The following is a 57,671-nucleotide window of genomic DNA, read 5'->3' as shown; positions in this document are numbered from 1 at the left end:
GCAGGTTTTATCGGTTCACATATATGTGAAAGATATGTGAAAGAGGGGCATGAAGTAATTATTGTAGATAATCTGTCTTCCGGGAAGCATAAGAACATTGAAAACCTTCTAAAACAAGAAGGTGTTTATTTTTATACAGTAGATATTACAAATAAAAAAGAACTGAGGAATATTTTCAAGCAGCATCGTCCGACAGTGGTGAATCATCACGCAGCTCAAAAATCCGTCCCATACTCAGTTGAAAATCCGATGTATGATCTTGAGATAAATATCATTGGATTATTACATTTGATTACGTTAGTTCAAAAGTTTCCGATTCGAAATTTTATTTATGCATCATCTGGCGGGGCACTTTCAAAAGAAATAGTAGGAAACGAAAAGTCAAAGGAATCAGACTCACCGCAATTAGTTTCTCCATATGCAATTACAAAATTCGCTGGGGAGCAGTATATTAAAATGTACAGTGAATTATATGGATTTAACTTTTCCATACTTCGTTATGCAAACGTATATGGGCCAAGGCAAATTGCAGATGGAGAAAGTGGAGTTGTTCCGATTTTTGTAAATAACATTTTGGCGCAAAAGGAATCCATTTTAATGACATATCCTGATATGCCAACAGGCTGTACGAGAGATTATGTATATGTGTCTGATATTGTAGAAGCAAATTTTTTATGCTTACAAAAAAAGGTAAATGATGTAATCAATTTAGGATCGGGTAAAGAAGAGGCAATACTGGACATTTATCATATTATTAAAGAGGTATTTCATTCTAATTTAGCTATTCGTATAAAGGGACCGAGACCAGGCGATATAAAACGTTCTGTGTTATCTAATAAAAAGGCTAAAAGGGTACTTGGGTGGGAACCACATGTTGGTTTGAGAATGGGAATAGAATCAGTAAAAAATGATTTATCCCGCATTAACGGGCTGTAAGACTCCCACCTCAAAACTTAGAGGATTCAGAGAAGTTTAGGTGGGAGATAAACAGCCCGTAAAAGCCCGATTGGTTCAACTAACACTCAGTGGGGAAATTCCCCCACTGAGTGAAGTTTCATTTTATGTCCATAAATATAGAAGGAAGTATTTTAAAGTAATATTAGATGGGAAAAATTCTTGTAAATATTAATAGAAATAAAGAAAAAAGATAAGAACTGCACACAAAATAATATTATATCATAAAAACTATTGACAGTATCTCCTGATTTGAGTATTGTATTCAAGTATGTGTTTTAAAATCAGGAGGTTTTTTATGAGCAATCAAACTACGCATCATGTGAAAATGACAACAGCTGATCCATCTGGAATTGGTTTATTTGGATTAGCAATGGTAACACTTGTTGCATCATCTCAAAAGTTAGGTTTAACTGATGGTGTTTCATTCCTATTACCATGGGCAATCTTTTTAGGAGGATTTGCACAATTATTTGCTTGCATTCACGATGCAAAGCATAACAATACATTTGGAACAACAGCATTTGGTGCATACGCACTATTTTGGTTTGGTGTTGGTACGTCATGGTTAATTCAACTAGGTGTATTTGGTGAAGAATTAGCGAAAAATGTAGATCCACATCAATTAGGTGTTGCATACATTGGGTATTTAATCTTTACGATTTTTATGACAATTGGTGCAATGGAGACACACAAAGTATTATTTATGATTTTTGTACTTATTGACTTCTTATTTATTGGTCTCTCATTAAGCACGTTAGGTATTATGCCGCATGCAATGCACAATTTAGCAGCGTACTCTGAATTATTGATTGCACTGTTATCTTTCTATGGTTCAGCTGCTGCTGTATTAAATACACACTTTGGTCAAGTGGTATTACCGGTTGGTAAGCCATTTGGTATCTTTAAGAAATAGTAATGATAAAAAAGCGCGAATGACAGCATTGTTTATTCGTGCTTTTTTATGTATTATGGCTGACATAACATTTTGTCAGAAATAAAGATTAATAAAGTGTTCTTCTGTTTTTAATTTTCTTGACAAACGTAATAATAAATCTATAATTATCTTGATTAAATAATTTTATGTTTAAAAATAAAAAAATTCAGAACATAAAAACAAAGGGGTTATCGAAAGATGACAAGAGAAGATAAAACAGAAAAAGAACAAACAATTTTTAACCATACAGGGAATAAAATAAAAACAGAAGATAGAGAAATTGATATTATTGCTAGATTTGAGGAACCGCTTATCATTGTGTTAAATAATGTCTTAAGTGATGAAGAATGTGACGAGTTAATCAATTTATCTAAGGATAAAATGAAGCGATCAAAAATCGGTGGCTCAAGGGAAGTAAGTGAAATACGTACAAGTAGTAGTGTGTTTTTAGAGGGAAATGAGAATGATTTAGTTACTAAGATTGAAAAAAGAATTTCTTCTATTATGAATATTCCGATTGAATATGGAGAAGGAATTCAAATTTTAAATTATGAAATTGGGCAAGAATATAAGGCTCACTTTGATTTCTTCTCATCATCCAGTAGAGCTGCAAGTAACAATAGAATTAGTACCCTTGTCATGTATTTAAATGATGTAGAAGAAGGAGGAGAAACATTTTTCCCGAAACTAAATGTATCAGTATTACCGAAAAAAGGAACAGCAGTTTATTTTGAATACTTCTACAGCAATCAAGAATTAAACGAACTTACTTTGCACGGAGGGGCACCTGTTACAAAAGGGGAAAAGTGGATTGCGACCCAATGGATGAGAAGGCAAAAGGTAAGATAATGAAGTAAAACTCAAATCAGTAGGGAGTCTCCATCCCCCGCTGATTATTAGTTGAACTAATCGAGTTTTTACAAGCTGTACCTCAAAGCTTTTTCGCATTCTCTCAAGTTTTGAGGTGCAGCCCGCAAATAGCGGTATAAAGGCTTGAATAGCTTTCATATGAGTGAAAAAGGCATTTGATTTCTATAGGGAAATCAAATGCCTTTTTATATGTATTTTGAGGTATAGGAAATGGAGCGTACTCTTATATACAATTATATGATTTATCCTGCCATTTGCGAGCTGAAAGGCATCAACTCCAAAACATGATAGAAGGAAGTTAGCTCTGACTCCTAAGCACTCATCTTTACTTTTCATACAAAAGTTTGATTTTCATAAAGAAACGAATAATTCAATTATATTTTGAAGAAAAAATAACGTACCTTCAAAAATATAATTGAAATTGATTATCAATATTATTATAATGAGAATGATAATCAATAATGATGAGGGGGATGGTTATGGCTAAAATTTTAATTGCGTATGCAAGTATGTCGGGAAATACAGAGAGTATTGTAGATTTAGTGAAAGCTAGTTTAGAAGTATTTGATCATGAAATTGAAGTGAAAGAAATAGAAAATATGGAAGTAGATGAGTTGCTGGATTACGATGGGATTTTACTAGGCTCTTATACGTGGGGAGAGGGAGAGCTTCCTTTTGAAGCAGAAGATTTTCATGATGAATTAGAAAATGTAGATTTATCTGGGAAAAAAGCAGCTGTTTTTGGTTCAGGGGATACAGCATATGAACTATTTTGTGAAGCGGTACCTATTTTAGAGAAACGCCTAACAGAATGCGGAGCGGAACTTGTTGTAGAAGGGTTAAAAATAGAGTTAGCACCAGAAGAAGATGAAGATATTGAAAGGTGTAGTAATTTTGCTATCGCCTTTGCAGAAAAGCTCTCAGAATAGAGGTATTTTAGTGGAAAAATTGCTCAGTGCAACTGCCGTAACAAGACTAGAGGATGGGAAAATCATTTTAGCAACTACACAAAATGGTTTGTTTATGCAAGAAGATAATAAGTGGCGGCCAATTTTTATAGGATTTCAAAAAAGAATTCGTGATTTACATAGTAATGGAAACATGATATATGGTGTAGGGGATGAGGGCATTTTTATTTGTAGTATGGATGGGGGAAGAGATTGGGAAGTGAAGCGATTTCCGACGAAGGCATCGAGCTGGAGTGTATGCAGTAATGAAGATGGTGTAGTAATTGCACACGGTGATAAAACATTGTACATATCAAAAAATTTTGGTTCTACATGGGAAACAATTTATCCATTTCACATGTACGGTGAAAAGGCACCGTCTATTCGCTCACTGTTTTTACACGAACATATATTATTTATTGGAACGAAAATTCATCCAATCTATGGAGGGATATGGGCCTTTAATCTTGTAAGTGGAGAAATAAAGAGAATTAGAATAGAACAAAATCATATGATTTCTTCTATGATAATATGCCATTCCTATTTAGTAGCAGCGAGTGGTTCTTGCCGAGGAAACAAAGGCAGGATTGTGTTTTCTGAAATAGATGCGATTTTACAAAATAGAATGTTACATTGGCAAATTTGTCATAATGATTGTAATGAAAACAGCTATTTAGATTTAAGTGTCGACCACGATGTGTTATATACAACTTCTACTCAAAATGAAGTAGGGAGGAGTACGGTTTGTCGTATTTTTCTTGAAAACAGCAATGTAAAAGTATGTGGCTCTATACAAGGTCATGGGTGGAGAATTGTGAATCAAAATGAAGATTACATTGTCGCTGGTTCTGGCGAATCGAAGGTGATGCGTTTTAAACAGAAAATTGGATAAGTTAGTAGAACCACTTCCTTATGAGGGAAGTGGCTTTTTTGTTTTATCATGCTATTTGCGGGCTGTAAGACTCCCACCTCAAAACTTAGAGGATTCAGAGAAGTTTAGGTGGGAAATAAACAGCCCGTAAAAGCCCGATTGGTCGGGCTGACGATCAGGGGGGATGGAGAAAACCCCGCTGATTGAAGTTTCACTTTATCATGCATAAAAATAGATATTCGTTCCAGTTGCATATGTAAGGGGCAAATCATAGACTGTGAGGGACTAGTCTTTACAAATTCTTTACAAAGGAGAAATAAAATGAAAAAATTCTTTACAAAACAAAAAATAAGTCGAAGTGATTTACGAGAGTATAAGCTGATCGGGGATGGAAAAGATGGGGAGATATACCAATTAACAGATGAAGTGTGTGTGAAATTCTTCTTTCTCGAAGAAACGCAAGAACGGGAATTAGAAGCTTTGCTAGCTGGACAATCATCATCAGTTATTCCGCATGTTTATGAGTATGGCCATAATTATATCGTAATGGAGTTTATACAAGGCATTTCACTAGCCCGCCATTTAAAGCGAGAGGGGGATATTGATGAAGAGTTAACTGTAAAAATCGTAATGATGCTAGAGGAGCTAAGAAGAATTGGATTTAAGAGGCTTGATACGGAAGTGAGGCACATTTTAATAAATGAAGAAGGTCAATTAAAAGTAATTGATCATAAAAGAGCGTTTACTTCATATAATGAGGCTCCTACTAAGCTGTTAACAGGGTTTAAAAAATTTGGATTGGCTCATGTGTTTTTGAAACATGTCCGAAAAACAAAGCCAGATATTTATAGAAGATGGGCAGGGAAGCGTGCGAGATAATTGTCTCTATAAATATAGGAAGGTATCCGCAAATGACAGTTTCTTTTTATAGGAAAAAGCATACATTAATGAGTACAAGGGGTGAAAGTCATAATGGAAGAGAGTATTTTAGTTATCGGTGCTCATCCTGATGATGAGCTATTAGGGGCTGGAGGGACTTTGAGGAGATTAGTAGAAGATGGATATCGCGTCATTTCCGTCATTACTGCGCTAGGACGTAAAGAAGAAGCTCATCATATACAACAACTGAGTGAACGTGCAAACAAGGTTATTGGTATTGATGAAGTGATTTTCTTAAAGCATACGAACTTAGAGTTAGAGTTACTTCCACTTCACAAGTTAACGAAAGAAATTGAACAATTAATACAAACATATAATCCGAGTAAAATTTTTACTCACCATTACGGAGATGTCAATAAAGATCATCTTGTTACATTTGAAGCGGTATTAACTGCAACCCGTCCACTTCCAAATCGTAAACCAATTGAACTAATTACGTTTGAAACTGTTTCTTCAAGTGAGTGGAATGTTCAAACGAATGAAAAAACATTTAAGCCTAATTATTTTGTAAATGTTACAAATCAAATGGATGTAAAAATTGAAGCGTTAAAACATTATGATGTTGAAATGAGGGACTTTCCTCATCCTCGTTCTTATGAAGGAGTTCGTTATTTAGGAAGTGTGAGAGGGATGACAATTGGTGTGCAATATGCTGAAGCATTCGAATTGATAAGGAGGATATGGCAATGAAGGAAGCAAGTGGATTTCCGTATCCATATATCGTAAAAGCAATGGATGAGCACTATAGTGTCCAAGTGCCAGTGAAAAAGAAGAAAAAAGTAAAACGTGAAATTTACACAAAAAAAAAGATGAAGGCAGTGCCAAAGAAAAAACTATCTATATTAATTGCAACATTTTGGGATTATCCTCATACAGGTGGGTTATCGAATTATATTAAAACACTTAGAGAAGGGTTAGAAAAGTTAGGACACCATGTTGATGTTGTTTCGCCTAATCAGTTCCCGATAGATGAAGTGAATACAGTACGTGACGAAATTATTCCAACATTAAGATCATTTTTTTATGAGCGCTATGGAAGTTGTAATAGTAAAATTTTAAAGAATCATAGACATGTATATGTTTATGAAAGAATGCTTATTAAATATATGGACTTAAAAAAATACGATATATTCCATGCACAAGATTTATTTACAGCAAATATACTAGGGAGAATTAATGAATATTATGAAAAACCTTTATTTTTCACAAACCACGGAATGTTTACGCTCAACCGAGTGAAGTTTGGTATGATTCAACAAGGATCTGTTGAAGAGGTTTATTATAAAGCGCTAGAAAGAAAAGCAATTGAATTTTCCGACCATCTCATTATTTTAAATAATTTATTCCGTCAGCCACTCATGCAGTTAGGAGCGGAGCAGAAGGATATGACGACCGTATTAACGGGTATCGATTACTCACATACGGATCAAGTGAAAAGTAAAACGGCAAAAGAGCTTGTCATTACATGTGTGGCAAGATTAGGGCCGAGAAAAGGACATAACGTATTATTTAACGCTCTTGCACAATTACCAAAATCGTGCACCGATAATATAAAAGTACTTATTGTTGGCGATGGTGAAATGAGAGCTACGCTCGAACAGCAAGTGAAGTCGTTAAAACTTTCTATGGTTGAATTTTTAGGAACGCGGGATGATATACCAAATATTTTAAATCAAACAGATGTTTTTGTATTACCGACTTTAAATGATACTTTACCAATCTCTATTATTGAGGCAATGCATAGTGGAAGTTGTGTCATTTCAACAACAGCAGGTGGTATACCAGAACTTGTCACTCATGCCAAAACAGGGTTTCTCGTTGAACCGGGAGATGTTAATCAGCTGTCTCAAGCGTTAAAGGCGGTGATTATAAATAAAGAGGCGAGAGAAAAGCTCGCGCAAAATGCAAAAAAGTTTGCAAAGGAACATTTAACGAGAGATGCAATGATTGGGCAAATTGAAAGTATTTACTGGAAGTATGTAAGAGGGGGGGGATCGTATGGATCATAAACATGCAGCGGTTGTCCTCGATTTAAGTGCTAACGGAATTGGAATTATTAGAAGTCTAGCGAGAAAAGGAATTAATGTGTATGCATTTGATACGGAGAAACCTTATAAAATCGGAAAATCACGCCTTGCTACATGTGGAATATGCCCAAGCCCTTTAACAGAAGAGAATAAGCTGCTAACATTTTTAACTGAACTGGGGAAAGAGTTTGATAAAAAACCAGTCCTTTGTACAGGGGCTGATGATTATGTTGTCTTTATTTCAAAATACAGAGAACAATTATCCAAATACTATTTATTTCTGTTTCCCGATCATGATCTTATTGATGAAATATTAGATAAGCATAAAGTATATGAACTAGCAATGAGGCATAACATTCCGTGTCCAGAAACATATATACTTGAGGATGAAGAGCAAATAGAAAGAGCTGTGCAAAAACTAACATTTCCTTGTATATTAAAGCCTACTTTAGGTCATGAGTTCCGAAAAAAAATAAATAAAAAAGCAATTGTAATAAAAGATGAGGCACAGCTAAGAGAGGAATATCACTTATATAGACAGCATGGGAAGCTAATTTTACAAGAAATTATTCCGGGTGATAACACTTGTTTTTATAAAGTTGCAACGCTTTATGGTGACAATATGGAACTTTTAGCATTATTTTCTTTACAAAAGAATCACCAGTTTCCAGCTGAATATGGAACAGGTGCTCACATTGTAAGTAAGCAAGTGCCAGAATTAGTAGAGATGTGTTTACCATTTTTTGAGAACTTGAATTTAAAAGGTATAGGGATGATAGAATTCAAAAAAGACCCGCGAGATGGAGTTTATAAGTTTATTGAAATTAATCCTCGTTTTTGGTTAACACATAGCTTGACGGAACAAGCGGGTATTGATTTTGCATATATGTACTATTTATATTTGACAAATCAAAGTCCAGTACCACGTTTAAAACAAATAGATGGAGTGAAATGGATTTATCTCGTGCGTTATTATTTAACATTCCGTGATAAGAATAAGAAAGGCGAAATGACATGGCGTGACTTTCGTAAAGGGCTTCGTGGTAAAAAAGAGTTTGCGCTGTTAGCGTGGGATGATCCAATGCCATTTATTAGAAGTACATGGTCTCATCTGAAAAATGCGTGGAAACAAAAACGAAAGGAGTGAATAGAGTGTATGAAATAGGTGAGTTGGCTCATTATTTTGAAAAATGGGGGTTGACTAAGAAGTTATCTCGTGCGATTGGTGAGAAGATAGTTGTTGATATTTCAAAAACAGTATGTTTAAAAACGACGAGAAGAATGAGTGTATACAAAGTGTTTTTTACAAAACAAGGAATGGAGCATCAAATTATTTTAAAAATATACGATGCTGCTAACATAAGAAGTGAAATTGAAATTAATATATATGATAGTGCATATCATGTAATGAAAGAATTCCTACCTCGTATATACCACATTGAGAGAAAAGGTGAAGAAACGTGGGTTTTTATGGAGTTTGTGAGACAAATCCGCGGTCAAACTACCTTTACCCCTGCTCACTTTGACTACATTATCCCTACTCTTGCAAAACTTCATGCACATACGTACGAATCAAATATTATGAAATACAAAGGTGCTTGGGGACCATGGCTTCCTGTTTATGAATCAAGTAAGATGAAAAAGGAACGAATTAAGTATATTGGAAGAACGGTAGAATTTTTAGATAATGCACTGGAAACAGAAGGATTAGAACATATTGTAAAACCATATTATAAGTCATTACTAAAGATATACGACAAAGGACCAGACTTTTTTCCAGAACTTTTAGCAAATGGTTCAGCTGTCACACACGGAGATCTTCATTTGCAAAATATATGTAGTAACAACATACAGAATGGCGAAGCGTGGAACATTCAGTTTATTGATTGGGAATCCGCGAAATATGCTCCTGTTTGGTTTGATATGATCGTATTAGTGGAAATACTACTGGCGTTCAGAAAAGATTGGCAAAGCCGAGGTGAAGAAATTCGGACGCATTGTGCAAATCTATATGCGAAGGAAATGGAGAAGTATGGTATACATTTTAAAACGGATCCAGTAGTTCTTTATAAAATGGCTTATCTACAAAGAACACTTGAGAAAGGACTCCATACGCAGCTTAGAAGAATTTTTGATTATCGCGGTGGGGAATTATTACCATATCATCTTGAGAAAGTAACAACTTGGGGAGAAGAATTTGGTTTGTTGAAATAGGATGGAGCACGATAAATATTTTTAAAGGGAGGGGCATCTAGATTTGTAACAAATGGATGCTCTTCTCTTTTTTTGTTTACTTATAGAAACTATTTGTACAGCAAGGAGGTACTTATATAGATGGGGAAAACACAAAAGGATGATAGTCCCATTCATCCCAACCTACTAAAGGTTATGGATGAATATTATAAAGTAGAAAATAAACAAAAAGTAGAGACATTTCAAAGTTTTTATGTGAACAAGAATGATAGAAATAAGAAGAAAAGACTAAGAATATTATATGTAACTTTTTTGAAATATCCGAATCATGGTGGATTGTCTAATTATATTACATCCTTAAAAACAGGATTAGAACATGTTGGTCATGATGTAGATGTCATTTCGCCATTACAAATGACATCTGTTCATTTTGAAAAGTATATTCCCGAAGTTGCTGCAAAAGTAAAAGATTTTTTATTAAGGCGGTATGGAATAGCAAATGAAAAGATTATAAAGAATATTAGTTTTTTAAATGTGTTTTACTCTTTTTTAAAAGAAAAACAGCTGGCAGAGTATGATGTGTTTCATGGGCAAGACTTGTTCGCGATTTTTTTATTAGGACAATTAAATAGGGTATATAAAAAGTCATTATTCTTTACGCCACACGGGCATTTTACGGAGAGTCGTATGAAATTTGGAAAGATAGAGAGAGGATCAATTGAAGAAATTTATTTTCGGGAGATTGAGAAACAAGGGATAAAAGCGGCAAATAAAATTATTACAATTAGTCATTCTTTTCATCGTATATTAAGAAAATATGGTGCGAAGAAAGAGCAACTTGTTACTGTTCATACAGGTATACATTTCCCGAATCATACTATTCGTAAACAAATAGAAAACGATAAAATAATTATCTCCTGCATCGCTCGGCTTGCACCAAGAAAAGGACATATATTTCTTCTTCAAGCACTTGCGAAATTAAAACCGTTTTTTCAAAATATAGATGTATGGATTGTCGGTGACGGGTCGATGAGAGAAAAGCTCGAAAAAGAAGTGCGACAATTAAAGTTAGATAATGTTTCTTTTTTCGGCAGAAAAAAGAATGTTGCAGAGATTCTTGCGCAATCCTCTATTTATGTATTACCAACGATTAATGATAACTTTCCGCTCTCCATTATTGAAGCAATGCTTGCTGGGCAAGCTATTGTTACGACAAATTGCGGTGGAATTCCGGAGATGATATGTCACGGAAAAACAGGATTAATTTGTGAACCGGGAAATGTTGAGGAGCTTACTGATGCCCTTACGTTGCTGCTAACTAAAAATGAGCTTCGTAAACAATTGGGCCATAATGCACAGCAGTATGCGGAAGAATACTTAGTGCAAAAGGTCATGGTTTCGAGGATAGAAGATATATATCAAGAGTTTGTGTGAAAAAGATTCTAGTACATAGCTGGAGTCTTTTTTGTAATGAATTATCTTTCTGGCAACTATATGTTGTACAGTTTCTAGAAATCTAATTGATTACGAATTTATCCCGCATTAACGGGCTGTAAGGCTCCCACCTCAAAATTTGAGAGAAGCAAAGAAGTTTAGGTGGGAGATAAACAGCTCGTAAAAGCCCGATTGGTAGGGCTAACACCCAGTGGGGGATGAAGAAAACCCCCACTGAGTGAAGTTTCACTTTATTGTGATTTATTTGCAAAAATATATAAAATTAATTATACTAAAATGGATATATTTACCTAGCTTTGTTCGAGTTTTAAAGGGTATCATTTATATCTTAAAAATGAAAAATGTAATTTGACATTATTACTTTGTCATGGAATTTTATTGAAAATAGTCGGACTATATTTGAGAATAATTTGAAATTGCTCTGTAAAAAGATTAATAGGGGATTCTTAATGTTAACTTGAACTTTTAAAGAAAATAGAAGAATGAAAGTAATTGTCAAAGTTATTTAGTCGGATTAGTCGAATGAGTGATAAAGACCTACATTCGAACAAATTGTAAATATAAAGGGATTTATTGATAAAATGATATTTAGGAGGAGTTTATGATGATCGTAGGAAAAGGGGCAGTTCGTGAAATTTGTAATGATATTGATAAGGTAGTGCGTGAAATTGATCAGATTACACAATCTAAGATTGATAGAACGTCAGATAAAATTGATGCAGAATTAAATTCTTGTGGACGTGAGTTAAAAAGTGCTCAAAGTACACTTACTCAAATTCAACCACTAGTAGATCGATTAGTGCAACAAATTGGTGTGAATGCACCGGACCATGTGCAAGTTTTAATTGGTTCAATTACAACGGAGATTATGTCTAAAGTAAATAGTTCCATTGATAACTTACAAGAGGTACAAAAAAATATTAAAGACGTAGATGCTCTTACAAATGAGATTGATGAGCTAACGGATGAAATCGATGAATTAACAAATAAAATTGATGAAATTACTGATAAATATCAAAAATAGGGGGGATTACAATGTCCTACACGCCAAAACCAACACCAAATTATATGTCTTCAGATTGGGGAACATCTAATGCAAAAACAACAGCTCTTAAAATTGATCATGTAGCTGATAAGGCTAAGTTTGCAGTTCAAATGTTAGAATCTGCACTAAAAGGGTTCGATACAATTGAAAAAGAAATTATTGATGCATCTGAGTCTACAACTCCACCAACACGAGAGTCAATTCGTGCCTTTGCATATCGAATTGATACATGTCAAAATCAGTTACAAGATGGTTTAACTCAATTAAAGCAGATGATGGAAGATATTGATAAAACAACAGATACAATTCAACAATCTAAAACATCTTGGTAATAAAAATGATCCCAGTGTATACTGGGATTATTTTTATCTCATCAAATCTCAATAGGCGGAAGATGAATCTTCCTACTAAGTGAAGTTTCACTTTATCCCGCATTAACGGGCTGTAAGACTCCCACCTCAAAACTTGAGAAAAAGTAAAGAAGTTTAGGTGAGAGATTAACAGCCCGTAAAAGCCCGAATTCATTTACAAGTTAGTATTTACTTTGTAAGCAATTAAAATCAAATAACTGTTATGGGGGCTTTTATGACGGAAGACTTTTATTGCGATGAAGTATTAAGCGGGAAAACGAAAGTAAATAAAGTATTAGAGACCGATCATGTATTAGCTTATTATCATACAAAACCTTTTTATCCAGTCCATATTGTTGCGATACCTAAAAAACACATTCCTTCTTTAATTGCATTAGAAGAAAGTGATACTGAATTATTAATTGAGTTACTGGGAGTTATTAAAAAGGTTGCAGCTATCGTTACTGAAGAGCATGGAGCTTGTAGAGTTATTACGAATTTAGGAGACTACCAGGATTCAAAACATCTTCATTGGCATATTGTTTCTGGATCTCCGGTGAAATAAATTATAAAATACCCTTTAAAAGATTCCGGTATATACCAGAATCTTTTAAGGGTGCTATATGGAAATAGGCTGAATACGCTGCTCTGTATCTATATTAAAAAAGTGAGCTTTATTTAAATCAAACGATAAAGAAAGTGTATCATTTGCCTTTACTTCAGTACGGGCATGAATACGAGCAATAAATGATTGATTTGCTAGTTTACTATGGATGATAGATTCGGCTCCTAATAGCTCAGCCACATCAACAGTAGTGGTAATTGTAGATTCAGGGAATGCTTCGATAGCAATTAATTCATCATGAATATCTTCAGGACGAATACCTAAAATGAATGTTTTTCCATTATACCCTTGTGCGTGTAATTGTTTAACATGACCTTCGGGAACTTGTAAACGAATGTGATCGATATGAAAATATGTATCGTGCAAAGTACCAGTAAAGAAATTCATGGCTGGAGATCCAATAAATCCGCCAACAAAAACATTTGCAGGTGTATCGTATACTTCTTTTGGCGTACCAATTTGTTGAATGAATCCATCTTTCATCACGACAAGCCTTGTTGCCATTGTCATAGCTTCTGTTTGATCATGTGTTACGTAAATGGTTGTTGTACCTAGGCGGCGATGAAGCTTGGAGATTTCTGCTCGCATACTAACACGTAATTTAGCATCTAAGTTTGATAATGGCTCGTCCATTAAAAATACTTTTGCATCACGCACGATAGCTCTGCCTAAAGCGACTCGCTGGCGTTGTCCACCAGATAATGCTTTTGGTTTTCGTTTTAAGTAATCTTCAAGACCTAAAATTTTTGCGGCTTCTATAACACGCCTATTAATTTCCTCTTTTGCTAGCTTACGAAGTTTTAAGCCAAATGCCATATTATCATAAACAGACATATGAGGGTATAAAGCATAGTTTTGAAAAACCATAGCAATATCACGATCTTTCGGGGCAACATTGTTCATAAGCTTTCCATCAATGTAAAAGGAACCTTCAGAAATGTCTTCTAGACCAGCAATCATCCGTAACGTAGTAGATTTGCCACATCCAGAAGGACCTACAAATACAATAAATTCTTTATCTTGAATATGTAACTGGAAGTTAGAAACAGCGGTTGCTTTGTTATCATAAACTTTAGAAATAGAGTCCAATAATAGTTCAGCCAACGTAATCAACTCCTGTTTTATAGTGTTAAAAAGAAATTTTTATGAGTAATCTTAGAAGAAGAGGTGTTTCTGAGTTAATTAATTTAAAAATTCAGAAAAATATTGAAAAAGAGAGGCTAGAAATGATATACTTCAGCCAACTGGTAATGATGACATCATATCATTATCAATTTTACAACGAGATGGAGAAATATATCAAATATTATTTTTGATGGTTAGTTATAATTGTATAATTTAAAAATTCAATTGTACGGATTTTTTATGGTGCTGATACTGGTAATGACATCATTATATCTGTAATGAAAACTTTACGAGTAAATGAGCTTATGAAGAGGAATTCAACTTTATCCCGCATTAATGGGCTGTAAAACTCCCACCTCAAAAGTTGAGAAAAAGCGAAGAAGTTTAGGTGTGAGATTAACAGTCCGTAAAAGCCCGATGGGGCGGGCTGACACGCAGTGGGGAATGAAGAAAACCCCAACTGCGTGAAGTTTCACTTTATAATGAAAGCGGTTTATCACCCATTAACAGCTCATAACAGCCCGGTTGTAGGGCTAAGCTAACACGCAGTGGGGATGGAGAATACAAACTGATTGAAGTTTTACTTTCTGTTGGTTGTTTCATTCATGGTTAGTGATGAAAGTTTGGCTAATAATGAATGCTACTTCATAAAAAATCGTTTATAGAGGGGGAAATGCGATGAGGAAATGGTTTGGCTTACTATGCGTTATATTATTATTTGTGTTAGCGAGCTGCTCTAGTGATAAAGAGGCTACTACGAAGCCAAAAGATGAAAAAGTTGAGATTAGATATGCACTTTGGGATAAAAAGCAGCTACCTGCTGTAGAGCAAATTATTAAAGATTTTAATAAAAAGCACCCAAATATTAAAGTAAAAGTAGAATTAGCACCTTATGGTCAATATTTCCAAAAACTTGAAACAGCAGCAACAGGAAATGCATTACCAGATGTATTTTGGATGAATGGGCCAAATATTGTGAAGTACGCTTCTGGAAATGTGTTGATGCCTTTGGATGACAAAGTAAAACAAGATAAATACGATTTAAATAATTATCCGAAATCTTTAATCGATCTATATACAGTAAATGAAAAATTTTATGGAATTCCGAAAGATTTTGATACAACTGCACTTTGGTATAATAAAAAATTATTTGATGATGCTGGCATCGCTTATCCAGATGAAACGTGGGATTGGGAGAAATTAAAAGAAGTGGCGAAACAACTAACAAATAAAGAGCAAGGCGTTTGGGGATTTGCAGCGACGATGGGAAACCAAGGTGGATATTACGACCTTATTTATCAAAATAAAGGATACGTGCTTTCAAAAGATAAAAAAACAGTTGGTTTTAATAAGCCAGAAGCAATTGAAGCTTTAAATTATAATATTAGTTTTATTAAAGAAGGATTATCACCAACGTATGCGCAAATGACAGAGACGAAAGCTTCTGATTTATTTTTGTCAGGCAAAGTAGCGATGGTATTTGATGGTCCGTGGATGGTTCCTGAATATCGGAAAAACGCTGATTTAAATGTAGCTGTTATGCCACAAGGAAAAGAACGTGCTGTAACAATGCATGGATTAGCGAATGTTGTTGCTGCGAAAACAACGCATCCAGATGCAGCATGGACATTTGTAAAGTATCTTGGATCGAAAGAAGCAGCAAACGTATTTGCAGAAACTGGAACTGTTATTCCTGCTTTTAACGGTACACAAGGTGCATGGGTACAATCTGTTCCTGAATTAAACTTAAAAGCGTATATTGAAGGTGTTGATTATTCATATCCGTTACCAAGTGTAAAACATACGAGTGCACTATGGGAACAAGAAACAAAAGTTTTAAAGCGTGTATGGGGAGAAGAAATCACGGTTGAAGAAGCTACAAAAGAATTAACGGAAAAGGCAAACGAAGTATTATCTAAAAAATAAAGTGAAATGAAAATTAGTGAGAAGGCTCTATACGCCTCATTGATTAGTAAACTAAAAGAGTAAGGGGATAGTTGTTCCCCTTACCTTTCTTGAAACGAAAAGAGAGGGGGAAAGACATGAAAGATCCACAGCTTGAAGTAATAGGTAAAAAGCGTGTACCATTACAGTCAAAAATGAGAAATAAGAAGAAATCGGATTATATATGGGCATACATGATGATTGCTCCTACAATTATTGGTCTGTTTATTTTTTATATGTGGCCCATTGTACAAAATATGTATTTCAGTTTTACAGCTTGGGATGCATTTGGTACGTATGAATGGATTGGTCTAGACAATTATAAAAAAATGTTTACAGATAGCGACTTAGTAAAGGCATTTCAAAATACATTCATTTATATTGTGTTAACCGTTCCGATTACTGTGTTTTTATCCATTATACTAGCAGTATTATTAAATCAAAATATTAAAGGGAAATCGGTTTATCGAACACTATATTTTTTACCTGTCATTACAATGCCAGCTGCTATCGCGATGGTGTGGAAATGGATTTATAATACTGACTACGGATTATTGAATTACATATTGTCTTTCTTTAGTATAAAAGGTCCGAGTTGGCTTACGGATCCAAATTTAGCTTTATATTCTATCATTATTGTAGCGATTTGGAGTGGGATTGGTTATAACATGGTTATTTTTTTATCTGGCCTTCAAAATATCCCGAAAACGTACTATGAAGCGGCAATTATGGACGGAGCAAAACCACTTACAATTTTCTTTAAAATTACACTTCCACTTTTATCACCAGTAATCTTTTTTGTCACAATTATGTCGCTCATTGGGGCTTTCCAAGTATTCGATCTTATTTTTATGATGGTTGGAAGCACAAGTAATGTGATTGAAAATACACAATCTGTTGTGTACTTATTTTATCAAAATGCATTTGTTTTAAATGAAAAGGGTTATTCTGCGGCTATTGCAGTTGTACTGTTAGTCATTATATTGATTATTACCGCTATTCAAATGATTTTACAGAAGAAGTGGGTGCATTATGATGAATAAAAAAACGGTTATACGAAACAAAAATACAATTGTAATCCATGTAACTCTTATTATTGGTGCGTTATTAACGATTGGTCCATTTATTTGGATGGTATTAACGTCTTTAAAGACTTATGCTGAGTCTGTTCAAGTTCCGCCAGTTGTGATTCCATCAACATTTCTGTGGATGAATTATACAGAGGTGTTTGAGTTATTGCCGTTTTTTAAGTTTATGATGAATACAATTATTGTTACAATTATCAGAACAGTAGGTCAATTATTTCTTTGTTCATTAGCGGCATATGCTTTTGCGAGAATTCAATTCCCTGGAAGAAATATTTTATTTCTATTGATGCTTTCTGTTTTGATGGTGCCAGCGCAAGTGTTTTTGTTACCACAATATTTAATCATGGTAAAGCTAGAGTGGTTAAATACATTACAAGCAGTTATTGTGCCAGGTTTATTTAGTGCATTCGGGACATTTTTATTAAGACAGTTCTTTATGGGGATTCCAAAAGAGTTAGAAGAAGCTGCGAGATTAGATGGTTGTAACCATTTCCAAATTTATTGGCATGTAATGTTGCCGCTTGCGAAGCCAGGTTTAATTGCACTTGGTATATTTACAACACTTTGGTCTTGGAATGAATTAATGTGGCCAATGATTGTAAATAGTTCACCAGAAATGATGACATTATCAGTTGGATTATCTTCATTGCAAGGGCAATATGCAACAAATTATCCAGTACTGATGGCGGGGTCCTTTTTAGCGATTTTACCGATGCTAATATTATTTATCTTTTTACAGAAGCAGTTTATTGAAGGAATAACAATTACAGGTGGAAAATAAAGTGAAGAGGGAGAGATGATGTATGATTACAGCAGCACTGATTGGAGCAGGAAGCCGTGGAATGTACGCATATGCTCCATATGCGTTACAAAATCCAGAAGAAATGAAGTTTATCGCTGTAGCAGAAGTAGATGATGGAAAGAGAAAGAAATTTTCACAAATGCATAGTATTCCAGAACACATGCAATTTGAAACGTGGGAGTTGCTTTTAGAGAAAGAAAAATTTTGTGATGTATTGTTGATTTGTTCACCAGACCGTTTTCATTATAAGTCAGTGATGCAAGCCATTGAAAAAGGATATAAGATTTTGTTAGAAAAGCCAATGTCTCCAAGTCCAGTAGAGACACTAGAGATTGCAGAGGCTGCGGCAAAGCATAATACGTTATTAACAGTATGTCATGTACTAAGATATGCCCCATTTTATCGAAAGTTAAAAGAGATTGTTGATGAAAAGAAGATTGGTAATATTGTTTCGATTCAGTGGAATGAGAATGTGGGACATTGGCATCAAGCACATAGTTTTGTAAGAGGGAACTGGCGTAACTATGCGGAATCTAGCTCGATGATTTTACAAAAGTGTTGTCATGATATGGATGTGTTGCAGTGGATTGTGAATGCGGAGTGCACGAAAATTTCATCGTTTGGGAGTTTAACACATTTTAAAGCAGAATATGCTCCAAAAGGATCAACGCTGCGCTGCATAGACGGTTGTGAGGTGGAAAGTAGTTGTGAATATTCGGCGTTAAAATGGTATTTACATGAAAGAGATGAATGGCCAGCAAACGTTGTTTCAATTGATACAGATATAGAAAAAAGAAGGGAAGCTTTAAAAACAGGCCCTTATGGACGTTGTGTTTATCACTGTGACAATGATGTGGTTGATCATCAAGTTGTAAATCTATTATTTGATAATGACGTAACAGTTGCGTTCACGATGTCTGCTTTTACAAAAGAATGTTGTCGTACATTTAAAATTATGGGGACAAAAGGAGAAATTCGTGGTCATGACGTTTTAAATGAATTAGAGATTAAATATTTTTCAGGAGAGGTAGAAAAGATTTATCCAGAAACGATTGCAGGTGGTCATATGGGTGCAGACAATGCCATTATGATTGATTTTATTGAGAAAGTGAATAATAATACAACGGAGACTTTAACGTCTGCAATCGTTTCGGCAAATAGTCATCTCATTGCATTTGCAGCTGAAAAATCAAGAGTAACAGGTGAAACGATTGTGCTAAAGGATTATGTAACAGAGCTGCAAAGAGAAATGGAACAGGCACAGTAAGAGGTTTTGTGTGATAGAGTGGAAAAGTAATAGCAATTCCGATTTGTATTCGATATAATAGCCATAAAATAATTGTCATAACATTATGAATAAAAGGGAGTATACCATGATTGGAAAAGATAATCGTACACCACTTTATTATCAGCTAATGGATCTTATTGTAGAAAAAATTGAAAATGGTAGTTTACAAGAACATGATAAACTTCCTTCAGAGCGTGAGTTATGTGAAATATATGATGTCAGTAGAACGACAGTAAGACAAACGATGCAAGAGCTAGAGAAGGAAGGATATATTTATAAAAAACATGGGAAAGGAAGTTTTGTTTCCCCTCGTATATATAATCAAAGTCTTGTTAAATTTTATAGTTTTACAGAAGAGATGAAGAAATATGGGAAAGTTCCATCTTCAAAAGTTATATCTTTTTCCGTTATGAATTGCGGAAAGAAAATATCGAAAATTTTGAATGTCGATATTGAAGAAGTATACCAGATTACGAGATTACGCTTAGCAGATGGAGAGCCGATGTTATTTGAAACATCTTATATACCTGTTCGTCTTTTTCCACATTTAACGAAAGGGGAGTTAGAACAAACTCCGATGTATGAGATTTTTCGTACGAAATATAAAGTGCAAATTACAAAAGCAGTTGAGAACTTTCGTGCCGTAGTTACAAATGATGAAAATGCACGTTGGTTACAAATTCAAGCTGGTGAGCCATCTTTATTGCTAGAACGAATTACGTATGCAAAAGAAGGCGTGATTGAATATACAAAAACAATTGCAAGAGGAGATAAGTTTACGTATACAGTTGAGCTACAATAAGTGCAGTAGTACTTATTGTAGCTCAACTGGTAATGATGACATGATGAGAATGGAGGAGGGCTTACAATGTTATTACATGCAAATGAACAAATGAGAGATACATATGGTGCAAACTTTACAGCGAAAGAAATTGCTCAGCAGCCAGAACTTTGGAGAAATGTGTATGAGATTATTGAGCATCATTACAATGAAATTGATCAGTTTTTTACAAATATATTTCGTAAACATGAGCAAGTAAGAGTGATATTTACTGGGGCAGGCACATCTGCATTTGTTGGAGATACCATTGCACCTTATATAAAGAAAATGACAGGTGGAAAGAAGCTACATATTGAAAGTGTTCCGACGACCAATATTGTATCAAACCCTTATTATTATTTGCAAAAAGATGTTCCTACCATTATGGTGTCATTTGCTCGTTCAGGAAATAGTCCAGAAAGCACAGCAGCTACAGCGTTAGGAGAGCAAATTGTAACAGACATATACCATATGATTTTAACTTGTAATAAGGAAGGAGAGTTAGCGAAGAAATTTCAGCAAAAAAATAATGCATTGCTCCTTTATATGCCTCCTGAAGCAAATGATCAAGGATTTGCAATGACAGGAAGTTTTACGTCAATGATGTTAACTGCACTTTTGTTATGTACTTATAAAGATGTCCATGGGTTAAAAACAACTATTATGAATATGGTTCGTACCGGAAAAGAAATAATTGAAAAACAAGAATCTGCAATTCAAAAAATTGCAGAGAAACATTTTCATAAGATTGTATTTTTAGGGTCAGGTGTCTTTGAGGGACTTGCGAGGGAATCGGCACTTAAGTTTCTAGAATTAACAGCAGGACAGATTCCGGTTATGTTTGATACACCGCTTGGCTTTAGGCATGGACCAAAGTCAATTTTAAAGAAAGGTACGGTGGTTGTTTTATTTTTATCGACAAATGCGTACACGAGAAAATATGATATAGATTTGCTAAAAGAAGTCTTTGCTGAAAAGGAAAGAAACGATATTATCGTCGTTGCACATCAAGAGAATGAAGACGCGAGAAAATATTGTGATACGTTTTTATGTCATGATGGTGAAGATGTAACGGATGATGTATATGTTACATTTTTCTATATATTATATGGACAAATTTTAGCGCTTCATAAGTCTATTACACTAGGAATTACACCAGACAATCCTTGTCCAAGTGGGAGTGTCAATCGTGTTGTACAAGGTGTAACAATTCATTCTTATGTAGAAGGCGAATAGGTGCTGTATGAATTATTATGTAAAAGCAGCAACATATATATTAGAAGATGGAATACGACAGAGTGGGTATTTGCATATTGTTAATGGTTACTTTTTAAAGCATGTGGAGAAGATAGAGCACAGCAATCATGTTATTGATTTTGGAGATAGCGTTATCGTTCCGGGGCTTGTTGATACCCATATTCATGGTATGGCTGGATACGATGTAATGGATGGAACATATGAATCGTTAAATACTATATCGGTTGCATTATTACAATGCGGGGTGACAAGTTTTTTACCAACAACATTAACAGACTCTTTAGAGAGTACAACAAGGGCCTTACAAAACATAGCGAACGCGAAAAAAAGAGGTATAGATGGTGCTTTTATTATTGGTGCGTTTCTTGAGGGGCCTTGTTTTACAGAAGCGCATAAAGGGGCACAGAATCCGAAATATTTTATAAATCCAACTGCTGAATTACTAGAGGAATGGATGGTAGCTTCAGAAGGAACAATTAAGAAGATTGCATTAGCACCGGAGCGAGAAGGAACAGTAGATTTTATTAGAAGAGCTATGCAATATAACATTCGTATTGCGATTGGGCATACCGATGCAAACTATGATGTATGTGAAGAAGCAATAGGAGCAGGTGCAAGTATTTTTGTACACACTTTTAACGGAATGAGAGGGCTTCACCATAGAGAACCAGGTGTGGTTGGAGCAGCACTTTTTCATGATAGTGTGTACGGTGAGTTAATTGTAGATGGGCATCATGTACATCCAAGTATTATTTCTATTTTTTATAAATGTAAAGGAAAGGAGAAAACTTGTTTAGTAAGTGACTGTATGCGTGCAGGGTTATTAGGAGATGGTACATATCAATTAGGGGGATTTGCTGTTTCGGTGCAAGATGGAAGGGCAACAACAAGTGAAGGGTCTTTAGCAGGAAGTACACTTTCGTTACTTGATGGTGTGAAAAACATGATGAAATGGACAAATGCTTCTTTACTAGAGAGTTTTCATATGGCTTCACTTGTTCCGGCAAAAAGTATTGGGGTTGACCGGGAGATTGGGAGTATTGCACAAGGGAAGCGTGCAGATTTCCTAGTATTAACGAAAGAGTTACAGTTACTACAAACGTTTGTTGGTGGTGAAATGAAATATAAAAGAGAAAGGGATTGAGAAAATGCTTGTTTCCACACAGTTTATGCTACAAAATGCGAAAGAAAATGGCTATGCAGTTCCCGCTTTTAATATTCATAATTTAGAAACGCTAAAAGCTGTCATAGAGACAGCGGTAGAACTGTGCTCACCAGTTATTATTGCAGTAACACCAGGAACGATAAAATATATGGGGAAAGAATTTCTTATACACATGATTCAAGCTGCGCGGGAACGGTATGATATTCCAATTAGCCTACACTTAGATCATCATGAAAATATAAAGGATATAAAGGAGTGTATTGATTTAGGAGTTCGATCTGTTATGATTGATGCTTCACATCGTCCGTTTGAAGAGAATATTCAGATTGTTCGGGAAGTTGTTTCGTATGCACATCAATATGGAGCAACGGTAGAAGCAGAGCTTGGTCAGCTATCAGGGATAGAAGATGAGCTTGTTATAGAAAAGTCTATTTATACAGATCCAAATGAAGCAATGCAGTTTGTAGAGCGAACGAATATTGATTCGCTAGCTGTTGCGATTGGAACGGCGCATGGGTTATATAAGGGAGAACCAAAACTAGATTTACAACGCTTAGCTGACATTCAGAAAAAAGTCCATATCCCTCTTGTGCTACATGGTGCATCAGGTTTGAAAGATTCTTTAGTACAAGAAACAATAAGATTAGGGATTTGTAAGGTAAACATTGCAACAGAATTAAAACTAGCATTTGCAGCAAAATTACGAAACTATTTATATAACCATCCAGAAGAAAATGATCCTCGCAATTATTTTAAAGACGCCATTGTCGCAATGAAAATCGTTGTTGCTGACAAAATAAAAATGTGTAAAAGTGTGAATCGTGTATAAAGGAGTAGAGCGATGATTGCGACGATTACACTTAACCCTTCTATTGATATGCGCTATGAATTAGACGAATTGAGACCTCATGAAATTCATCGAACAAATTATTATGAAAAAACAGCTGGCGGAAAAGGAGTGAATGTGTCACGTATACTGCGTTTGCTTGGAGAGGAAGTAATCGGAACCGGATTACTTGGCGGACAAAACGGTGAATTTATTCGAGAAGAGATTCAAAAGTTACGTATTACGGATGAATTTATATCAATCGAAGAAGAAACTCGCCATTGTTTAGCATTCGTTACGAAATCTTCTTCTGTGGCAACAGAAATATTAGAAGCAGGACCCGTGATTACAGAACAGGAAGTTGCCACATTTATAAGAAAATATGAAACCATTTTACAACAAGCACAGTTTATTGTTGCGTCTGGTAGTTTACCACGTGGAGTCCCAAATTCTTTTTATAAGAGTTTAGTAGAAAAAGCAACTGCACATGGAAAGAAGTTTATATTAGATACAAGTCATCGAGCGCTTTCATATGGTATACAAGGAAAACCATTTTTAATTAAACCAAATAGACAAGAACTTGCAAATCTATTACAAAAAGAAAATATAACATATGAAGAAATACTTCAAGCAGCAAAGGGCATTTGTCGAGCAGGCATACGGTACGTTCTTGTCTCTCTTGGAAGAGAGGGCGCTATATTGGTGACAGAACATGATGCATTTCGAGCAATTTTACCTAAAGTTCATTCTGTAAATGCTGTCGGTTCAGGAGACGCGATGGTTGCAGGAATAACGTATGCTTTTGCAAATGGTTACGAGGTAGAAGATGCTCTACGTTTAGCATCTGCTTGCGGAATGGCAAATGCAATGGAAAGACAAACAGGGTACATAGAGAGAGAGAATGTTGAGAGGTTATATAAGAAAATCACAATTATTCGGGAATAAGGAGGAGGTTATAGGTGGAAGCTTTTGCTTGTTTTGATATTGGAGGGACATTTATTAAGTATACGGTAATGAATGAGGAAGGCGAGTTATACGAAAAAGGAAAAATTCCTACACCAGCGCAGCATGCGAATGAGAAAATTCCATACCTTATTTGTGAAACAATTCGTGATTTCGGAAAAAGGTACCTTTTTCAATTTATTGGGGTATCATCTTGTGGAATCATCGATAAAGAACGAGGTAAAATTGTTTTCTCTGCCAATATTCCATCATATAGCGGTACGAAAATTGTAGATTATATTTATGAAAATACTGGTTATAAAGCTATAATAGAAAATGATGTTCGTTCTGCATGTATCGGTGAAATGTGGAAAGGAGCAGGACAGGGTACAAAAAACATCGTTCTTCTTACGCTTGGAACAGGTATAGGAAGTGGCATTGTTATAAATGGGCATATGTTAGCAGGAGAACATGGATTAGCAGGAGAACTTGGACATATGACCATCGTTCATAATGGAAAGGAATGTAGCTGCGGGAATAGAGGGTGCCTAGAGCAATACGCTTCGACATTGGCTTTTACAAAAAGATATATAGAATTAGCTCATAGAGAAGGTAGAAGTGTACCCCATATAACAGGTGAAGACATTATGGAAAGAGTGCGTGCTGGGGAAAAACTTGCAAAAGGTGTATACAAGGAATTCATTCAATATATAATTACAGGTTTAGTTAACATTACACATATGCTCAATCCAGAAATGATTATTATTGGCGGGGGCATTGCTGAACAAGGAGAACAATTTTTGATAGAAATACAAAAAGGGTTTCAACAACAAGTAATGAGTATATATCAAAATAGGACAAAGATAATGTTGGCGGAATTAGGGAATGATGCCGGGGTATATGGAGCTGGTTATATAGCTATGAAGCAGTGGAAGCGAGAGAATAGTGGTCAAAAGCATGATTCTTTTTAAATTAATTTTGTAGAGAACATAAAGATGAAAAGTCAGTGAAAATTAACTTTCACTGACTTTTCATCTTTATGGAACTTGTGAAGTTAATCGGTCAATAACTATCATTAAATATAGTGAAAATACATGGGGTTACGGTGAAAAGTAGTAATTGAAAAAAGTAGATTTACAGTAATAAAATCCCTATTAGCAAAGAGACAAGCTTTGAATATGATGATAGAAAAGGAGATGTTTATTCATGGTGAAAGTATGGATTGATGCAGGGCATGGTGGTTATGATAGTGGTGGTGTAGGGAATGGGTTACGTGAAAAGGATATTGTACTATCTATTGCAAAAGAAATGAAAAGAGTGCTAGAAAGTGATTACGGGATAACAGTTGGTATGACTCGCGAATCTGATGTTTTTGTATCATTATCACAGCGTGCAGTAAATGCAAATAATTGGGGTGCTGATGTGTTTGTTTCCATTCATATCAATTCTGGTGGAGGTAATGGTTTTGAAACATATAGAATGCAGGGGGTAAATGATTCGAAAACAACTGGACTTCAAAATGCTGTACATGATGCGGTTATAACATTCATGGGTTCTAGTGTGCGTGATCGTGGTGAAAAACAAGCGAACTTTGCAGTATTACGTGAAACAAATATGCCTGCTATCTTAACTGAAAACTTATTTATCGATAACGTAGAGATTACGAAATTTAATGATACATCATTCTTAAATGGTGTATCACGTGCGCATGCTGACGGAATAGCTCAATATTTTGGATTAAAGCGTAATGAAACTTGGACAAATGAAAATAACCCTTATGACGGTAGTTACGGTACTATTGAAGCGGTTGGTGGTGGTGTAAATACGTATACTTCTCCTTATGCAGACGGCCAGTACATTAAAACTATTTATCCTGGTACTACGTATCATGCCTATGTCGAAAAAGACGGATATTACGGTATTGGTGGGAATGAATGGGTTTCTAAACAATACGTCAAATTCAATCAATATATAGCGGTAGTTACACCTGTAGGTAACGTCAATGTGTACGGTAGTCCAAGTTGGAACGGTGAATATAAGGGAGAGGTACAAGCTGGTGTAGGCTACACAGTATACGCCGAAAAAGATGGCTGGTATCTGTTATCTGGTAGTGTGTGGATTGATGGTCAGTATGTGATGATTAAGAAAGAATAAAAGCCGCCCGTAATAGGGTGGTTATTCTTTGTTAAAATTTTTTTAATATATCAATATTTATTCATATATATACCGCTAATTTACTAGATTATTCTCTAGGGGAATGAGGTTAAAATATATATTATGGAGGCTAATGCATTACTTTAGGAAGGAAATTATTTTGTCTCTAATAGAGAAATAAAATTCCTCTCTCACTAAAACTTAAAATTAATGAGAGAGGAATTATCTTGCTAAAGGAGTTTTCGTTTTGGAAATTCAGAAATTAATAGTAATTATTTTTGCAAGTTAAGGTATCCATGATAATAAACTAACCAATAACCATCTCCATCGAGCTGTTTGCTTTGTACCTTTAGAGTACCTGCATATCTTTTACCATAAAACCATTGTTCATGCCAAATTTCTCTAGGTGGTTGTCCATAAAAACGGGAGTCATAAGTTTTAAAGACTCCTTCAACGTATTGTTGTTGAGGGATAGAAACTTGATACGTATTTCCTAAGTTATTTTTAGGTGTTGCTGCTGATGCACCTGTTGGAGCAAATCCCATTAATAAAAGAGCTGATGCTGAAGCAGCCAATGCAATTTTTTTCATATTAATTCCTCCCTTTATTTGAATAATCACTTAGTGATATAAGTATATTTTACCATTAATGTATTTTTATGGTATTGATAAAGATTATTTGTAATGTTTTGCAATATCTTGAGATAAACATGTAAGTTTTTTATATAGATGTTATAATTTTACAGAAATATAAACTGTAACGTACACATGGGAAATATGTTAATAAACTGGAGAAAGAAAAGTGAATTAGGTTTTCGATCAGCTAGCCGTTTTCCTAACCTGACTTCGTTATGATGAAAACCGTAAGACCTTAAAGTCAAGAGCGAAAAAATCAAGTGATTGGAAAATAAATAGTTTTATAATGCAATATATATGGATGGAATTCAATAAAGGAACAGGTGAACCAATAGATGAAGAAAAGAAAGATAGTAATTTTTATTCTCATATGTGGTGTACTATTGTGGTTATTTAATAGCCTTTCTAAAAAAATAAAATTGAAGCGATCAGTTGATAATTATTTAGCAGAGATTTATGGAATAAAAGAGGGAGATTTTAAAACCCTTTCTACTGAGCACATATGGGGAGTAGGAGTTTATGATATCAGTGTTGAAATAAAAAGACCGTATCATGTTATAGCTCAATTTGAAGTCGATAATGATACATATGAGATAATTGAGGATACTTTTGATAGTGATGGAGATGGTGAGGATGATGATAAGCTAATCCTTTTAGATATGTTCAGGTTAGCTTATATCCAACAGAATGGAGCTGTCCTAAAGCAAGCTGATGAAGTTATTAAAAAATATAACTTATTAAGTCAAAGTTCCCATGATCCTGATAAAAAACTATACTATTATGTAACAATTAGGATGGATAACGAGCAAGAAAAAAAGATACTCGCTGAGTTTAAACAAAAACTAAATACAAATGAAATCATTAAAGATTTAAAGCTGAATGAGGAGGAATCAGGTCCTTTTGCTCGAGGATTTATAAATTTCAATTATCGTTATGATGTTAAAAAGAATGCTGAAAAAGCGCCTGATATCCAAAGTATTATGAACGATTTTGAAAACGGTAAAGTTTTAACAGAAGGTACATACGGCATAGAGCTTATACCTAGTGATAGTGGGGAAGATAATTATAGTTATGCTATATTTCATGTTGATGCATGGGGAAAATTCAGCTTAATATCAAAGGAAGAAAACATAAATGCTTTCCATTACGAACAACATATTGCTAGGGGCTGGTCGTAATATGACAGTTCTTTTTTCGTTTATGCTAAGTGGAAATAACGAGGGAAGACGTTAATAATTAAAAAGTGGTACGTGAAAAACCTTCATTGAATTTGTATGTTTAGCATTTGAATTCAATGAAGGTTTTTATTATTCAATATCGGTTAACATTTAACAAAAAAATTATTACTAAAAACCTTGAAAAGCTAAAAGCCAATCAAGGTCAAATTTTAAGTAGTGCTTATTATTTATGATTTTCCACACTCCATACTTTCCTTCCATACACTAAGAATATTGCACTTGGCGGATCATCATAGAGAGAAATTTCAACCAACGAACTTCTCTCTTGTTTTAACCAATCATATACACTACCTTCGTTGGTAGTAGGATGAGATAAAATATTATTTACTTGAAATGCAGCTGCATCATACTCTGTATAATTTATGTCATCTTCATCTAATCCGTTGTCTGTTTCAAAAACTGTATCCAGTTCGCCAATAATTCTCAATCCACTTGCCCACTCTAGTATCATGTCACTGTCTTCATAATTTATTAATGTTCTAATTAAAGAATCATAACCCATGTGCGCCCTCTTTTCGTATGATTTTTATAGTCTTGATAGTACTTATATGAGCACCGTCTTTTCCATTAGAAACTTGAAGAAGCAAGGTATGGCTGAAAATAAAGATACTTGTTCCTCTTACGCTAACCAGTTATTTTTCGTAATCCTTCAGCGTAGGGGGAAAGTCCGTCAACCAGCCGTTTTCCTAACATTGCTTCGTTATGATGAAAACCCTAAGACCTTAAAGTCACAAATAACCAAAAGATAGTACCGTTAACTAAGCGAGTGAGGGAACATGGTAGACATTGAGAATACGGCGGATATAACGATGAATGACCAAGTGGTAGAGGACTTAAGTCATGGAACGACGACTTGCCATGAAGTTATGATACAATAACTGTAACATTGAATAGATTAGCAACATTGGTGAAAGAGGAAGGGGAAGCATGATTGATTTCGTTGTGGGCGTCGTACGATATATTGTAATAGATTTAATATTCGAGCTTATAATAGAGGGTTTAGTAGAGTCTATAAGGAAACTACGTGATAAGATTCGTGATAGACGGCGTTAGTACTCAGTTAGATATGTGTGCGATTAGCGTAGTGGTAAAGGAGTAAGGATAACGCAAGTTTTAAGTGGAAATGACTAGATGATTTACTAATGAGTTGACGATAGAAAGTTGTTAATGACGGTAAGGAGATGGAAGGTAGCGTGGAATAACGAGAGTGTAATCGGAGAAAGTGAATGCTGAAGATAGTAAAGGTATTTAAAAGAAACAGAAAGTATTTTGGTCGGTTAGCGATGTAATAAGCAATAAATCAGCGTATTTTACGGATTTTAGTATCCGTATATTTTTAGTGACTCAGTGGTGGACGTATAAATACGATAAAAATAAATGAGCACTCGTTATGAGCGCTCATTAAATATGTTTATATGGATTAATAAACGTTAATCCATAATTCTTAAGTAATAAATCCGTTCAAAGTGGTTCGCAAATTATGTCACTTACACATAGTAAAACCTAATAACCATGCGGATTAGAAGCCTTCTTCTCAATCCGTTCAATCACATCCTGCAGTTCATCCGGCTTCAAAAACTCAATCGGAGAGAACCCTTTTTCAAACGTAAGCGTATCAGCTTCAATCATGAGCACATATCTGTCGTTCACTTTCGCAATGTGAATTTGATCCCCAAAGTCCGCTAGTAATGCTTTTACAGAAATGTGATCTGCTTTTACTTTTAATTCAACTTCAGGCGCAGTTTCTGCGATTTGTGCCGTAGCTTCTATTACTTCTTCTGTTGTGAAATGTTCCATAATTTCACGCTTTGGACTCGCTGCCCATACTTCCATTGCTTGGTCAAATTGTTCTCGTTCTTCCGTGCCTTCTTCAAAGACGTCATCAATTTGATCGTATACCATATCCATTACTTGTGTTTTCATAATTTCAGGCATAGAGCGTTCGTATTCAACAAATTTTAGGAAGTCTTCGAAGTAACGGGCGTGTGATGCTTGGTGGATTTTTAGTTCTCCAGGCTCCACAATGCCTTCTTCAGGCATGTATGGATATTGCAACGATTTCATGTTTTTTGTTGTAATTGCCATTTCTACGTTTTTAATAAGGGTTGCTTCATCGGAAATAGAAGCAACTTTCGGCTCAAAGTCACACTTCATAACAAAGACAAACGGATCATCAAAGTATTTGCGAAGTTTTGCTTGTGCAACTAAAAAGACACCGCCTCGTACAGCACTTGTGTCTATGTATGTATAAACAAGTGGTTCATTTGCATCTTTAAAGCCGTCTTTCGTATCGGCAAAGCGAATCCGGTTAAATAAATTGTAGTTCGGATTCGAATCAAGTTCATGTCCAACTTCTACAATAAAACGCCCGATTTTTGTTGGAACTTGTTCACTTTTTGGATGACGCTCTACTTTTCTCTTCGATATTTTTAACAGCTCGCCATCTAGAAAGTCTTTTAGTGGGCTGTCCTCATATTCTTCAGCATCTAACGTTTGGAAATGTTTATAACGTTTATCTGCTTGTTCTCCTTTTCCTTCTACTTGTACAACGTAAAAGGAAAGGTAGTTAATTTCAAAATCCATCTTATCACCCTGTTTCAGTTCATTCGCTCTTATCAGTATAGAGAGAGAAAAAACTTTCGTCAATTTTAGAAAGGAAGAGGTGACTCTTCCTTTCATAGTTTTTGTTGTACATGTTAAAATCCATCTTCAAGCGCTGTAAATGGTAGACTTAATTTGTTTTCTACGGCACGCAAACGTTGGTTTAATCGATTGAGTCTACGTGAATGACGTTCAGCTATTTGCTGGAGCTGATTGACTTCACGATTTAATTGGTTAACCCGTCGTTCTAATTCATTAACTCGTCGCTCTAGTTCACGCCCTGGGAAACCAGGAATTCCGAATTGTCTATTTGGGTCATAATGTTCAGGTTGATTATATTGCTGATGATCTATTTGCAGTGGGTAGTAGGGTTGTGGCTCATATTGTAACTGAGAATCATAATAGTTATATAGATTGTATGGATACATAAAAAGCCTCCGTTCTATAGATAAGATTGATACATTCACCATACTTTATGTGTAAATGCGGATGGGTGACCCGGCGAATACCTATTTTTTATAAAATGGGATACTTATGTTTTTATTTTTTTATGTAAGTGCCCTATAATTGTGATAATATGGAATTATAAGGAAGGTGATTGGGTGTCTGTAGGGATAGGTAGCATGTTATATGCTACATTCGTATTTTGTTTCTTTGCTTTATTTGTTTTTTCTTTATTTTCGTTTATAAGGTCTATTTTAAGAAACAATAATCAAAAAGCTTCGTCTTTACATGAAATGGAACGTTTACAAAAGGAACAAAATGAATTGCTAAAAGAGTTGATACATAGTATAAAAGAAAAAATAAGTAATTTTATAGTAAATTTTGTTTGTTTTTGGATTGTTCCCCAGGGCGAGTGTGTATATAATATAAAAGGGGAACAAACGATTGGTTTTATAAGAAAAATTTTAAAATGTATATAGACTTTTTGAAGGAAACGAAGTAAATTAAATAAGTTAATAATACATAATATATAATAAAAGAGTGTTGGTAAAAGGGGAGAGTACATTGTCATATAAAATGCGCAAATTATTAGTTGGTGCACTATGTGTAAGTATTGTCAGTGGTTGCAGTGCGAAAGCAAGTGAAGTTGTACTTGTAAGTGGGATTGGTGATCAACCGGCTGTAGCAAAAGCGGAGGTAAATAAAAGCATCAGTTTAATTGATCCGCGAGACGGAAAAGAAGTTAAAACGATAGATTTAGAGGGATTAGGCTACTTTGAAAGTGAAGAAAAGTTTCAAAAAGAAATTACGAAAGTTGTAAAAGAGCTAGGGAAGAAAGTTGATACACAAATGGTCGCAGCTCGAGTTGGTGGCGATGGATCTTGGCAACCAGGAAAATCCGGTTATGAACTAATGGAAAAAGACGTAGTGGATCAAATCATGAACGTTGGAATGTGGGAATCTTCTTATCAGTTACCAATTAAGGAGCAAAAGCCAGTTGCATTGCAGAGTGATGCAAGTGGTACAGGAACTGTACTTGGTAGATATGAAACAAATATGGGTGCTACAACTGGTGGAAGAATTGAGAATATTCGTCTATCCGCTCAAAGTTCTAGTGGTATTATACTAGGAAAAGGTGATAGATATTCCTTTAATGCCATTATTGGAAATACAACTCCAGATAAAGGGTATCAGTTAGGAAAAGAGATTGTAAACGGAAAACTAGTAGATGGATATGGCGGAGGAGTGTGTCAAACATCTTCTACATTATATAATGCGGCGGATCAAGCTGGATTAAAAATGGTACAGCGAACAACGCACTCAAAAGAAGTTGGATATGTACCAAAAGGACGAGATGCAACAATCGCTTATCCGCACCTTGATTTAATATTTGAAAATCCGTATGATCACCCTGTAAAGCTTGTGATGTATACAGAGGGTCAAAAATTAATCGCTGAAGTTCGTTCGTTAGGATAAACAACATGGTAAACAGCTATCTTTTTTATGAAAAGGATAGCTGTTTTTTCGTGAAAGAAAATAGGGGTGATGGGATGAAACGTATTATGATTGTTGGTGTTTCTTCAGGAGTAGGAAAATCAACTTTTGCACGTAAGTTAGGAAAGCTATTACAAAAACCAGTTTATCATCTCGATGCACTATTTTGGAAACCAAACTGGATACAAGCATCATTAGAAGAGTTTACAGAAGCGCAGCAGCGAATTGTAACAGAAGGAGAATGGATTATTGAAGGGAACTATAATAATACGTTTGATATTCGTACAACGTATGCTGATACAATTATATATTTGCAGTTTCCATTACATGTATGCCTGTACCGTGTTTTCGAACGGTTTGTTATGAATATAGGAAGAACTAGAAGTGATTTAGGAGGAGGGTGTAAAGAGAAGTTAGATTGGCTTTTTTTAAAATTCATTTGGACAAAATATTATCCTAGAAAAGAAAATATGCCTCGGAAGCTTGCAGAATTTCATGCGAACAATCAAGATAAAACAGTTATTCTTTTAAAAAATAAACAAGAAATTGCTTCGTACTTAGAGAATATAAAGTGAAACTTCATTCAGTAGGGGACTTTATTCCCCTACTGAATGTTGGCCCGACCAATTGGGCTTTTACCAGCTGTTTATCTCTCCCTGAGAATCTAAGGTTTGAAGCGAGAGATAAACAGCACGTTATGGCTTACATATGATGGATTTTTATAACTCGTTATATATCCTTCTTACAAAGTAATCCAGTACCTTCTTACAACATTTCCGTCTTCCTCAATAAAATCATCATCACGTCGTCCGCCGTTATGCAAAATAGTTTTCTCAGACGCGACATTGCTTTCATCACAAACAACTAGTGCACTTGTAATACCAAGTTCTTTCGCTTTCTCTAAAGATAGAGCTAATAGTTTTGTAGCATAGCCTTTTTGTCTTTCTGAAGGACGAATACCATATCCGATATGGCCACCTGCATTTAATAAATGCTCAGTTAGCTTATGTCTTATATTTACAGCACCAATAACGTTGTTTTCTTCTGTAACAAGCCAATATGTAGAATCAGGAACCCACGTTTTGGGGATGTTTTTACCTTGTTCCGCATCTAATAGAGATTGCACCATTTCAGGAAAATGATTCGGATTTTTGCTGATAACCCACGGAACCATCAACTCACCGCTTTCTTTCCATTCATTGTAAAATTGTAAGTATTCATTTTGTAGAGCAACTGTTGGTTTGACTAGGCGTAAAGTCATAAGTTTGTCCCCTTTCATAATTGATTTTCTTAATATTAACACAATGAATTATATTCATTGTAAAATTATTTATTAATTTAGAAAAAACTTGAAATAACCATTGAATTATTTGATTATTCGAACTATTATAGAGTGAAATGATTAATATAATGAAATATTTGTAGAAGAGGAGTGTCCAAAATGAGTAGCTGGTTAACAGATTTACGAAATATACTTTCTGAAGAGCAAGTTGTTATCAATGAAACGGTAAGGGAGTTACATAGCCGTGATGAGTCATATCATAGAAGTTGTTTACCGGATGTGGTTCTATTTCCGAGGACGACAGAAGATGTGAGTAATATTATGAAAATCGCAAATCAATATGAAATATCGGTTGTCCCATTTGGAGTCGGTTCAAGTTTAGAAGGACATGTGATTCCGTATGAAAATGGGATAACAATTGATTTTTCACTTATGAACAAAGTGTTAGAGGTAAGAGAAAAAGATTTTCTTGTAAAAGTTCAGCCGGGTGTAACACGTTTACAGTTAAATAAGGAATTGAAAAAATATGGATTATTTTTTTCAGTTGATCCAGGAGCAGATGCGACGCTTGGAGGGATGGCAGCAACAAATGCGAGCGGAACAACGTCTGTCAAATATGGCGTTATGCGCGATCAAGTGCGTGACTTAGAAGTAGTATTATCAGATGGTCGTATCATTCATACTGGTAATTTAGCTGCAAAATCATCATCAGGTTACCATTTAAATGGTTTATTTGTAGGATCAGAAGGTACGCTCGGTTGTTTTACTGAACTTACGTTAAAAGTATACGGTATACCGGAACATGTAGCGGCTGGACGTGCATCGTTTCCGTCAGTTAATGATGCGGTAGAGGCAGTCATTCATATTTTACAAGCTGGTATTCCGATTGCAAGGATAGAACTTGTGGATCAGCTTTCTATGAAACAAGTAAACCTGTATAGTGAAACAAATTATCGCGAAGAACCAACTCTATTTTTAGAGTTTCATGGCAATGAAGCAGGGTTACAAGAAGATATCGCATTTACAAAAGATATTGTTCAAAATTATGGCTGTAACAATATTGAATTTGAAACGAGCACAGCAGCAAGAAATAAACTATGGGAAGCGCGTCATCATTTAGCATATGCTTATGTCCATAAACATCCAGGGAAAAAGTTAATGAGCATGGATGTTTGTTTACCAATTTCACACTTAGCTGGCGCGATTGATTATGCAAGAGAAGTTATTGAGTCAGCTCGTGTAGAAGCGGGGATTGTAGGTCACGTTGGTGATGGGAATTTTCATGTGTTATTGATGGTTGATCCGCTTAATAAAGAAGAAATAGACACGATGGAAACAATTAATGAAAAAATTGTCATGTATGCATTAGAAAGAGGGGGAACGTGTACAGGGGAACATGGGGTAGGAATTGGAAAACGAAAATATCAAGAGCGAGAGCATGGATCAGCACTTCTTGTGATGAAGCAATTAAAGCATATGCTTGATCCGAAAAACATTTTAAATCCAGGTAAGATTTTTGAAGGGGAGAAAGCACATGAAAACGTTACAAGCAATTAGTGATATAGCAGGAAAGTATTTTGCAATTTGGGTTGTTTGTATCGCTGTGATTGCATTTATGATGCCTGCACCGTTTCTCGTTTTTAGTGGGCATATAACAATTTTACTTGGTATCGTAATGTTTGGAATGGGGCTTACGCTAAAAGGTGTTGATTTCAAAATTGTTGTATCAAAACCATTGCCAGTCATTATCGGAGTATGTGCACAATTTGTCATTATGCCACTTGTTGCGTTTGCTATTGCCCATTTGTTGAATTTACCGCCTGAATTAGCAGCAGGATTAGTGTTATTAGGATCAGTGCCAGGTGGGACATCATCAAACGTAATTGTGTATTTAGCAAAAGGGAATGTACCATTATCTATTGCGATGACATCATTATCTACGTTGCTAGCACCTATCGTTACACCGGCGATTTTATTACTATTAGCAGGACAATGGATGCCGGTGGATGCAAAGGCGATGTTTCTTTCTATTGTACAAGTTATTATTGTACCAATTGTGTTAGGTGCTGTAGTAAGAAAGATTTTCCCGCATGCTGTTCGTCAAAGTGTAACAGTGGTGCCACTTATATCAGTTGTAGCAATTATTATTATCGTTTCTGGAATTATTGCAGCAAATGTAAATCACATTGCTGCTTCTGGTTTACTCGTTTTAGGAGCCGTGATGCTTCATAATGCCTTTGGCTTTTTACTTGGGTATGGAACGGCCTTTTTCTTAAAGCTTGATGAAAGTGCAAGGCGAGCAATTTCCATTGAAGTAGGTATGCAAAATTCAGGGTTAGGTGTAGCATTGGCGACAGCTCACTTTGGACCATTAGCAGTGCTACCAAATGTTATTGCAGCTGTTTGGCATAACATTGCAGGACCGATTTTAGCTACATTTTGGTCGAAAAAGCCGGTAGGAGATGAAGAGTTAGTTATAGGAAAGGGAATAAGTCGTTCGTATTGAACGACTTATTTTTACGATGGTAGTCACTTTAGATATATATTTTCTTATTAATGTTTTATAGTAGTATATGCTGTAAAGTTTGTTACATAAAATTATAGAGGTGAGGGAGAAGATGGACGCAACATTTCATGTAGATGGTGCAGTATTTAATTATAGGGTCGCAGGGGTTTTAATAGAAAACGATCATGTACTTATACATAAGCAAGTAAATGATAAGTATTGGGCGCTTCCTGGTGGACGAGTAGAAGTATTAGAGGATTCGCACACGAGTATACAAAGAGAAATGAAAGAAGAGTTAGGGGTATCAGTAAAAGTAAATCGCTTACTTTGGATTACTGAAAACTTTTTCGAATACAACGATAAAAATTTTCATGAGATAGGTCTATATTATCTTATCTCCTCAAATGAGGACGTAGATTATGTTAGCAACAGTGATTTTTATGGAAGCGAAGGAGAAAGGTTGATTTACAGATGGGTACCTATAAAGGAACTCGCGGGTATACCACTTCGACCTGAGTTTTTAAAAGCCGGATTAAATGATATGCCTATTGGTCCACAACATCTCATTGTTGGGAAGTAGTGTATTAAGTTGTAAAAGAACAGGAACCTTTACATCGCATGAAGCGTATAGTATGATAGTGGTAATCAATTAGATTTCAATGAAAAAAATATAAATTACGAGAGGTGCTTTTTGTGAGTGCGGTAAGTTCTAAATAGGAAACAATTGAATGAAATGAAGATTTTGATGATAAGGGATTTTTATACACCTGTATACCCTTTATTTCGTCATGGATTCATTTCGATACCTATGAAGATACCTACCATACTTTATAAAAATGTGCGACAATGAAGTAACGGGATAACTACGTATGTTTATACTAGTTTATTTTGTTATACATTGCTTACACATCTCTTGTAAATGTAAGGAAAGCTGCGGTATCTCCGCAGCTTTTTTCTGTTTGTTTTAATTCCATATGAGTAACCGTAAAAGTTTAAATAAGTGTTATGGTCCTGGTTTGTTTTGTTTCACAAAAATAGGAGAAGTCTATAAAGTGAAACTTCACTCAGTGGGGGTTTTCTTTATCCTCCACTGATTGTCAGCCTGTTAATGCGGGATAAACCAGTGCTTGAGGGGAAAGTCTCGGTTTTCATATTTGGAAAACATCATTGAAATCTAATGAAAAGGTATCTTCATAATGATAGAAAAATCATAATGAGGAGCAGGAAAAAATGAACATAAGTACATTTGAAAAATTACAATACAATGAATTAAAAGAAATGGTGAAGTCATATTGTGTCAGTGGTTTAGGAAAACAATTATTAAACAAATTACAGCCAAGTTCTAATATGAAGGTTGTACAAACTCGTTTACATGAAACAACAGAAGCAAGAAAAGTTTTAGATACGGAAAGTCATGTGCCGTTTTTAGGTATTTCTAATATTGAAAGTATCGTTCAAAAATTAGAGAAAGGAATGATTTTAGAGCCAGATGAGTTACTTTCTGTTTCAGATTTTTTACGAGGATGCCGAAAAATTAAAAAGTTTATGTTAGATAAAGAGTTTTTTGCGCCGGTTTTAAGTTCATATGCGTACTCGATGTCAGAATTTCGAGAGGTTGAAGAGGAAATTAACTTCTCTATTAAAGGTGGTAGAGTAGATTCAGCTGCAAGCCGAGAGTTAAAGCGAATTCGTAGTGCGATAGAAACAGCAGAAGAAAAAATTAAAGAGCGTTTAATGAAGTTTTTAAATAGTGGAACGAACAAAAAATATATTCAAGATTCGTTTATTAGTAAGAAGGACGATCGTTATACAATTCCCATTAAAGCTTCTTATAAAAATCAAGTTGCAGGAACGATTGTGGAAGTGTCTGCAAAAGGATCGACTGTTTTCATTGAGCCAAGTACGGTTGCGAAGTTAAATGCAGAGTTAGCTGTTTTAAAAGCAGAAGAGGCGATGGAAGAATATCAAATATTGGCGACGCTAACAGGAAGTGTGTTAGAAAATATAAGCGAAATCAACATTAATATTGAACTCATTAGTCAGTATGATATGGTGTTTGCAAAAGCAAAATTTAGTAAATCAATTGATGGTATTGAGCCGAAATTAAATGATTACGGGTATATGAAGTTAATCGCTTGTAAGCATCCGTTATTACAAGGAGATGTAGTACCGTTACATTTTGAAATTGGTGACGATTACCGTAGTTTAATTATTACAGGGCCAAACGCTGGTGGAAAAACAATCGTCTTAAAAACAATAGGCCTTGCTACGTTAGCGACGATGTCAGGATTCCATATTGCCGCTGAGAAAGAAACAGAAATCGCCATCTTTGAAAACGTGTTTGTTGATATAGGAGATAACCAAAGTATTGAAAATGCATTAAGTACATTTTCTTCTCATATGAAAAATATTTCCGATATTATGAGAGTAGCAAATAAAAGTACACTTTTATTATTTGACGAAATTGGTAGCGGAACAGAGCCAAACGAAGGAGCGGCGCTTGCGATTTCTATATTAGAAGAATTTTACCTTACAGGTTGTATAACAGTTGCGACAACGCATTATGGTGAAATTAAACGTTTCTCAGAAATGCACCCACATTTTATGAATGCAGCGATGCAATTTCATCAAGAAACGCTAGAGCCAATGTATAAGCTTCTCATCGGAAAGTCAGGAGATAGTAATGCGCTTTGGATTTCTCGAAAGATGAATGTACGAGAAAGTGTATTAGAGCGTGCAAAGGGTTATATGGAAAATAAAGAGTATCGATTTGACCTTGTTGATGAAAATAAAGTGAAGAAGCTGAAAGTTGAAAAAGAAGTAATAGAAGATCGATATGAGTATAAAAAAGGAGATCGCGTTCAATTACTTGATTATGATGAATACGGTATCGTATACGAAGAGGAGGATACATTTTATAATATTACCGTATATTACAATGGCGAATTTATAAAAGTAAATCGAAAGCGAATGGTTCTTGAATTTTCAGCAATGGAATTGTATCCAGAAGGATATGATTTGGATACGTTGTTCACTTCGTATAAAGAGCGTAAATTACAGCATGATATTGAACGTGGTTCGAAAAAAGTACTTCGCCAAATACAAAAAGAGATGCGAAAGAAGAAGTAGGAGACAATGATATGAGTATAAAGATTCGACAAGAAGAAAGAGAAGATTATGAGCAAACAGAAGAAGTAGTAAAAGAAGCGTTTTTGCACGCACCATTTAGCGATGGGAAAGAACATGAGCTTGTGAGTCGTTTACGAAAAAGTGAAGCGTTTATTCCAGCGTTATCATTAGTTGCAGTAGAAGAAGACATTATCGGACACATTTTATTATCGGAAGTTAAGATTATAAATGAAGATACATCTACAGTATCATTAGCACTTGCCCCAGTTTCGGTGAAAGAGGGATATCAAGGAAAAGGAATTGGGAAACAGCTTATTATAGAAGCGTTAAAAAGAGCAAAAGAGCTTGGGTATGAGTCAGTTATCGTATTAGGACATGAGAACTATTATCCGAAGTTTGGATTTAAACGTGCATCTTTATGGGGGATACGAGCGCCATTTGAGGTTCCAGACGAAGCGTTTATGGCGTTGCAATTACAAGAAGGAGCACTTCAAAATGTAAGCGGCGTTGTACAATATTCAAAAGCATTTTTTGAATAAAATAGAAAGGTTGCAGCGTGAAAAGCTGCAACCTTTTTTTACATTAAATATCTAATATAGATATATGCGTGTGATAATAATAATGCAAGAATTGTAAGCGGGAAACCAATTTTTAAGAAAGTAAAGTATGAAAATTCGTATCCTTCGCGTCTTGCCATTCCTGCGACAACAACGTTTGCAGAAGCACCGATAAGTGTACCGTTTCCACCTAGACAAGCGCCAAGTGCCAATGACCACCATAGTACTTCAATTTGCGGGGAATCGGCTGAAAGGCCAAGTCCTGTCGCTAAATCATTAATAAGTGGAATCATCGTTGCGACAAATGGAATGTTATCAATTGTTGCCGAGGCAATCCCTGATACCCATAAAATTAAAATTGCCGCAAAGCTAATGTCCCCGTTTGTTACTTCTAATACACCGTTTGCTAATGATGAAATGAGCCCAATGTCTTGGAGACCACCAACGAGAACGAATAAGCCTGCAAAGAAGAAAATTGTTACCCATTCTACGTGGGCAAATACATCTTCTAGTTCGTGCTGTTTTACACCAATTAACATGAGTAGTGTTGCACCAGTCATCGCAACAACAGCTGCATCAACATGAATAACAGAATGAAGAATAAATCCTAAAATGGTACCAGCTAAAACAGATAATGATTTGATAAGTAATTTACGGTCCCGAATGTACTCTTTTTCATCTAATGCCATTAACGTAGCGATTTGTTTTTCTGTCGTTGTGAAATGGTTTCGGTATATAAAATAAATAATGCCAAGTGTCACAACAGAAATAATAATAACGATTGGTGCTAAGTTAAATAAAAATGCATTAAACGTTAAATGTGGGTTTGCCGAGCCAATCATAATGTTCGGCGGGTCACCAACAAGTGTTGCTGTACCTCCAATGTTCGCAAACAAAATTTCCGACATGAAAAACGGAATAGGAGATATGTGTAAAATACGTGTAATTGACAATGTAACAGGGACAATTAATAATACGGTTGTTACATTATCTAAAAAGGCAGAGCCGACCGCGCATAGGAGGGATAAAAACATTAAAATTCGAATCGGTTTTCCACCAGCTGCTTTCGCAGTTTTAATAGCTACATACTCAAACACACCAGATTTACTTGTAATATGGACGAGAATCATCATCCCGATTAAAAGTGTAATCGTTTCCCATTGAATGTGCGATGTGAAAGCAGTACGTAATTCTACAACGCCAATAATAATCATAATTGCAGCGCCAAGCAATGCAACGATAGCACGGTTTATTTTCTCAGAGATAATAAAGCCATATGCTATTAAAAATGTTGCAATCGCAAAGTAATATTGCCAGTTTGCTATTTCTTGTGTTGAATGATCCAACATGTTCACCTTCTTTGAAATGTTATACACATTAGTGTGTATTTAGTATGAAAAAAACATGTCCCTCTGCGCAAAGTTTATTGTAACAAATTTAAATCGAGAAAGAAAAGAAAATATAATTGGATTCACATTTTATAATTTCACATACCATAATAAAAAATAAAAATAAAAGAGCAAAAAAATAGGAAAAGTATTCATAGTCCTCTATTATAAAGATAGCAATTTGTAATCTTTTTGCGTAAACTGGTTTAAAAGAGGTGAAATCCGATGGAAATAATCAAAAATACAAATATCATTCAAGATATAATTAATGAATTTGCAAATGAAGATATATACCTTCATTTAGAAACAACAAACGGTGCATATGCATCTCATGTAAATGAAAAAGTAATGACTGTCGGAGCGTTTATTCGTAACACGGTTATTCGCTTTGAACGTGGTAAAATTACTGGAACGAATCCATACCGCATCGGTTTAAAGATGGAGCACGGATGGGTATATGCGGAAGGAATTACACACTGGGAAAAAGATGAACATAACCGTCTATTACTAGCAGGACATGATGATAAAGGGCGCCTAGCAGTAGCACTACAATTAAGTATGACACCATTTGCATAAGAAGGAGGGATCATTATGGAGAAACATGTACTTGTTATATTTCCGCATCCAGATGATGAATCGTTTGCGGCAGGAGGGACAATTCGTTTATTCAGAAACGAAGGAGTACCTGTGACATATGCTTGCGGAACACTTGGACAGATGGGCCGTAATATGGGGAAAAATGTATTCGCTAATCGTGAAACAATCCCAAGCATTCGTGAAAAAGAATTGAAAGATGCATGCAAAGTAATGGGAGTTGATGATTTACGTCTACTTGGTTTCCACGATAAAACGCTAGAATTTGAGGATGTGGACTTTGTTGCAGATAAAATCGAGGCCGTTATTCGTGATGTGCATCCGTCGCTCATTATTACGTTTTATCCAGAACATGGAGTTCACCCAGATCATGATGCATTTGGGCGTGCAACTGTTCGCGCGGTATCTCGTATGCCAAAGGAAAATCGTCCAGTGATTCATGCTGTTGCAATCACGAAAAATCGTGAAGAAGTTTTAGGTAAACCAGATATTGTACGAGATGTAAGTGAAGTATTTGAACAAAAATTAAATGCATTACGTGCACATCGTTCCCAAACAGGGGCGATGCTAGAAGAGATGGAAGCGAAGTTGAAAAACAATGACCAATCAACGGTGAACTGGCTTCAAAAAGAAATATTTTGGACTTATAAGTGGGATTAAAACGATAAACCTATTCGAAAATGCGAATAGGTTTATTTTTGTGAAGGATATTTGAAAGGATTTGTGAAATGGTATAATATAACCTTTTTGAGAAAGGGGAAGAGAATGAATTATCTCGGATATATCATTCAGTTTGTGATGAGTCTATGTGGTTTTTTCATCTTTTTATTTTTTAGTGGCACAGCTAGTCAAGGTGTTATTCAATATAAAGAAAATCCAACGGTGGTCGATTATATATTACATGCGTTTGAAGTGTCATCTTATCCATATATTGCATGTGTGTTTCTACTATGGATGATTGCTGTAATTGTTATTTTTTTTGCGAAGAAGCAGAGAGAAGAGGAGGTTTCATGATGGAACCTTCTTTTGTTATGTTTAAATTATTCCATTAAATTATATCAAAAAAATAATATAAAATATGAGAGAAAATCTTGTCCCATACGTTGTATAAAGTGTAAAAGCTTTTACAAAAACAAAAGGAGCCTTGTGTATGAAAGCAAATGAGAAAAATTTTATAAAGCGATTGCAGCGGCAAAAAGAAGACGCATTAAACTTTGTTGTTGATACGTATTTACCGTTAGTAAAGGGGATTACATATAAAATTCTTGCCCCGCTTGGAAACGATGGTGTGATAGACGAGTGCATGAACGATATTTTTCTAGCAGTTTGGGAGCATGCCAACAAGTTTGATGGTGATGCTGCAGATTTTAAAAAATGGATTACAAAAATTGCAAAGTTTAAAGCGATTGATTATTACAGAAAAGTAACGAAACAAGTAGAGGTTACAGCTGATTATGTTGATGTTGAGGGAAAGAACTCAGTAGAAGATGAACTGATTTTAATGGAAAATAGGTCGGAACTAATTCAGTTAATAAATGAATTAGAGTTTGTGGATCGTGAAATTTTCATTATGAAATACTTGCTTGGTACCAAAACAGAAGAGATAGCAAAGAAATTTAGTCTAACAACATCGGCAGTCGACAACCGTGTTTATAGAGGGAAGAAAAAGCTTTATAAAAAAGGAATGCACTTGAAGGTAGGAGGTAGCGCAATATGAAAGATGTATATGAGTTATTACATGAAGTTGATATAGATGAAAGTGAAATGATAGAGATGGAAGTAAGTGATTTTGAAAAAGAAAAAGTAAAAAAATATGTAAAACAATCGATGAAAAAGAAAAAAGCGGGATGGAAAACGAGAGTTGTGGCGGCGTCGATTATTGTAACGATATCAGCTACAACATTTAGTGTGGCTTTTCCAACTTACGCGGGTAGCTTACCAATTATAGGTGATGTATTTAAATTTTTAGCAGGTGATAAGCTAGGACTTTATACAAATTATAAAGAACTCTCAAAAGAAATGAATATGACAGAAGAAAGTAATGGCATAAGGATAACCGTGAATGATGTCGTGTTTGACGGAAGGACAATGACGATGACGTATTCGATGACGAGTGAACGGGATTTAGGAGATGACCCGGCCTTATTTGAGTGGGTAGACATTCAAGATTCAGAAGGGATGACCGGAAGTTCTAAAGTGTCAAAAGTAGATGGAAATAATTATGTAGGAATCGTAACAGCTTCTCATGATAACGCTGAAGAAAAAGATGTTGCAAATGTAAAGTGGGATATAGAAAAAATAGAACTTCTAGATAAAAAGGAAAAAATTGAAGGTAACTGGAATTTCGCTTTCTCTGTGAAAGCAACTGAAAATAAAAAGCAACTAGTAAATAAAAGCATGGAGCAAGATGGCGTCAAAGTTAATATTGAAAAATTATCATTCACGCCAATGTCGTTTGTCATTTACTACAGCCAAGAGATTGATGAAAAAGTAAGAAAAGACTGGGATGCCGTTGATGTACAACTAAAAATAAAAGATGATTTAGGGAATGAGTATGTAGGTGAAGGGAATGGAGGAAGTGGTAAAGATTCTTACAATATTAACTGGAGTGATACGTTTCAAAAGTTAAATCCGAATGCGAAGAAACTAATTGTTACACCTCATATCACGCTTAGAACACATAATGCAAGTAATCATGGTGGAGTGGAATTTGTTGATGGGAAAGAAAAGAAAATTAAAGTGCCGAAAACATCACGTCCAAGTGAAGAATTTGTGATGGGGGATATTGTAATCGAGTTAGAGAAATAATGTGATTGACAGAGACCTTCTTTATTTTTTGGAGGTCTCATATTTGTTACTTATAAAATTGTATATAAACTTTAAAAAAAATTAAGAATTTCACTTCTAGTTTCTTAAGGTATTTTATTTAAGATTACTTACATAAATTATAAAAATTAGGAAACTAGGAGCGGGTATCATGGAAATAAATCAATTATTAGAGTGGATTTCTGATTATGGACATGCAGCGATGTTTTTCTCATTGTGGCTCGGTATTATAGGGGTTCCGATTCCAGGTGAAGTGATCGTTATGACTGGAGGGATGGCAACTTCTTTTGGAGGGCTACAAGTTGTATCAATGTTTTTATCAACATATCTTGGTGTCGTATCAGGACTATCAATTGGCTATGTAATTGGTTATAAATTCAGTACTCCGGTTTTAGAACGATTATCTAAAAAGAAAAAAATGAAATTGTATATAGAGAAATCGAATTACATGATTGAAAAGTATGGTAGCTATGCTCTTGTTATAAGTTATTTTTTACCGATTGTGAGACATGTTATGCCATATTTGGTTGGTGTGAATCGAATGAACTTTTTTAAATATGCATCGATTGCTTATACAACTGGATTCTTTTGGACACTGCTATACTTTACGGTAGGTTACTATTTTGGAGAACATACGAGGGAGATTGGGGCAGTTATATACGAGTATGCATTGTATGTGATCGTCGGAATGGGGAGTATAATAATTTGTACGAAATTTTTCCGAAGCAAACCAATAAAGCAGTATGCAACATCTAAATAGATGAAAGAGAAAAGTATGCACAGAGTAAACCTAGTGCATACTTTTTGTTTATCCTTTTATTTGCGGACTGTAAAACTCCCACCCAAAAACTTGGGAAGTTTAAGTGGGAGATAAACGGCCTATAAAAGCCCGACTCTTTGGGCTAATAATTAGTGGAGGATGAAGAACCTTTACTAATTAAAGCATCACTTTATATATTTTTACATGTAAAAATGTAAGCAGGTGGTACATTCCAATATACTTTCTTATTTTCAATTTGGTTGAAAAAAACTTTGAAAAATGGCTGTTTCACTTTTGAATATTGAAATGTAATGAACGTACCATTTGTCCCTAAAAGCTGAGCCGTTTTCTTTAAAATAAGCTGTGACATAGAGGGGGGTAAACTTGTGAACGGAAGACCAGATACGACGTAATCGATCTGCGTAATTGAAAATTGTTTCATATATTTTTCTATATGTTCCGCTGAACCATGAACGATGTAAATGTTATTTAAATGTCCGTATTTGCGACATAGTATTTCATGAAATTTTTTGTTTCTCTCAATTATGAGTAAAGCGGTATGGGGCTGTCTATTTTTAATAAGCTGTTCTGTTAACACACCAGTACCTGCCCCATATTCAACAATACATGTGTTGTTCTGAAACGAAATAATGTCCATTATTTGTTTTACTAATTTTTTAGAACTTGGCATAATTGCACCAACAGCACGAGGGTGCTTTATATATTCTTTTATAAAATGAAGTGCATTCATATTTTTCGCTCCTTATTATCATTTATAAAGTTTACGTACATAGGGGAGATTTTAAAAAATAGTAGGAGAAGTATTTAAAAAATCTTAAGTGGTGATAAAGCAATCAAAGAAGCTTTGACTTGTTAAGTGGGAAGAGATAAACTGAAGTTAATACATGAATATATGAACAGATATTCATGTTATAGTTGGATAAAAAATTAAGGGGTGAAGATATTATACTAGATACAATCGTAATTGGTGCAGGACAAGCTGGACTTGCTATTGGATATTATTTACAGAAGGGAAAACGTGATTTTGTAATTGTAGATGGAGAGAAAAGAATAGGAGATTCGTGGAGAAATAGGTACGATTCGTTACGATTATTTACACCAAATTCATACAGTTCATTGCCAGGAATGCAAATGGAAGGGAATCAAGAGACTTTTCCAAAAAAAGATGAGGTTGCTGATTATTTAGAGGTATACGCATCCTTTTTTCAGTTACCGGTACAACTTCGTACAGTAGTTTCAAAGGTTCAAAAAGTAGACGGTATATTTACAGTACATACGGGAAAGGAAGTGTTATCTGCTCGTAATGTAATCATTGCAACAGGCGCATTTCAGAAACCGTTCATCCCAGCGTTCTCTCAGTGCCCTTTATCGTCTGTGTTTCAACTACACTCTTCGCAGTACAAGTCACCAAGTCAAATTCCAGATGGACCGGTTCTTGTTGTTGGGGGAGGGAATTCTGGTGCGCAAATCGCCGTAGAACTTGCTGGAACCCGGGATGTAACAATGGCAGTTAGCCATCCGCTTACATTTTTACCACTCCGTGTAATGGGGAAGAGTATATTTTTTTGGTTGGAGAAACTAGGTCTGCTATATGCAGGAAAGGATACGTGGCGCGGTGCCTTGTTTCAAAAGAAAAAAGATCCGATTTTTGGTTTTGAATGTAGAGAGTACATTAGAGAAGGGAAAATAGCTGTAAAGCCCAAGGTAATGATGGTAGAAGGGAATACAGTTACATTTTCAGATGATAGTACATGTACTGTACAAAATATAATATGGTCAACGGGTTTTACAGGAATTTATAAATGGATTGATATAGAAGGAGCATTAAACGAGAGTGGACTACCGATCCATAAAAGAGGAGTTAGTCTGGTTCAAGGTTTGTATTATATTGGATTGCCATGGCAATATCAAAGAGGTTCTGCTCTTATTTGTGGAGTGGAGCGCGATGCACATTTTCTGTATTCGATAATGGAAAAGGAATATCGATAATTATCTGATTAATATGAATTATGTTATAATGGTTAGATGGATATTTTGAAATAGTAGGAGATGATGTACATGCTGAAACTATATATAACAAGACATGGTGAAACAGAGTGGAATGTTCAAAAGAGAATGCAAGGTTGGCAAGATTCAAGTTTAACAGAGAAGGGAAAGGAAAACGCCACTCGCTTAGGAAAATCATTACAGAATATAAAGTTTGACGCCGTGTATGCAAGTACAAGCCCAAGAGCAGTTGATACAGCTAAATTAATAACTGGTGAGCAAAACGTCACAATTGTTACTAACGATCAGTTACGGGAAATTCATATGGGAGAATGGGAAGGGAAAACACACGAAGAAATTAAGCAAATGTATCCGGAGCAACATCATCATTTTTGGGGTGATACGGAGCGGTATGAACCGATTGGCGGAGAAACATTTGATGAGCTGATGCAGCGTGTTATTTCGATGTTCAATATGATTGTATCAAAGCATGAATCTGGAAATGTTCTTATTGTAACACATACTGTTTTTCTAAAAGGGCTCCTACTTCTTGTGAAAGGGAAGGCAATTACAAATATGTGGGATCCACCATTTTTGCACGGAACTAGCTTGACAGTTTTAGAGGTAGACGGTGATCAGTATCATATTCACTTAGAAGGCGATACTTCACATTTTTCGGAAGAAGCAAATGTGTAAAAACTGTAAAAACGAATAATAGTACGTTATTAGATTGACAGGAGGTGAAAATATGAAAGAGATATTGTTAAAAAAGGCAGCTTATTTACATGAGAATGAACAAAATCAGTTGCTTAAAGCGATGGGCGTTGCTGAGAAAGTTCACGAAGGACAGTTTCGTGTGTCAGGGGAACCGTTTATTATGCATCCATTTGCTGTTACAGAAATCTTGCTAGATAGTAGAGCGGATGCAACAACAGCAATCGCGGCACTGTTACATGATGTCGTCGAAGATACTGCACATACAATTGAAGAGATAGAAAGGGAGTTTGGTAAGAAAGTAGCCGCTATTGTTGATGGATTAACAAAAGTAGATAAGAAGCAGATTTCAAATAAAGAGGAATATGAAGCGGTTAATGTAAAGAAACTATTACTTGCGACGCAAACAGATATACGGGTAGCTGTTATAAAAGTAATTGATCGCCTTCATAATATGAGGACATTGCACGTAAAGGTAATTGAAAAGCAAGTGCCATACGCCAATGAAACGGTAAAGATTTTTTCACCCCTTTGTAAAATATTAGGACTCATACATATTCAAAAAGAATTAGAAGAACTAGCCTTTTTATATTTACACAATCCAAAATATTATTTAATGCAGCAGCTTATAAAAAAATATACAGAGCAATTAGAAGATGTAACAAAAGCTATATTAAAAGATATAAGCAACAGGAAAGAACATACCTCCGCATTTGAAGTGAATTATGAAATAAGTCCTATTTACACAGCTTACTCCTCACTACAAGACATTCAACATATGACAGAAGTAGCAAATATATATATCACGACTACGAGTGAACTAGATTGTTATAAAATGTTAGGGATCATTCATCGATTATACGAGCCAATTTCACATCAATTTATCGATTATATTGCGACTGAACATGATGTGTTTCATCGTTATTTGCAAACGAAAGTGAGAATATATGATGATGAAATTACGGTTCGTATACAAACGCAAACAGATCAAAATAGGCGAGAAAAAGGAATCTTTTTCTTTCTGGAACAAGGTGTAACAGATGATGAAATGAAAGAGCTTGTCTCTCGTGTAATCGGTCAATCGATTAGCGCAAATGAAATGATTACAGAAGATGCACGCCAATTTTATGACTTCGTTTCTTTTGAACTATTTCAAGAAACAATTGTTACATTTACACCAAAATTAAAATGCATTCGTTTACCAAAAGGAGCTACCGTTATTGATTTCGCTTACGCATTTGACCCGGCTATTGCAGCGTATATGTCAGGTGTGAAGGTTAATGGAGTAAAGAAATCTATTACAGAAACTGTTACACACTTAGATGTAATTGAGATTTTAGTCACGACTCATACATGTCAAGTGTGCGAGGATTGGCTTAATTTTGTGATGACTGCGAAAGCGCGGATGGAGATTGAGAGGGGGCTTTGAATTGCTATATAAAGCTGAACTAGTAATTGATGCTAGGGCTACTTTAGGTGAAGGACCTTGTTGGGATGCTGAGAACAGGCTGCTGTACTGGGTTGATATTTTAGAGAAAAAGATTCATATTTATAATCCAATTACGAGAGAAAATCGAGACATGTTCATTGGACAAATGGTAGGGGCGATTGTTCCGAGGAAATCTGGAGGATTAGTAGCTGCTCTAGAGAACGGTTTTTACTATGTGAATCCTTGCATAAAGACAATCGATTTTATTTATAACCCAGAAAGTCATTTACAGGAGAATCGATTTAATGATGGGAAATGTGATCCAGTAGGTCGATTTTGGGCTGGAACGACAGACTCAGTAGGTGTTGATGGAAAAGGTGCGTTGTATTGCTTACATACCGACTTAAGTGTAAGTAAACAGTTAGAGAAGGTCAGTACGTCAAATGGCTTAGCCTGGTCACCTAACGGTAAGTATATGTACTTTATTGATACGCCAACAAGAAAAGTTGTTTGCTTTCAATATGACATGTATACAGGACATATTAAAAATCCTAAAGACATAATTGAAATTCCCGAAGATGAAGGGCTTCCTGATGGTATGACAATTGATGAAGAAGGAATGTTATGGATTGCTCACTGGGGAGGTGGGAAAATTACACGTTGGAATCCGATGAGTGGTGAACAATTGCATACAGTACGTATACCAGCATTATATGTAACATCTTGTACGTTCGGCGGAGAAAACTTAAACGAACTATATGTAACAACAGCAAGAACAAGAATGACAGAAACAGATTTAGAAGTTTATCCGTATGCCGGGGGAGTATTTAAAATCAAAACAAATGTGAGAGGCTGTGTTATTCATCCTTTTAATAATTAGAGGAGTGTGTTTTTCTACGTGAAATACATCGAATTTGGCATAGGAAACAGATGGCTTGTAAGAACAGAAACGGAATTTGCAGATGGAACGGAAACAGAGCAAAGAGGAATTGTAAGGCCGATTCACTTTCAGTCGCTATACATTCGTATTTGGGTAAAGAAAACGTGTTTTATTTGGGATACAAGGCAAGGGTTTCAGAAAGTGAGAAAAGGTCGAAATGAGTTTAAGGTGATTTTAGGGATTGTAAGTAAGTAGAGGTGATTTTGTTTTTGTCCTGTTAGGAGGGATTTTTATGAACATTGTTGTTACAGGAGGTAACCGAGGATTAGGATATGAACTTACTGCAATCTTGCATGAAAATGGTCATACAGTATTTCCGGTAGTTAGAAAGCAAGAAGTTGTAAATGAATTAATTCAAAAATTTCCTAATCGGTGCCATCCTATTATTGCTGATTTGAACTTTGATACAAGTATAAGTTTGATTCAATCTGAGATTAGAAAGTATGTAGATACAATAGATATTGTAATAAATAATGCTGGTATACCAGGAGAAGAAACAAAGTTACTTCATATTACATCAGATGAATTGTTATCTCTATTTAATGTTCATTGTTTAGGAGTAGTACGAGTTGTGAAAGGTACTTTTCCGTTTTTATTGAAATCTACTTCTCCAAAAGTTATGAATATATCTTCTCGGTTAGGTTCTTTATCAAAAATGGCTTCGGGAGAATTTCAGCATGGGAGGTTTTCCTATTCATACCGCATCGCAAAAGCTGCACAAAATATGTTAACTCTTTGTATGGAGATGGAATTTAGAGAACATGAAATTGAAGTTATTGCAATTCATCCAGGGAAATTAAAAACGGAGATTGGTGCAGAGGATGCTAACTTAAGTCCACGTCAAGGTGCAGAAAATATATATCATTGGATTGTAAGTGCAAGTAAAGGTGAATCAGGTAGATTCATTGAACCAAGTGTAGGAGAACTGAATTGGTAATAGAGTCGTGAAATAAGCCATGTGTATAAGAAGATATAAAAGAGGAGGGCCATTATGGTTAAAAAAACGATAATTTGCTTTCTAGTCCTTTTCACCGCAGTTGGTTGTACAAATAACACTCCGAATAATGAAAGTAAACAAGTAACAAAAACTGAAAATGATGTGCAATCATCAAAAGATTGGCAAGAAAGTGCGATGTTTGAATCCGGTAGCTATCAAATGATTGGAGAAGAAGGAAGATTAGGTTTTATCCCGCATTAACGGGCTGTAAGACTCCCACCTCAAAACTTAGAGGATTCAGAGAAGTTTAGGTGGGAGATTAACAGTCCGTAAAAGCCCGATTGGTTCAACTAACACTCAATGGGGCCCCACTGAGTGAAGTTTCACTTTATTTATGGTGGGGAGGCGGTGCGCTTTTACACTGACAAGCCTAATAAATATATGTGGCACTTTTGGGGAAGTGATGAAGAGCTAGAAGGAGAATTAAAGATTGTTGGTATTCATGAGGATGGAAAAGAGCGAGTTACTGTATTAGAAGGGGAGACATTAGGTGGGGCGAATAATGGGGCAGATCGACATATTCCATCTATAATGTCATTCCCTAAAAATGGACTGTGGAAATTGGAAGCGTATATTGGTGGGAAGTTATTTGGAAGTGTGTTTGTGAAAGTGCACGAGGAGTAAAGGAACAGGCTTATTTATAACAGGGGGAATACGATGAACATAAAACAATTTCAGAAATATATCGAAACATTATTTGGTCAACATCTACATAAATATGGTGATGATGAATATGGTTTCACAAATACAAGTAAAGAAGAGTTTCAAAAAATAGGCTATGCAACAAATTTAACGGTAGAAACGATTGAAGAAGCAAGGAAACATGATATAGAGATGATCATTACACATCATGCAGCGTGGAGTTTTATACATGGGATGGAAGAAGCGTGTATCCAAAAATTGAAAGAATATAACATAAATCATTTTTGGATTCATTTGCCTTTAGATTTTGTAAAGTTTGGCACATGTACATCATTATTTCAAGAAATCAATATGGATGAGATTGTTACATATTCCACATATGAAGAGGAAGAGTTGCCAGGTATCGGGGAGTATCATGAGCCAATTTCTTTCACCCAGCTTGTTAACCGAGTAGAAGAGGCGTTAGAAGAAAGTGTGAAGGCTTGGCGAAATAACGATAAAGAAGTGAAACGTATTGCAATTTTAACCGGTGCTGGTAATAATACAAACCTTATTAAATACGCATTAGAAAGCGGTTGTGACACATACATAACAGGAGAAAAGACATTATATACCGTTCAATATGCGAAGTTTGCAGGAGTAAATCTTATCGTTGGTAGTCATACATTCACAGAAATATTTGGAGTAGAAAGCTTTGCGAAACGTTTGAAGGAGATGGATGAAACATTACAAATTGTAAAGTTACAAGAAGAACATTTAGAATAACGATTTCATAGGGGGAGAAATAAAATGGAGAATTATGTTTGTGAAACATGTGGTGTACAATATGCGGCGAGCGAAGAAGTACCGGTGCGCTGCGTAATTTGTGATGAAGAGAGACAATATGTCAATCCAGCAGGTCAATCGTGGACAACTTTAGAGAAATTACAAAAGAGTGACACGTACAAAAATGAGATGATAGAGTTAGAAAACGGACTATATAGCATCACAACAAAACCGAAGTTTGCGATTGGACAAACAGCTCACTTTGTACAAACAGAATCATTTCGTATGTTATGGGATTGTATTTCATACGTAGATAAAGAAACATTTCAACAAATAGAAGAGTTAGGTGGACTAGATGCAATTGCTTTATCGCATCCACATTATTATTCGACGCAAGTGGTGTGGGCAGAGCATTTTGAAGTGCCTATTTACATACATGAAGATGACCGTACCTGGGTAACGCGTCCAAGTAAGCATATCGTATTTTGGTCCGGGGAATCGTTACAGCTTGCTGAAGGAATTACAATTCATCGGTTAGGTGGTCATTTTTCTGGTGGATCGGTTTTACATTGGGAACATGGAAACGATGGAAAAGGTGTGTTATTAACAGGAGATATTATTCAAGTTGTGGCAGATCAAAACTGGGTAAGTTTCATGTATAGCTACCCAAATCTAATTCCACTTCCGGCAAGTAAAGTAGAAGATATGGTGAAACGAGTAGAGAAACTTTCGTTTAATAGGCTTTATAATGCCTTTCAAGGGATTGTAAAAGAGGATGCAAATGAAGCGGTAGTTCGTTCAGCAAAGCGTTATATTGAGGCGCTAGAAGGTAAGCTATTCTACACGTAATGAAACATTGTTTTTTGTGAGCAGTTTGGAGTGGGAATTCTTTCAAACTGCTTCTTCTATTATTTGGATGAATGTAAGGGAGAAGTTTTCATAGTACTAGGGGGATTATATATGTACAAAGTTGTATTTTTTGATGTGGATGGTACGTTACTAAATGAAACTGATAGAAAGATGTTACCAAGTACGAAAGAAGCGATTGAGAAGTTGATACAAGCAGGAATAAAAGTTGTTATTGCAACAGGAAGACCGTATAGCCTGTGCGAAGAATTTAAAGATTTAGGGGTTGATACTTTCATTTCTGCGAATGGGGCACTTATTAAAAGTAATAATACAATTATACATAAATCAGTCATTTCAAAAGAGACTGTCCGAGATGTTTCGGCATTCGCCGAGCAAACAAGTCATAGTATTTCTTATTTTACAGAGTTATTTACAATGAACGGAGTGGCTTCAAATGATGAGCGAGTCTTAACAGCGTTAAAAGAGACTTTAGATTTGAAGCAATACCCTGAAAAGGTGAAATCTCTTTTAGAAGAAGTGTATTGTATATGCTTGTATGCCGATGAAAGTGAAGCAGAAAAGTTTATAGAAGGATTTCCACATCTTATGTTTGAACGTTTTCACGGTTATGTGATCAATGTACTTGAAGATGCAAAAGTTTCGAAACGAACTGCGATTGAAAAAGTATTGGCCTATTTTGGTATATGTAAGTCAGAAGCAGTTGCTTTTGGAGATGGATTCAATGATATTGAAATGTTAGAGCATGTAGGGTTAGGAATTGCGATGGAGAACGGTAACGAAAAATTAAAACAACAGGCTGACTTTGTTACAAAAAAGGCGAGTGAAGATGGGATAGCGTATGCTTTAAAGGAGTTTCAACTGATTTAAATTAAAAGGTAGATGAGAAGATGAATAGTATAAAAGAGAACTTGGAATTTGAGAGTTTGTGCCAAAAATCACTTCTTGGCGAGTTGTTGAATGTTCCCACACCTCTATCTGGTGGGCTTTTACATAGAATGTATGCTATTGAAACGACAAAAGGGAAATATACAATAAAACTATTAAATCCTCAAATCATGCTTAGATCAACAGCAAGACAAAACTATATTCATTCAGAGAAAATAGCCAGTTTTGTATCGAAAAAGATATCGGCTCTCCCAGCTAAAAATATTCATGGTAATGTATTGTAAAAGATAAACAATCAGTTTTATCTAGTATTCGATTGGATACAAGGCGAAAATCTGCAAAACAATGAAATAAATAATGTTCATTGTGAAAAAATAGGTGCAATTCTTGCAGAAATACATAAAATTGATTTTTCGGAATTAGGCATAATTAATGATGTGATTGATAACGGACAAACAACGACTTGGAATTATTATTTACAAAAAGGAAAAGAAGAACGTTCAGAATGGGTGAAGTTGCTTTTTAAAAACCTCGATAATCTTAATAATTGGAATTCAGCAGCGATTGTAGTATTAAAGCTGCTTTCAATAAATATGGTAATTAGCCATAGGGATTTGGATCCTAAAAATGTAATATGGATTCAGTATAAGCCCTTCCTTATTGACTGGGAATCAGCTGGTTATATAAATCCAATGCAAGATTTAATTGAAACGGCCATCTATTGGTCGAAGAATGACAACGGGAATGTCGATAAACAAAAGTTTTTTTCTTTTATAAATGGATATAAAAAGAACTATGGTGAACTACATGCAAACTGGGAAATGGTATTGATAAATGGCTTTTTAGGTAGATTAGGATGGCTCGAATATAATTTGAAACGTTCGTTATGGATTGAATCTACAGACGAGGAAGAGCAAAAGTTTGGGACTATACAAGTAATAGAAACTATAAATGAGATGAATCTATATGCGGATATAATTCCTAAATTGTTGGACTGGCTACATAACGAGTTATAGATTAAGTTATTTAATTAAAGAAAGATTGAAAAAGCTCAGAAATATACATTCTGAGCTTTTTTATATGTTATTGATTGTGCGAATCAACCTATGAATTCATATGTTAGTTTCCTTAAAATTCCTTCCTAATAACCGAACTAAAAAAGTTAAAAAGACAAAGAAAAAAAGAAGACCGAACTAGATTGTTTTTCTAGTTTGATCTTCCTTTTATCCCGCATTAACGGGCTGTAAGACTCCCACTTCAAAACTTAGAGGATTCAGAGAAGTTTAGGTGGGAGATTAACAGTCCGTAAAAGCCCAATTGGTCGGGCTGACACTCAGTGGGGGATGAAGACCCCCCACTGAGTGAAGTTTCACTTTATCTTGTTCCACTAGTTCATTTGATGGTGATTTGTTTAGGAGTCTTCACAGTTATCTTTCTTGGTTATCATAATATGTTTTATCTGCGTATTTTTTGTCATTTCCTTTTAGATAGGCTAATACTAATTTTGGATTTTTAAGTAAAGCCCAGTCTCCATATTTATCAAATCTTCTGCATGAAGTTATCATTCCATTTTTAATTGTACCGAATTTCTTATTATTTTGCTTTCCCCATTCTTTTAACCGTTTAGCGAAATCTGCATCCTCTGCCATAAGCATGTTTTCATTAAAGCCGTTGATTGCCATAAAGTCTTTTCTATAGCACCAAAAAATCCCTACAGATATAGCACCATACTTAAAAAGTAAGGGGATTATTATTAACAGTGCGGAAACGAATATTCCTAAAGATATTCTTTCAAACTTTCCGGTTACCCCGCCACCAATGTATTTACCTGAAGCTAAATATTCATCTACATTAGACAACATAGACTCTGTCATTTGGGTATCAGCGTCTATAGTAATGATTATTTCTCCGCTAGCTATTTTGGCCCCTGCATTTCGGATTTTGGATAAGTTTTTATCGTTATTTTTTAATGTAATACAGTTATACGACTCTGCTATTTCTTCTGTTTTATCTGTGCAACGATTTAACACAACGATGACTTCAGTTTGATCTCTATATGTCTCTGATGCCTTTGCAATTGAATCTAAACATTTTCTAATGTACTTCTCCTCATTGTGTGCAGGGATTATAATAGAAAACTTCACATCTTTTTTTAAATAGACTCCTGAAGATTCGTTTGTTTCAGTCATAATATTCCCCCGTTTTTCCAAAATAAATATCTACTATATATAACATATATTAACACTGTAAACGTCAAGTAACTCCAAAATGTACAATTTTTTCTTTGATCGATGTCTTTTCTTGAACTACCCACCACTTAACACCCTTACGGACTGTTTGAAGT

At 35.2% G+C, this 57,671-nt stretch carries 62 protein-coding genes (1 of these 62 running past the window's edge); 53 read left to right on the top strand and 9 right to left on the bottom strand.

The window, feature by feature from the left end; all coding sequences use genetic code 11:
* The 14 genes from BAMA_RS13810 to BAMA_RS13745 form a co-directional block, all read left to right on the top strand.
* Nucleotides 1-936, top strand: the 3' portion of a protein-coding gene (locus BAMA_RS13810) for an SDR family NAD(P)-dependent oxidoreductase (protein ID WP_034639962.1). The gene continues 30 nt to the left of window position 1, outside the view; 936 of the gene's 966 nt are visible here — the last part of the coding sequence; its start codon lies off the left edge, out of view; it ends in the stop codon at nt 934-936.
* 316 nt (nt 937-1,252) lie between these two features.
* Nucleotides 1,253-1,870 carry an acetate uptake transporter gene (locus tag BAMA_RS13805; RefSeq protein ID WP_034639959.1) on the top strand — a complete coding sequence of 206 codons (618 nt, stop codon included), beginning with the start codon at nt 1,253-1,255 and terminating at the stop codon, nt 1,868-1,870.
* Between the two features lie 219 nt (nt 1,871-2,089).
* A complete protein-coding gene (locus BAMA_RS13800) occupies nt 2,090-2,740 on the top strand; it encodes a 2OG-Fe(II) oxygenase (RefSeq protein ID WP_034639957.1) in 651 nt (216 codons plus the stop codon).
* A 500-nt stretch (nt 2,741-3,240) separates the two neighbouring features.
* Nucleotides 3,241-3,690 carry a flavodoxin gene (locus tag BAMA_RS13795; protein WP_034639956.1) on the top strand — a complete coding sequence of 150 codons (450 nt, stop codon included), beginning with the start codon at nt 3,241-3,243 and terminating at the stop codon, nt 3,688-3,690.
* Between the two features lie 10 nt (nt 3,691-3,700).
* Nucleotides 3,701-4,600 (top strand): WD40/YVTN/BNR-like repeat-containing protein, encoded by a 900-nt coding sequence (locus tag BAMA_RS13790; protein WP_034639954.1) that lies wholly within the window; start codon nt 3,701-3,703, stop codon nt 4,598-4,600.
* A 300-nt stretch (nt 4,601-4,900) separates the two neighbouring features.
* Nucleotides 4,901-5,458, top strand: coding sequence for an AarF/UbiB family protein (locus tag BAMA_RS13785; protein ID WP_034639953.1), 558 nt, complete (start codon nt 4,901-4,903; stop codon nt 5,456-5,458).
* 93 nt (nt 5,459-5,551) lie between these two features.
* A complete protein-coding gene (locus BAMA_RS13780) occupies nt 5,552-6,208 on the top strand; it encodes a PIG-L deacetylase family protein (RefSeq protein ID WP_034639951.1) in 657 nt (218 codons plus the stop codon).
* Entirely contained in the window at nt 6,205-7,527 is a 1,323-nt protein-coding gene (locus BAMA_RS13775; RefSeq protein WP_034639950.1) for a glycosyltransferase family 4 protein, read from the top strand. Before BAMA_RS13780 ends, BAMA_RS13775 begins: the two co-directional genes overlap by 4 nt.
* A complete protein-coding gene (locus BAMA_RS13770; protein WP_034639949.1) occupies nt 7,517-8,692 on the top strand; it encodes a carboxylate--amine ligase in 1,176 nt (391 codons plus the stop codon). The genes BAMA_RS13775 and BAMA_RS13770 overlap by 11 nt, the downstream gene beginning before the upstream one ends.
* A 5-nt stretch (nt 8,693-8,697) precedes the next feature.
* Nucleotides 8,698-9,759, top strand: coding sequence for a phosphotransferase (locus BAMA_RS13765; protein WP_034639946.1), 1,062 nt, complete (start codon nt 8,698-8,700; stop codon nt 9,757-9,759).
* A gap of 120 nt (nt 9,760-9,879) precedes the next feature.
* Nucleotides 9,880-11,172: a glycosyltransferase family 4 protein gene (locus tag BAMA_RS13760; protein ID WP_051758954.1), complete on the top strand. Its 1,293-nt coding sequence runs from the start codon at nt 9,880-9,882 to the stop codon at nt 11,170-11,172.
* Between the two features lie 622 nt (nt 11,173-11,794).
* On the top strand, nt 11,795-12,217 hold the full coding sequence (locus BAMA_RS13755; protein WP_034639945.1) for a hypothetical protein: 423 nt from the start codon (nt 11,795-11,797) through the stop codon (nt 12,215-12,217).
* An 11-nt stretch (nt 12,218-12,228) separates the two neighbouring features.
* The gene (locus BAMA_RS13750) at nt 12,229-12,570 is read left to right on the top strand and encodes a hypothetical protein (RefSeq protein WP_034639944.1); all 342 of its coding nucleotides are present in this window, start codon (nt 12,229-12,231) and stop codon (nt 12,568-12,570) included.
* 253 nt (nt 12,571-12,823) lie between these two features.
* On the top strand, nt 12,824-13,153 hold the full coding sequence (locus BAMA_RS13745; protein ID WP_034639942.1) for an HIT domain-containing protein: 330 nt from the start codon (nt 12,824-12,826) through the stop codon (nt 13,151-13,153).
* 54 nt (nt 13,154-13,207) lie between these two features.
* On the opposite strand, the gene BAMA_RS13740 is transcribed toward BAMA_RS13745, so the two are convergent.
* Complete coding sequence (locus BAMA_RS13740) at nt 13,208-14,317, bottom strand: ABC transporter ATP-binding protein (protein WP_034639940.1); 1,110 nt, start codon at nt 14,315-14,317, stop codon at nt 13,208-13,210.
* Nucleotides 14,318-15,016: 699 nt separating this feature from the next.
* Between BAMA_RS13740 and BAMA_RS13735 the strand changes: the two genes are divergently transcribed.
* From BAMA_RS13735 to BAMA_RS23530, 11 genes are all read left to right on the top strand, one after another.
* A complete protein-coding gene (locus BAMA_RS13735; protein WP_034639939.1) occupies nt 15,017-16,264 on the top strand; it encodes an ABC transporter substrate-binding protein in 1,248 nt (415 codons plus the stop codon).
* A gap of 116 nt (nt 16,265-16,380) precedes the next feature.
* Entirely contained in the window at nt 16,381-17,325 is a 945-nt protein-coding gene (locus tag BAMA_RS13730; RefSeq protein WP_034639938.1) for a carbohydrate ABC transporter permease, read from the top strand.
* On the top strand, nt 17,318-18,151 hold the full coding sequence (locus BAMA_RS13725; protein ID WP_034640110.1) for a carbohydrate ABC transporter permease: 834 nt from the start codon (nt 17,318-17,320) through the stop codon (nt 18,149-18,151). Before BAMA_RS13730 ends, BAMA_RS13725 begins: the two co-directional genes overlap by 8 nt.
* A 22-nt stretch (nt 18,152-18,173) precedes the next feature.
* Complete coding sequence (locus BAMA_RS13720; protein WP_034639936.1) at nt 18,174-19,439, top strand: Gfo/Idh/MocA family protein; 1,266 nt, start codon at nt 18,174-18,176, stop codon at nt 19,437-19,439.
* 106 nt (nt 19,440-19,545) lie between these two features.
* On the top strand, nt 19,546-20,262 hold the full coding sequence (locus tag BAMA_RS13715; RefSeq protein ID WP_034639935.1) for a GntR family transcriptional regulator: 717 nt from the start codon (nt 19,546-19,548) through the stop codon (nt 20,260-20,262).
* Between the two features lie 66 nt (nt 20,263-20,328).
* On the top strand, nt 20,329-21,516 hold the full coding sequence (locus BAMA_RS13710) for an SIS domain-containing protein (RefSeq protein ID WP_034639934.1): 1,188 nt from the start codon (nt 20,329-20,331) through the stop codon (nt 21,514-21,516).
* A 7-nt stretch (nt 21,517-21,523) separates the two neighbouring features.
* Nucleotides 21,524-22,681 carry an N-acetylglucosamine-6-phosphate deacetylase gene (nagA, locus tag BAMA_RS13705; RefSeq protein ID WP_034639933.1) on the top strand — a complete coding sequence of 386 codons (1,158 nt, stop codon included), beginning with the start codon at nt 21,524-21,526 and terminating at the stop codon, nt 22,679-22,681.
* A 4-nt stretch (nt 22,682-22,685) separates the two neighbouring features.
* Complete coding sequence (gene fba, locus BAMA_RS13700) at nt 22,686-23,531, top strand: class II fructose-1,6-bisphosphate aldolase (protein WP_034639931.1); 846 nt, start codon at nt 22,686-22,688, stop codon at nt 23,529-23,531.
* A 12-nt stretch (nt 23,532-23,543) separates the two neighbouring features.
* Entirely contained in the window at nt 23,544-24,473 is a 930-nt protein-coding gene (pfkB, locus tag BAMA_RS13695; protein WP_034639930.1) for a 1-phosphofructokinase, read from the top strand.
* Between the two features lie 14 nt (nt 24,474-24,487).
* Nucleotides 24,488-25,441, top strand: a complete 954-nt coding sequence (locus BAMA_RS13690) for an ROK family protein (RefSeq protein ID WP_034639929.1) — start codon at nt 24,488-24,490, stop codon at nt 25,439-25,441.
* A 235-nt stretch (nt 25,442-25,676) separates the two neighbouring features.
* Complete coding sequence (locus BAMA_RS23530; protein WP_051758953.1) at nt 25,677-26,624, top strand: N-acetylmuramoyl-L-alanine amidase; 948 nt, start codon at nt 25,677-25,679, stop codon at nt 26,622-26,624.
* A gap of 272 nt (nt 26,625-26,896) precedes the next feature.
* Here the strand turns inward: BAMA_RS23530 and BAMA_RS13680 are convergent, their stop codons facing one another.
* Entirely contained in the window at nt 26,897-27,214 is a 318-nt protein-coding gene (locus BAMA_RS13680; RefSeq protein WP_034639928.1) for a hypothetical protein, read from the bottom strand.
* 380 nt (nt 27,215-27,594) lie between these two features.
* Between BAMA_RS13680 and BAMA_RS13675 the strand changes: the two genes are divergently transcribed.
* Nucleotides 27,595-28,437 (top strand): hypothetical protein, encoded by an 843-nt coding sequence (locus BAMA_RS13675; RefSeq protein WP_051758952.1) that lies wholly within the window; start codon nt 27,595-27,597, stop codon nt 28,435-28,437.
* 223 nt (nt 28,438-28,660) lie between these two features.
* Here BAMA_RS13675 and BAMA_RS13670 read toward each other — a convergent pair whose 3' ends face one another.
* The 3 genes from BAMA_RS13670 to BAMA_RS13660 all read right to left on the bottom strand — a co-directional run bounded on the left by BAMA_RS13670 (nt 28,661) and on the right by BAMA_RS13660 (nt 31,526).
* Complete coding sequence (locus tag BAMA_RS13670; protein ID WP_034639927.1) at nt 28,661-28,999, bottom strand: hypothetical protein; 339 nt, start codon at nt 28,997-28,999, stop codon at nt 28,661-28,663.
* A 1,001-nt stretch (nt 29,000-30,000) separates the two neighbouring features.
* A complete protein-coding gene (locus tag BAMA_RS13665; protein ID WP_034639926.1) occupies nt 30,001-31,080 on the bottom strand; it encodes a DUF3900 domain-containing protein in 1,080 nt (359 codons plus the stop codon).
* A 113-nt stretch (nt 31,081-31,193) separates the two neighbouring features.
* Nucleotides 31,194-31,526: a hypothetical protein gene (locus BAMA_RS13660; protein WP_034639925.1), complete on the bottom strand. Its 333-nt coding sequence runs from the start codon at nt 31,524-31,526 to the stop codon at nt 31,194-31,196.
* Nucleotides 31,527-31,700: 174 nt separating this feature from the next.
* Between BAMA_RS13660 and BAMA_RS13655 the strand changes: the two genes are divergently transcribed.
* The 3 genes from BAMA_RS13655 to BAMA_RS13645 all read left to right on the top strand — a co-directional run bounded on the left by BAMA_RS13655 (nt 31,701) and on the right by BAMA_RS13645 (nt 33,611).
* Nucleotides 31,701-32,021 (top strand): DUF4083 family protein, encoded by a 321-nt coding sequence (locus tag BAMA_RS13655; RefSeq protein WP_034639924.1) that lies wholly within the window; start codon nt 31,701-31,703, stop codon nt 32,019-32,021.
* Between the two features lie 97 nt (nt 32,022-32,118).
* Complete coding sequence (locus BAMA_RS13650) at nt 32,119-33,018, top strand: VanW family protein (protein WP_034640103.1); 900 nt, start codon at nt 32,119-32,121, stop codon at nt 33,016-33,018.
* A gap of 74 nt (nt 33,019-33,092) precedes the next feature.
* A complete protein-coding gene (locus BAMA_RS13645; protein ID WP_034639923.1) occupies nt 33,093-33,611 on the top strand; it encodes a P-loop NTPase family protein in 519 nt (172 codons plus the stop codon).
* Between the two features lie 167 nt (nt 33,612-33,778).
* Here the strand turns inward: BAMA_RS13645 and BAMA_RS13640 are convergent, their stop codons facing one another.
* Entirely contained in the window at nt 33,779-34,297 is a 519-nt protein-coding gene (locus tag BAMA_RS13640) for a GNAT family N-acetyltransferase (RefSeq protein ID WP_034639922.1), read from the bottom strand.
* A gap of 180 nt (nt 34,298-34,477) precedes the next feature.
* Between BAMA_RS13640 and BAMA_RS13635 the strand changes: the two genes are divergently transcribed.
* The 5 genes from BAMA_RS13635 to BAMA_RS13615 all read left to right on the top strand — a co-directional run bounded on the left by BAMA_RS13635 (nt 34,478) and on the right by BAMA_RS13615 (nt 40,492).
* The gene (locus tag BAMA_RS13635) at nt 34,478-35,875 is read left to right on the top strand and encodes an FAD-binding oxidoreductase (RefSeq protein ID WP_034639921.1); all 1,398 of its coding nucleotides are present in this window, start codon (nt 34,478-34,480) and stop codon (nt 35,873-35,875) included.
* Nucleotides 35,853-36,824: a bile acid:sodium symporter family protein gene (locus BAMA_RS13630; protein WP_034639920.1), complete on the top strand. Its 972-nt coding sequence runs from the start codon at nt 35,853-35,855 to the stop codon at nt 36,822-36,824. The genes BAMA_RS13635 and BAMA_RS13630 overlap by 23 nt, the downstream gene beginning before the upstream one ends.
* Before the next feature lie 112 nt (nt 36,825-36,936).
* The gene (locus BAMA_RS13625; protein ID WP_034639919.1) at nt 36,937-37,404 is read left to right on the top strand and encodes an NUDIX hydrolase; all 468 of its coding nucleotides are present in this window, start codon (nt 36,937-36,939) and stop codon (nt 37,402-37,404) included.
* A 650-nt stretch (nt 37,405-38,054) separates the two neighbouring features.
* Nucleotides 38,055-39,953 (top strand): endonuclease MutS2, encoded by a 1,899-nt coding sequence (locus tag BAMA_RS13620; protein WP_034639918.1) that lies wholly within the window; start codon nt 38,055-38,057, stop codon nt 39,951-39,953.
* Nucleotides 39,954-39,964: 11 nt separating this feature from the next.
* Entirely contained in the window at nt 39,965-40,492 is a 528-nt protein-coding gene (locus BAMA_RS13615) for a GNAT family N-acetyltransferase (RefSeq protein ID WP_034639917.1), read from the top strand.
* 38 nt (nt 40,493-40,530) lie between these two features.
* Here the strand turns inward: BAMA_RS13615 and BAMA_RS13610 are convergent, their stop codons facing one another.
* Nucleotides 40,531-41,859: an ArsB/NhaD family transporter gene (locus BAMA_RS13610; protein WP_415782908.1), complete on the bottom strand. Its 1,329-nt coding sequence runs from the start codon at nt 41,857-41,859 to the stop codon at nt 40,531-40,533.
* Nucleotides 41,860-42,123: 264 nt separating this feature from the next.
* Between BAMA_RS13610 and BAMA_RS13605 the strand changes: the two genes are divergently transcribed.
* The 6 genes from BAMA_RS13605 to BAMA_RS13580 all read left to right on the top strand — a co-directional run bounded on the left by BAMA_RS13605 (nt 42,124) and on the right by BAMA_RS13580 (nt 46,078).
* Complete coding sequence (locus BAMA_RS13605) at nt 42,124-42,474, top strand: YojF family protein (protein WP_034639916.1); 351 nt, start codon at nt 42,124-42,126, stop codon at nt 42,472-42,474.
* Between the two features lie 15 nt (nt 42,475-42,489).
* Complete coding sequence (gene bshB2, locus BAMA_RS13600) at nt 42,490-43,152, top strand: bacillithiol biosynthesis deacetylase BshB2 (protein WP_034639915.1); 663 nt, start codon at nt 42,490-42,492, stop codon at nt 43,150-43,152.
* 105 nt (nt 43,153-43,257) lie between these two features.
* Entirely contained in the window at nt 43,258-43,506 is a 249-nt protein-coding gene (locus BAMA_RS13595; RefSeq protein WP_034639914.1) for a hypothetical protein, read from the top strand.
* A gap of 136 nt (nt 43,507-43,642) precedes the next feature.
* Nucleotides 43,643-44,209 (top strand): sigma-70 family RNA polymerase sigma factor, encoded by a 567-nt coding sequence (locus BAMA_RS13590; RefSeq protein WP_034639913.1) that lies wholly within the window; start codon nt 43,643-43,645, stop codon nt 44,207-44,209.
* Nucleotides 44,206-45,300 carry a DUF4179 domain-containing protein gene (locus BAMA_RS13585; RefSeq protein ID WP_034639912.1) on the top strand — a complete coding sequence of 365 codons (1,095 nt, stop codon included), beginning with the start codon at nt 44,206-44,208 and terminating at the stop codon, nt 45,298-45,300. The genes BAMA_RS13590 and BAMA_RS13585 overlap by 4 nt, the downstream gene beginning before the upstream one ends.
* Nucleotides 45,301-45,469: 169 nt before the next feature.
* Complete coding sequence (locus tag BAMA_RS13580; RefSeq protein WP_034639911.1) at nt 45,470-46,078, top strand: DedA family protein; 609 nt, start codon at nt 45,470-45,472, stop codon at nt 46,076-46,078.
* Between the two features lie 190 nt (nt 46,079-46,268).
* Here the strand turns inward: BAMA_RS13580 and BAMA_RS13575 are convergent, their stop codons facing one another.
* Nucleotides 46,269-46,829 (bottom strand): class I SAM-dependent methyltransferase, encoded by a 561-nt coding sequence (locus BAMA_RS13575; RefSeq protein ID WP_034639910.1) that lies wholly within the window; start codon nt 46,827-46,829, stop codon nt 46,269-46,271.
* A gap of 215 nt (nt 46,830-47,044) precedes the next feature.
* On the opposite strand from BAMA_RS13575, the gene BAMA_RS13570 reads away from it, so the two are divergent.
* The 13 genes from BAMA_RS13570 (at nt 47,045) to BAMA_RS13520 (ending at nt 56,343) form a co-directional block, all read left to right on the top strand.
* Entirely contained in the window at nt 47,045-48,088 is a 1,044-nt protein-coding gene (locus BAMA_RS13570) for a flavin-containing monooxygenase (RefSeq protein ID WP_034640098.1), read from the top strand.
* A gap of 69 nt (nt 48,089-48,157) precedes the next feature.
* Complete coding sequence (locus BAMA_RS13565; protein WP_034639909.1) at nt 48,158-48,781, top strand: histidine phosphatase family protein; 624 nt, start codon at nt 48,158-48,160, stop codon at nt 48,779-48,781.
* 52 nt (nt 48,782-48,833) lie between these two features.
* Nucleotides 48,834-50,228 carry an HD domain-containing protein gene (locus tag BAMA_RS13560; protein WP_034639908.1) on the top strand — a complete coding sequence of 465 codons (1,395 nt, stop codon included), beginning with the start codon at nt 48,834-48,836 and terminating at the stop codon, nt 50,226-50,228.
* Between the two features lies 1 nt (nt 50,229).
* Complete coding sequence (locus BAMA_RS13555; protein WP_034639907.1) at nt 50,230-51,108, top strand: SMP-30/gluconolactonase/LRE family protein; 879 nt, start codon at nt 50,230-50,232, stop codon at nt 51,106-51,108.
* An 18-nt stretch (nt 51,109-51,126) separates the two neighbouring features.
* Complete coding sequence (locus BAMA_RS13550; protein WP_034639906.1) at nt 51,127-51,363, top strand: DUF3977 family protein; 237 nt, start codon at nt 51,127-51,129, stop codon at nt 51,361-51,363.
* Nucleotides 51,364-51,400: 37 nt separating this feature from the next.
* Nucleotides 51,401-52,105: an SDR family NAD(P)-dependent oxidoreductase gene (locus tag BAMA_RS13545; RefSeq protein ID WP_034639905.1), complete on the top strand. Its 705-nt coding sequence runs from the start codon at nt 51,401-51,403 to the stop codon at nt 52,103-52,105.
* A 54-nt stretch (nt 52,106-52,159) separates the two neighbouring features.
* Entirely contained in the window at nt 52,160-52,366 is a 207-nt protein-coding gene (locus tag BAMA_RS24750; RefSeq protein WP_051758951.1) for a hypothetical protein, read from the top strand.
* 147 nt (nt 52,367-52,513) lie between these two features.
* The gene (locus BAMA_RS23520; protein WP_162176065.1) at nt 52,514-52,789 is read left to right on the top strand and encodes a hypothetical protein; all 276 of its coding nucleotides are present in this window, start codon (nt 52,514-52,516) and stop codon (nt 52,787-52,789) included.
* A 33-nt stretch (nt 52,790-52,822) separates the two neighbouring features.
* A complete protein-coding gene (locus BAMA_RS13535) occupies nt 52,823-53,572 on the top strand; it encodes a Nif3-like dinuclear metal center hexameric protein (protein ID WP_034639904.1) in 750 nt (249 codons plus the stop codon).
* A gap of 24 nt (nt 53,573-53,596) precedes the next feature.
* Entirely contained in the window at nt 53,597-54,421 is an 825-nt protein-coding gene (locus BAMA_RS13530; RefSeq protein ID WP_034639903.1) for an MBL fold metallo-hydrolase, read from the top strand.
* A 111-nt stretch (nt 54,422-54,532) separates the two neighbouring features.
* Complete coding sequence (locus BAMA_RS13525) at nt 54,533-55,309, top strand: Cof-type HAD-IIB family hydrolase (protein ID WP_034639902.1); 777 nt, start codon at nt 54,533-54,535, stop codon at nt 55,307-55,309.
* A gap of 20 nt (nt 55,310-55,329) precedes the next feature.
* A complete protein-coding gene (locus BAMA_RS25540) occupies nt 55,330-55,611 on the top strand; it encodes a hypothetical protein (RefSeq protein ID WP_338022296.1) in 282 nt (93 codons plus the stop codon).
* Between the two features lie 3 nt (nt 55,612-55,614).
* On the top strand, nt 55,615-56,343 hold the full coding sequence (locus tag BAMA_RS13520; protein ID WP_338022299.1) for an aminoglycoside phosphotransferase family protein: 729 nt from the start codon (nt 55,615-55,617) through the stop codon (nt 56,341-56,343).
* A gap of 411 nt (nt 56,344-56,754) precedes the next feature.
* Here BAMA_RS13520 and BAMA_RS13515 read toward each other — a convergent pair whose 3' ends face one another.
* On the bottom strand, nt 56,755-57,516 hold the full coding sequence (locus BAMA_RS13515) for a glycosyltransferase family 2 protein (RefSeq protein WP_034639901.1): 762 nt from the start codon (nt 57,514-57,516) through the stop codon (nt 56,755-56,757).
* Nucleotides 57,517-57,671: the final 155 nt, after the last annotated feature.

It is taken from the genome of Bacillus manliponensis (genome assembly GCF_000712595.1).
Lineage (GTDB): Bacteria > Bacillota > Bacilli > Bacillales > Bacillaceae_G > Bacillus_A > Bacillus_A manliponensis.
The sequence above is the reverse complement of the archived record's forward strand: the minus strand, read 5'-3'. Positions and strand labels throughout refer to the sequence as shown.

Coding starts and splice junctions, on each gene's coding strand:
- BAMA_RS13805 (WP_034639959.1), top strand. CDS start 1,253: ATGAGCAATCAAACTACGCATCATGTGAAAATGACAACAGCTGATCCA.
- BAMA_RS13800 (WP_034639957.1), top strand. CDS start 2,090: ATGACAAGAGAAGATAAAACAGAAAAAGAACAAACAATTTTTAACCAT.
- BAMA_RS13795 (WP_034639956.1), top strand. CDS start 3,241: ATGGCTAAAATTTTAATTGCGTATGCAAGTATGTCGGGAAATACAGAG.
- BAMA_RS13785 (WP_034639953.1), top strand. CDS start 4,901: ATGAAAAAATTCTTTACAAAACAAAAAATAAGTCGAAGTGATTTACGA.
- BAMA_RS13780 (WP_034639951.1), top strand. CDS start 5,552: ATGGAAGAGAGTATTTTAGTTATCGGTGCTCATCCTGATGATGAGCTA.
- BAMA_RS13775 (WP_034639950.1), top strand. CDS start 6,205: ATGAAGGAAGCAAGTGGATTTCCGTATCCATATATCGTAAAAGCAATG.
- BAMA_RS13770 (WP_034639949.1), top strand. CDS start 7,517: ATGGATCATAAACATGCAGCGGTTGTCCTCGATTTAAGTGCTAACGGA.
- BAMA_RS13760 (WP_051758954.1), top strand. CDS start 9,880: ATGGGGAAAACACAAAAGGATGATAGTCCCATTCATCCCAACCTACTA.
- BAMA_RS13755 (WP_034639945.1), top strand. CDS start 11,795: ATGATGATCGTAGGAAAAGGGGCAGTTCGTGAAATTTGTAATGATATT.
- BAMA_RS13750 (WP_034639944.1), top strand. CDS start 12,229: ATGTCCTACACGCCAAAACCAACACCAAATTATATGTCTTCAGATTGG.
- BAMA_RS13745 (WP_034639942.1), top strand. CDS start 12,824: ATGACGGAAGACTTTTATTGCGATGAAGTATTAAGCGGGAAAACGAAA.
- BAMA_RS13735 (WP_034639939.1), top strand. CDS start 15,017: ATGAGGAAATGGTTTGGCTTACTATGCGTTATATTATTATTTGTGTTA.
- BAMA_RS13730 (WP_034639938.1), top strand. CDS start 16,381: ATGAAAGATCCACAGCTTGAAGTAATAGGTAAAAAGCGTGTACCATTA.
- BAMA_RS13725 (WP_034640110.1), top strand. CDS start 17,318: ATGAATAAAAAAACGGTTATACGAAACAAAAATACAATTGTAATCCAT.
- BAMA_RS13720 (WP_034639936.1), top strand. CDS start 18,174: ATGATTACAGCAGCACTGATTGGAGCAGGAAGCCGTGGAATGTACGCA.
- BAMA_RS13715 (WP_034639935.1), top strand. CDS start 19,546: ATGATTGGAAAAGATAATCGTACACCACTTTATTATCAGCTAATGGAT.
- BAMA_RS13710 (WP_034639934.1), top strand. CDS start 20,329: ATGTTATTACATGCAAATGAACAAATGAGAGATACATATGGTGCAAAC.
- nagA (WP_034639933.1), top strand. CDS start 21,524: ATGAATTATTATGTAAAAGCAGCAACATATATATTAGAAGATGGAATA.
- fba (WP_034639931.1), top strand. CDS start 22,686: ATGCTTGTTTCCACACAGTTTATGCTACAAAATGCGAAAGAAAATGGC.
- pfkB (WP_034639930.1), top strand. CDS start 23,544: ATGATTGCGACGATTACACTTAACCCTTCTATTGATATGCGCTATGAA.
- BAMA_RS23530 (WP_051758953.1), top strand. CDS start 25,677: ATGGTGAAAGTATGGATTGATGCAGGGCATGGTGGTTATGATAGTGGT.
- BAMA_RS13680 (WP_034639928.1), bottom strand. CDS start 27,214: ATGAAAAAAATTGCATTGGCTGCTTCAGCATCAGCTCTTTTATTAATG.
- BAMA_RS13675 (WP_051758952.1), top strand. CDS start 27,595: ATGAAGAAAAGAAAGATAGTAATTTTTATTCTCATATGTGGTGTACTA.
- BAMA_RS13670 (WP_034639927.1), bottom strand. CDS start 28,999: ATGGGTTATGATTCTTTAATTAGAACATTAATAAATTATGAAGACAGT.
- BAMA_RS13665 (WP_034639926.1), bottom strand. CDS start 31,080: ATGGATTTTGAAATTAACTACCTTTCCTTTTACGTTGTACAAGTAGAA.
- BAMA_RS13660 (WP_034639925.1), bottom strand. CDS start 31,526: ATGTATCCATACAATCTATATAACTATTATGATTCTCAGTTACAATAT.
- BAMA_RS13650 (WP_034640103.1), top strand. CDS start 32,119: ATGCGCAAATTATTAGTTGGTGCACTATGTGTAAGTATTGTCAGTGGT.
- BAMA_RS13645 (WP_034639923.1), top strand. CDS start 33,093: ATGAAACGTATTATGATTGTTGGTGTTTCTTCAGGAGTAGGAAAATCA.
- BAMA_RS13640 (WP_034639922.1), bottom strand. CDS start 34,297: ATGACTTTACGCCTAGTCAAACCAACAGTTGCTCTACAAAATGAATAC.
- BAMA_RS13635 (WP_034639921.1), top strand. CDS start 34,478: ATGAGTAGCTGGTTAACAGATTTACGAAATATACTTTCTGAAGAGCAA.
- BAMA_RS13630 (WP_034639920.1), top strand. CDS start 35,853: ATGAAAACGTTACAAGCAATTAGTGATATAGCAGGAAAGTATTTTGCA.
- BAMA_RS13625 (WP_034639919.1), top strand. CDS start 36,937: ATGGACGCAACATTTCATGTAGATGGTGCAGTATTTAATTATAGGGTC.
- BAMA_RS13620 (WP_034639918.1), top strand. CDS start 38,055: ATGAACATAAGTACATTTGAAAAATTACAATACAATGAATTAAAAGAA.
- BAMA_RS13615 (WP_034639917.1), top strand. CDS start 39,965: ATGAGTATAAAGATTCGACAAGAAGAAAGAGAAGATTATGAGCAAACA.
- BAMA_RS13610 (WP_415782908.1), bottom strand. CDS start 41,859: ATGTTGGATCATTCAACACAAGAAATAGCAAACTGGCAATATTACTTT.
- BAMA_RS13605 (WP_034639916.1), top strand. CDS start 42,124: ATGGAAATAATCAAAAATACAAATATCATTCAAGATATAATTAATGAA.
- bshB2 (WP_034639915.1), top strand. CDS start 42,490: ATGGAGAAACATGTACTTGTTATATTTCCGCATCCAGATGATGAATCG.
- BAMA_RS13595 (WP_034639914.1), top strand. CDS start 43,258: ATGAATTATCTCGGATATATCATTCAGTTTGTGATGAGTCTATGTGGT.
- BAMA_RS13590 (WP_034639913.1), top strand. CDS start 43,643: ATGAAAGCAAATGAGAAAAATTTTATAAAGCGATTGCAGCGGCAAAAA.
- BAMA_RS13585 (WP_034639912.1), top strand. CDS start 44,206: ATGAAAGATGTATATGAGTTATTACATGAAGTTGATATAGATGAAAGT.
- BAMA_RS13580 (WP_034639911.1), top strand. CDS start 45,470: ATGGAAATAAATCAATTATTAGAGTGGATTTCTGATTATGGACATGCA.
- BAMA_RS13575 (WP_034639910.1), bottom strand. CDS start 46,829: ATGAATGCACTTCATTTTATAAAAGAATATATAAAGCACCCTCGTGCT.
- BAMA_RS13565 (WP_034639909.1), top strand. CDS start 48,158: ATGCTGAAACTATATATAACAAGACATGGTGAAACAGAGTGGAATGTT.
- BAMA_RS13560 (WP_034639908.1), top strand. CDS start 48,834: ATGAAAGAGATATTGTTAAAAAAGGCAGCTTATTTACATGAGAATGAA.
- BAMA_RS13545 (WP_034639905.1), top strand. CDS start 51,401: ATGAACATTGTTGTTACAGGAGGTAACCGAGGATTAGGATATGAACTT.
- BAMA_RS24750 (WP_051758951.1), top strand. CDS start 52,160: ATGGTTAAAAAAACGATAATTTGCTTTCTAGTCCTTTTCACCGCAGTT.
- BAMA_RS13535 (WP_034639904.1), top strand. CDS start 52,823: ATGAACATAAAACAATTTCAGAAATATATCGAAACATTATTTGGTCAA.
- BAMA_RS13530 (WP_034639903.1), top strand. CDS start 53,597: ATGGAGAATTATGTTTGTGAAACATGTGGTGTACAATATGCGGCGAGC.
- BAMA_RS13525 (WP_034639902.1), top strand. CDS start 54,533: ATGTACAAAGTTGTATTTTTTGATGTGGATGGTACGTTACTAAATGAA.
- BAMA_RS25540 (WP_338022296.1), top strand. CDS start 55,330: ATGAATAGTATAAAAGAGAACTTGGAATTTGAGAGTTTGTGCCAAAAA.
- BAMA_RS13515 (WP_034639901.1), bottom strand. CDS start 57,516: ATGACTGAAACAAACGAATCTTCAGGAGTCTATTTAAAAAAAGATGTG.